General features: G+C 37.6%; 56 protein-coding genes and 1 riboswitch (1 of these 57 only partly in view). Of the genes, 50 read left to right on the top strand and 6 right to left on the bottom strand.

From position 1 onward, the window contains the following. From BHF68_RS15855 to BHF68_RS10260, 7 genes are all read left to right on the top strand, one after another. Positions 1–151, top strand: the 3' portion of a protein-coding gene (locus BHF68_RS15855; protein WP_254006223.1) for a DUF1653 domain-containing protein. The gene continues 62 nt to the left of window position 1, outside the view; 151 of the gene's 213 nt are visible here — the last part of the coding sequence; its start codon lies beyond the left edge, outside the window; the stop codon is at positions 149–151. A 2-nt stretch (positions 152–153) separates the two neighbouring features. Beyond that, the gene (locus BHF68_RS10285) at positions 154–462 is read left to right on the top strand and encodes an MTH1187 family thiamine-binding protein (protein ID WP_069643563.1); all 309 of its coding nucleotides are present in this window, start codon (positions 154–156) and stop codon (positions 460–462) included. A 152-nt stretch (positions 463–614) separates the two neighbouring features. Beyond that, complete coding sequence (locus tag BHF68_RS10280; protein WP_069643562.1) at positions 615–1,292, top strand: response regulator transcription factor; 678 nt, start codon at positions 615–617, stop codon at positions 1,290–1,292. Next, positions 1,285–2,343: a sensor histidine kinase gene (locus BHF68_RS10275; protein WP_069643561.1), complete on the top strand. Its 1,059-nt coding sequence runs from the start codon at positions 1,285–1,287 to the stop codon at positions 2,341–2,343. The genes BHF68_RS10280 and BHF68_RS10275 overlap by 8 nt, the downstream gene beginning before the upstream one ends. Positions 2,344–2,477: 134 nt before the next feature. Then, positions 2,478–3,422, top strand: a complete 945-nt coding sequence (locus tag BHF68_RS10270) for a hypothetical protein (RefSeq protein WP_069643560.1) — start codon at positions 2,478–2,480, stop codon at positions 3,420–3,422. After that, positions 3,422–4,339, top strand: a complete 918-nt coding sequence (locus BHF68_RS10265; RefSeq protein ID WP_069643559.1) for an ABC transporter ATP-binding protein — start codon at positions 3,422–3,424, stop codon at positions 4,337–4,339. Before BHF68_RS10270 ends, BHF68_RS10265 begins: the two co-directional genes overlap by 1 nt. A gap of 2 nt (positions 4,340–4,341) precedes the next feature. Then, complete coding sequence (locus BHF68_RS10260; protein WP_084019369.1) at positions 4,342–5,178, top strand: ABC transporter permease; 837 nt, start codon at positions 4,342–4,344, stop codon at positions 5,176–5,178. 116 nt (positions 5,179–5,294) lie between these two features. Here the strand turns inward: BHF68_RS10260 and BHF68_RS10255 are convergent, their stop codons facing one another. Further along, a complete protein-coding gene (locus tag BHF68_RS10255; RefSeq protein ID WP_069643558.1) occupies positions 5,295–5,825 on the bottom strand; it encodes a hypothetical protein in 531 nt (176 codons plus the stop codon). Positions 5,826–6,078: 253 nt separating this feature from the next. Between BHF68_RS10255 and BHF68_RS10250 the strand changes: the two genes are divergently transcribed. Continuing rightward, positions 6,079–8,184 carry an ATP-binding protein gene (locus BHF68_RS10250; protein WP_069643557.1) on the top strand — a complete coding sequence of 702 codons (2,106 nt, stop codon included), beginning with the start codon at positions 6,079–6,081 and terminating at the stop codon, positions 8,182–8,184. 29 nt (positions 8,185–8,213) lie between these two features. Here BHF68_RS10250 and tig read toward each other — a convergent pair whose 3' ends face one another. Continuing rightward, a complete protein-coding gene (tig, locus tag BHF68_RS10245; protein ID WP_069643556.1) occupies positions 8,214–9,233 on the bottom strand; it encodes a trigger factor in 1,020 nt (339 codons plus the stop codon). Between the two features lie 197 nt (positions 9,234–9,430). On the opposite strand from tig, the gene BHF68_RS15700 reads away from it, so the two are divergent. The 11 genes from BHF68_RS15700 to BHF68_RS10195 all read left to right on the top strand — a co-directional run bounded on the left by BHF68_RS15700 (position 9,431) and on the right by BHF68_RS10195 (position 17,799). Next, positions 9,431–9,556, top strand: coding sequence for a hypothetical protein (locus BHF68_RS15700; RefSeq protein ID WP_301553628.1), 126 nt, complete (start codon positions 9,431–9,433; stop codon positions 9,554–9,556). Between the two features lie 71 nt (positions 9,557–9,627). Beyond that, the gene (locus BHF68_RS10240; RefSeq protein WP_069643555.1) at positions 9,628–9,957 is read left to right on the top strand and encodes a hypothetical protein; all 330 of its coding nucleotides are present in this window, start codon (positions 9,628–9,630) and stop codon (positions 9,955–9,957) included. Positions 9,958–10,051: 94 nt separating this feature from the next. Next, positions 10,052–11,110, top strand: coding sequence for a threonine aldolase family protein (locus tag BHF68_RS10235; protein ID WP_069643554.1), 1,059 nt, complete (start codon positions 10,052–10,054; stop codon positions 11,108–11,110). 47 nt (positions 11,111–11,157) lie between these two features. Continuing rightward, on the top strand, positions 11,158–11,598 hold the full coding sequence (locus BHF68_RS10230; RefSeq protein WP_069643553.1) for a CBS domain-containing protein: 441 nt from the start codon (positions 11,158–11,160) through the stop codon (positions 11,596–11,598). Continuing rightward, positions 11,588–12,517: a C-GCAxxG-C-C family protein gene (locus BHF68_RS15255; protein ID WP_141706267.1), complete on the top strand. Its 930-nt coding sequence runs from the start codon at positions 11,588–11,590 to the stop codon at positions 12,515–12,517. The genes BHF68_RS10230 and BHF68_RS15255 overlap by 11 nt, the downstream gene beginning before the upstream one ends. Before the next feature lie 3 nt (positions 12,518–12,520). Then, the gene (locus BHF68_RS10220) at positions 12,521–12,955 is read left to right on the top strand and encodes a hypothetical protein (RefSeq protein WP_069643552.1); all 435 of its coding nucleotides are present in this window, start codon (positions 12,521–12,523) and stop codon (positions 12,953–12,955) included. A gap of 179 nt (positions 12,956–13,134) precedes the next feature. Continuing rightward, entirely contained in the window at positions 13,135–13,491 is a 357-nt protein-coding gene (locus BHF68_RS10215; protein WP_084019368.1) for an arsenate reductase family protein, read from the top strand. Continuing rightward, entirely contained in the window at positions 13,492–15,480 is a 1,989-nt protein-coding gene (locus tag BHF68_RS10210) for a BCCT family transporter (protein ID WP_069643551.1), read from the top strand. It begins immediately after the preceding gene. A gap of 70 nt (positions 15,481–15,550) precedes the next feature. Then, a complete protein-coding gene (locus BHF68_RS10205) occupies positions 15,551–16,270 on the top strand; it encodes a class I SAM-dependent methyltransferase (protein ID WP_069643550.1) in 720 nt (239 codons plus the stop codon). Positions 16,271–16,339: 69 nt separating this feature from the next. Beyond that, entirely contained in the window at positions 16,340–17,029 is a 690-nt protein-coding gene (locus tag BHF68_RS10200) for a phosphoribosylaminoimidazolesuccinocarboxamide synthase (protein WP_069643549.1), read from the top strand. 236 nt (positions 17,030–17,265) lie between these two features. Further along, a complete protein-coding gene (locus BHF68_RS10195; RefSeq protein WP_245669664.1) occupies positions 17,266–17,799 on the top strand; it encodes a DUF421 domain-containing protein in 534 nt (177 codons plus the stop codon). A 39-nt stretch (positions 17,800–17,838) separates the two neighbouring features. Here BHF68_RS10195 and BHF68_RS10190 read toward each other — a convergent pair whose 3' ends face one another. Continuing rightward, positions 17,839–19,200 carry an MATE family efflux transporter gene (locus BHF68_RS10190; RefSeq protein ID WP_069643548.1) on the bottom strand — a complete coding sequence of 454 codons (1,362 nt, stop codon included), beginning with the start codon at positions 19,198–19,200 and terminating at the stop codon, positions 17,839–17,841. Between the two features lie 199 nt (positions 19,201–19,399). Between BHF68_RS10190 and BHF68_RS10185 the strand changes: the two genes are divergently transcribed. The 18 genes from BHF68_RS10185 (at position 19,400) to BHF68_RS10100 (ending at position 41,893) form a co-directional block, all read left to right on the top strand. Further along, complete coding sequence (locus tag BHF68_RS10185) at positions 19,400–20,980, top strand: FAD-dependent oxidoreductase (RefSeq protein ID WP_069643657.1); 1,581 nt, start codon at positions 19,400–19,402, stop codon at positions 20,978–20,980. 256 nt (positions 20,981–21,236) lie between these two features. After that, the gene (locus tag BHF68_RS10180) at positions 21,237–21,995 is read left to right on the top strand and encodes a rhodanese-like domain-containing protein (protein WP_176719923.1); all 759 of its coding nucleotides are present in this window, start codon (positions 21,237–21,239) and stop codon (positions 21,993–21,995) included. A gap of 72 nt (positions 21,996–22,067) precedes the next feature. Next, positions 22,068–22,487 carry a rhodanese-like domain-containing protein gene (locus BHF68_RS10175; RefSeq protein ID WP_069643546.1) on the top strand — a complete coding sequence of 140 codons (420 nt, stop codon included), beginning with the start codon at positions 22,068–22,070 and terminating at the stop codon, positions 22,485–22,487. Between the two features lie 295 nt (positions 22,488–22,782). Beyond that, positions 22,783–23,139: a stalk domain-containing protein gene (locus tag BHF68_RS10170; RefSeq protein ID WP_069643545.1), complete on the top strand. Its 357-nt coding sequence runs from the start codon at positions 22,783–22,785 to the stop codon at positions 23,137–23,139. A 233-nt stretch (positions 23,140–23,372) separates the two neighbouring features. Next, the gene (locus BHF68_RS10165) at positions 23,373–23,924 is read left to right on the top strand and encodes a hypothetical protein (protein WP_069643544.1); all 552 of its coding nucleotides are present in this window, start codon (positions 23,373–23,375) and stop codon (positions 23,922–23,924) included. 201 nt (positions 23,925–24,125) lie between these two features. Further along, positions 24,126–24,842 carry a response regulator transcription factor gene (locus BHF68_RS10160; RefSeq protein WP_069643543.1) on the top strand — a complete coding sequence of 239 codons (717 nt, stop codon included), beginning with the start codon at positions 24,126–24,128 and terminating at the stop codon, positions 24,840–24,842. Next, positions 24,832–26,241, top strand: a complete 1,410-nt coding sequence (locus BHF68_RS10155; protein WP_069643542.1) for a sensor histidine kinase — start codon at positions 24,832–24,834, stop codon at positions 26,239–26,241. Before BHF68_RS10160 ends, BHF68_RS10155 begins: the two co-directional genes overlap by 11 nt. A 122-nt stretch (positions 26,242–26,363) precedes the next feature. Beyond that, entirely contained in the window at positions 26,364–28,364 is a 2,001-nt protein-coding gene (locus BHF68_RS10150) for a methyl-accepting chemotaxis protein (protein WP_069643541.1), read from the top strand. A 62-nt stretch (positions 28,365–28,426) separates the two neighbouring features. Continuing rightward, positions 28,427–28,512, top strand: a riboswitch (cyclic di-GMP riboswitch). 44 nt (positions 28,513–28,556) lie between these two features. Then, positions 28,557–28,922 (top strand): response regulator, encoded by a 366-nt coding sequence (locus BHF68_RS10145; RefSeq protein WP_069643540.1) that lies wholly within the window; start codon positions 28,557–28,559, stop codon positions 28,920–28,922. A gap of 136 nt (positions 28,923–29,058) precedes the next feature. Then, on the top strand, positions 29,059–29,334 hold the full coding sequence (locus tag BHF68_RS10140) for an amphi-Trp domain-containing protein (protein WP_084019366.1): 276 nt from the start codon (positions 29,059–29,061) through the stop codon (positions 29,332–29,334). A 113-nt stretch (positions 29,335–29,447) separates the two neighbouring features. Further along, positions 29,448–30,629, top strand: coding sequence for an ABC transporter substrate-binding protein (locus tag BHF68_RS10135; protein ID WP_069643539.1), 1,182 nt, complete (start codon positions 29,448–29,450; stop codon positions 30,627–30,629). Continuing rightward, on the top strand, positions 30,630–34,007 hold the full coding sequence (locus BHF68_RS10130) for a hybrid sensor histidine kinase/response regulator (protein WP_069643538.1): 3,378 nt from the start codon (positions 30,630–30,632) through the stop codon (positions 34,005–34,007). Further along, on the top strand, positions 34,004–34,912 hold the full coding sequence (locus BHF68_RS10125) for a diguanylate cyclase (protein ID WP_069643537.1): 909 nt from the start codon (positions 34,004–34,006) through the stop codon (positions 34,910–34,912). The genes BHF68_RS10130 and BHF68_RS10125 overlap by 4 nt, the downstream gene beginning before the upstream one ends. A 6-nt stretch (positions 34,913–34,918) precedes the next feature. Next, positions 34,919–35,947: an HD-GYP domain-containing protein gene (locus BHF68_RS10120; protein ID WP_069643536.1), complete on the top strand. Its 1,029-nt coding sequence runs from the start codon at positions 34,919–34,921 to the stop codon at positions 35,945–35,947. 33 nt (positions 35,948–35,980) lie between these two features. Continuing rightward, positions 35,981–39,115 (top strand): phosphodiester glycosidase family protein, encoded by a 3,135-nt coding sequence (locus tag BHF68_RS10115; protein ID WP_069643535.1) that lies wholly within the window; start codon positions 35,981–35,983, stop codon positions 39,113–39,115. A gap of 74 nt (positions 39,116–39,189) precedes the next feature. Further along, positions 39,190–39,549, top strand: a complete 360-nt coding sequence (locus BHF68_RS10110) for a response regulator (protein WP_069643534.1) — start codon at positions 39,190–39,192, stop codon at positions 39,547–39,549. A gap of 36 nt (positions 39,550–39,585) precedes the next feature. After that, positions 39,586–40,206, top strand: a complete 621-nt coding sequence (locus BHF68_RS10105) for a hypothetical protein (protein ID WP_069643533.1) — start codon at positions 39,586–39,588, stop codon at positions 40,204–40,206. Next, positions 40,199–41,893, top strand: coding sequence for an ATP-binding protein (locus BHF68_RS10100; protein WP_141706266.1), 1,695 nt, complete (start codon positions 40,199–40,201; stop codon positions 41,891–41,893). Before BHF68_RS10105 ends, BHF68_RS10100 begins: the two co-directional genes overlap by 8 nt. A gap of 63 nt (positions 41,894–41,956) precedes the next feature. Here BHF68_RS10100 and sodB read toward each other — a convergent pair whose 3' ends face one another. Then, the gene (gene sodB / locus BHF68_RS10095; RefSeq protein ID WP_069643531.1) at positions 41,957–42,535 is read right to left on the bottom strand and encodes a superoxide dismutase [Fe]; all 579 of its coding nucleotides are present in this window, start codon (positions 42,533–42,535) and stop codon (positions 41,957–41,959) included. Between the two features lie 331 nt (positions 42,536–42,866). Between sodB and BHF68_RS10090 the strand changes: the two genes are divergently transcribed. From BHF68_RS10090 to safA, 13 genes are all read left to right on the top strand, one after another. Further along, positions 42,867–44,690, top strand: a complete 1,824-nt coding sequence (locus BHF68_RS10090; RefSeq protein ID WP_069643530.1) for a hypothetical protein — start codon at positions 42,867–42,869, stop codon at positions 44,688–44,690. A gap of 27 nt (positions 44,691–44,717) precedes the next feature. Continuing rightward, entirely contained in the window at positions 44,718–45,029 is a 312-nt protein-coding gene (locus BHF68_RS10085; protein WP_069643529.1) for an STAS domain-containing protein, read from the top strand. Positions 45,030–45,112: 83 nt separating this feature from the next. Next, positions 45,113–45,424 (top strand): c-type cytochrome, encoded by a 312-nt coding sequence (locus tag BHF68_RS10080; RefSeq protein ID WP_069643528.1) that lies wholly within the window; start codon positions 45,113–45,115, stop codon positions 45,422–45,424. Between the two features lie 237 nt (positions 45,425–45,661). Next, positions 45,662–46,963 (top strand): globin-coupled sensor protein, encoded by a 1,302-nt coding sequence (locus BHF68_RS10075; RefSeq protein WP_069643527.1) that lies wholly within the window; start codon positions 45,662–45,664, stop codon positions 46,961–46,963. Positions 46,964–47,129: 166 nt separating this feature from the next. After that, entirely contained in the window at positions 47,130–47,708 is a 579-nt protein-coding gene (gene yfbR, locus BHF68_RS10070) for a 5'-deoxynucleotidase (RefSeq protein ID WP_069643526.1), read from the top strand. Between the two features lie 26 nt (positions 47,709–47,734). Beyond that, entirely contained in the window at positions 47,735–48,394 is a 660-nt protein-coding gene (locus BHF68_RS10065) for a TVP38/TMEM64 family protein (protein WP_069643525.1), read from the top strand. A gap of 4 nt (positions 48,395–48,398) precedes the next feature. Further along, on the top strand, positions 48,399–49,325 hold the full coding sequence (locus tag BHF68_RS10060) for a class I SAM-dependent methyltransferase (RefSeq protein WP_069643524.1): 927 nt from the start codon (positions 48,399–48,401) through the stop codon (positions 49,323–49,325). Next, positions 49,318–50,712 carry a tRNA nucleotidyltransferase/poly(A) polymerase-related protein gene (locus BHF68_RS10055; RefSeq protein WP_069643523.1) on the top strand — a complete coding sequence of 465 codons (1,395 nt, stop codon included), beginning with the start codon at positions 49,318–49,320 and terminating at the stop codon, positions 50,710–50,712. The genes BHF68_RS10060 and BHF68_RS10055 overlap by 8 nt, the downstream gene beginning before the upstream one ends. Before the next feature lie 24 nt (positions 50,713–50,736). Next, positions 50,737–52,137: an MATE family efflux transporter gene (locus tag BHF68_RS10050; RefSeq protein ID WP_069643522.1), complete on the top strand. Its 1,401-nt coding sequence runs from the start codon at positions 50,737–50,739 to the stop codon at positions 52,135–52,137. A gap of 129 nt (positions 52,138–52,266) precedes the next feature. Then, complete coding sequence (gene cysT, locus BHF68_RS10045) at positions 52,267–53,103, top strand: sulfate ABC transporter permease subunit CysT (RefSeq protein WP_069643521.1); 837 nt, start codon at positions 52,267–52,269, stop codon at positions 53,101–53,103. A gap of 13 nt (positions 53,104–53,116) precedes the next feature. Beyond that, on the top strand, positions 53,117–53,953 hold the full coding sequence (gene cysW, locus BHF68_RS10040) for a sulfate ABC transporter permease subunit CysW (protein WP_069643520.1): 837 nt from the start codon (positions 53,117–53,119) through the stop codon (positions 53,951–53,953). Between the two features lie 4 nt (positions 53,954–53,957). After that, positions 53,958–55,025: a sulfate/molybdate ABC transporter ATP-binding protein gene (locus BHF68_RS10035; protein WP_069643519.1), complete on the top strand. Its 1,068-nt coding sequence runs from the start codon at positions 53,958–53,960 to the stop codon at positions 55,023–55,025. A gap of 85 nt (positions 55,026–55,110) precedes the next feature. Further along, positions 55,111–55,725 (top strand): SafA/ExsA family spore coat assembly protein, encoded by a 615-nt coding sequence (safA, locus tag BHF68_RS10030; protein WP_069643655.1) that lies wholly within the window; start codon positions 55,111–55,113, stop codon positions 55,723–55,725. Between the two features lie 112 nt (positions 55,726–55,837). On the opposite strand, the gene BHF68_RS10025 is transcribed toward safA, so the two are convergent. Continuing rightward, a complete protein-coding gene (locus BHF68_RS10025) occupies positions 55,838–57,208 on the bottom strand; it encodes an ammonium transporter (protein ID WP_069643654.1) in 1,371 nt (456 codons plus the stop codon). Positions 57,209–57,236: 28 nt separating this feature from the next. After that, positions 57,237–57,575, bottom strand: a complete 339-nt coding sequence (locus BHF68_RS10020) for a P-II family nitrogen regulator (RefSeq protein WP_069643518.1) — start codon at positions 57,573–57,575, stop codon at positions 57,237–57,239. Positions 57,576–57,671 lie beyond the last annotated feature (96 nt).

The raw sequence follows: 57,671 nt of genomic DNA, 5'->3' as shown, positions 1-57,671 counted from the left end.
TAAGCATACAGAAACCTTAGAGGAACTGGTAGTCTATCAAGCTCTTTATGGTGAACGGGGAATATGGGCGAGACCATTGTCAATGTTTACGGAAAAGATAACAGTTGATGGAAAAGAAGTAGATAGATTCAAATTGAACGAGGGGTGTTAGATATGGCAATTGCAGAAATATCAATTGTGCCAATAGGAACGGGTACGACAAGTGTGAGTCACTACGTCGCTGAAGTTCATAAGATGCTAAAACAGTTCGAAAATGAAGGAACAATACGCTACCAACTAACTCCGATGAGTACAATCCTTGAAGGAGAACTAGAGCAAATCTTCAAAGTTCTACAGCAATTGCATGAAATTCCTTTTGAAAAAGGTGCTAATCGGGTCTTAACAACACTTAAAATCGATGATCGTCGAGATCGCAAACAGAAAATGGAAGACAAAGTTAAATCAGTAGAGGTTAAATTATAGCAACTACATATGAGGCTGTCTTAAAACCAAAGAAAAAGGTTTGAGACAGCTTTTGTATTTTAGGTAATAATAGGATTTGGACACATTCAGTTCACATTAATCAGGTAAAATAGAGTCAAGAACATTAATGTATTTTAGAAAGTGGGTTCGCTATGTTTCAAATATTGGTCGTTGAAGATAATCAAAATTTAGCGCTGTTAATGAAAGCGCGTTTAGAACAGGCTGGATATAGAGTCTTACAAGCTCTTGACGGACAAGAAGCCCTTGATATCTTAGATGAACAACATGTTGACTTAATTATTAGCGATATAATGATGCCGCTTATGGATGGGTTTGAACTAATTGAAAGCCTAAGGGAAGCTAATTATACCTTGCCTATCCTAGTGATAACTGCTAAAGAAAGCTTTGCAGATAAGGAAAAAGGCTTTCGCCTAGGCACAGATGATTATATGGTAAAGCCAATAAACATGAATGAGATGGTTTTAAGGGTTGCTGCATTATTACGTAGAGCTAAAATTGCCAATGATCATAAAATTGTTGTCGGCAAACTTGTGCTAGACTATGACAATTTAAGTATCCATGGCACAGATATCGAAATGGAGCTACCTAAAAAAGAATTCTTGTTGCTATTTAAATTGTTAAGTTATCCTAAGCGAATCTTTACAAGACAGCAACTTCTGTCAGAAATTTGGGGACTAGATACCGAAGTTGATGAGCGCACGGTCGATAGTCACATTAAAAAACTTCGTAAAAAGCTTGATGGCCGACCAGAGTTTGAAATCGTCACTATAAGAGGACTAGGCTATAAGGCGGTGAAAAGAGATGATTAAAAATCTATCGAATTCAATTCGCGCCAAAGGCACTGTGATTGCAATCGGAATCATGTTTTTGGCGTGCGTAATCTCCTTCGGATTTATGACGGCCCTTTTTATGGCAGTTCACTATAACGATAATTTGAGCATAGCTGAAGCACATGAATTGTTTCGTTACTATATGATTGCAACCCTAATACTTTGTATTGTGCTGGGGAGTTCACTTTTATATCTGGCAATTCGCAAGGTTTCTGAGCCAATCATACGAATTAGTAATGCAACTAAAGAAGTGGCTAAGGGCGATTTTTCCATAAAGATAGATTATCTAAGCAATGATGAAATTGGAGTTTTGGCGAAGAACTTCAATAAGATGACAACAGAACTGGGGAATATGGAATATCTGCGAAAGGATTTTATCAGTAATGTATCACACGAATTAAAAACTCCAGTGGCCTCGATACAAGGTTTCGCTGAAATGCTTCAAAATAAGAATTTATCGGAAGAAAATGTCCACGTGTATACGACTATCATTATTGAGGAAACAAAAAGGTTGAGTAATTTGAGCGCAAACATGTTGCGACTTTCAATGCTAGACCATCAATCAATACCTGAAAGCGGAAAGCTATTTTCCCTTGATGAACAAATCCGCAGGGCGATTGTACTCCTTGAAGAAAAATGGACGAAGAGGAACCTTGAACTTGCTATAGATCTTGAGAAAATTGATTATACTGGAGATGATTCCCTTACGCAGCAGATTTGGTTGAACATTATTGACAATGCGATCAAATTCTCTAGGGATTCGGGAACTATAAGTATACAAGCTAAGAAAACGGCGGACGTAGTCGTTGTCAGGATTCAAGATCAGGGTATGGGAATAAGCGATGTTGACCAAGAACGAATCTTTGAAAAATTTTATCAAGCGGACAAATCCCATTCACAAGAAGGAAGTGGCCTTGGATTAGCTATAGTAAAGAGAATTGTAGAAATTCACGGAGGAGACATAGACTTTACAAGTAAGGTTGGTCAGGGGACTACCTTTATTATTACCTTACCCTTGCCATTGGAATGATTTTACAGCATTGTAATTAAATTTCTTTCCCTGAGGTCATAGTAAGGACACAAACAAGTGTAATAATACAAATGTAATAATAACTGTAATAACAGAACTGTAATAAAAAAATGTATGGAGGGGTCTAGGTCTATATGAATAAAAAATACGTTATTTCTACACTAGTAGCATTTGTAATGGCACTTGTTATGTTTGTACAACCTGTACAAACGTTAGCTCTTGATTTTTTATCGATTTTCCGAGTTAATGATGTTAAAACAATTAGAATTACGCTTGCTGATATTGAAGAAGGCATGCAAACAATGTCTAATATGAAAGAAGGACTAAAAGGACAGGAGCTTGACCATAAACAGTTAGTAAATATTGTTTCACAACAAAAGCCAGAGAAAACTACACTTAACGATGCTAGAGATTTTGGAGCTTTCAGATTTCAATTGCCACGCGAGTTAGATTCAGAACAGCCTACACTTTTTGCAGTTGAATCGGCAAGTAAAACTTTTACAATTGATGTCGACGCTTCAAATGAATTTTTGACAATGATCAATAGCCAGAAGCTTCTTAGTAATCAAATTAGAGACGTCGAGTTTACACAGGTTTCTTCGGCTACTGCTTTTGCAAAATATGATGAAGTGCTATTTCTAGCAACACAGAAATCCTTCTTAAATGCACCAGACGCTGTGAAGGATGAACTGCATGATGTCATGATCAACTTACCGATTATACCTACAAATATTCGTCAACAGCTTGCTGAGATCGAGCAGGATAGTGCTGATATTTATTTGCCAGTATTAGTCGGGTTTGGAAGAGAGGTCGACTTAGGTGGAAAAAAAGGTTACATTTACACAGTATCTGATTTCAAAGCACTCACAGAGACAATGTCAGGCGCAATGCCAGAAATAATGCCTCACAATAAGTCTGAAGCGATGCCAGACATGAAAGAAAAATTCATCGTTCAACACGGTGAGCAGCAATTCGATAACGCTTCTGTATTAGTATGGACTGAGAATGGGCTCTTATATAGTTTGATAGCGGATAAAGCAGATGCTGAGTTGGCTAAAATCGCTAGGAGTGTCCGTTAATGATCATCGAAACACATGATTTAACAAAAAAATACGGAGATAAAACAGCATGCGATAACATCAACCTTTCTGTAGAGGCTGGTCAGGTTTTTGGTTTTCTGGGTCGAAACGGAGCAGGCAAAAGTACGTGTATTAAAATGCTAACAGGTCTTGTATTCCCGACGTCTGGTAGTGGAACGGTGCTCGGTAAACCACTAGGTGATGTCTCTGTCAGACACAAGATGGGTTATCTTCCAGAGCTTTTTCGTTATCAAGATTGGATGACAGGCTTAGACTTGCTACACTTTCACTCGCAAATGCTCAAGATAAAAAACCCAAAAGATCAAATTAACAGGGTCTTAAAGTTAGTTGGACTTGAAGGTCAGGAAAAATATAAAGTTGGCTCCTATAGCAAAGGTATGCAGCAGCGTATTGGTTTAGCCAGCGCGCTGCTCGCAAATCCTGAGCTAATCTTTCTAGATGAACCGACATCGGCATTAGACCCAATCGGTCGTAGAGATGTTAGAGATATTATTGTATCTTTGAAAAATGAAGGGATGACAGTGTTTCTTAATAGTCACCTTTTAAGTGAAGTAGAAGCGGTTTGCGATAGTGTAACCATTATCCATAAAGGCACTGTGGCGAAATCTGCACGGATGGACGATTTACTAATGGACAATGTTCTACTAACAATTAGAGCGAAGGGGATTACGGAACCATTGCTCACAGAGTTAAATAAAGAGTATGGATCAGTGCAAAAGCATGCCGATGGTAGCCTGACAGTTCCGTTAAATGATTACGAACAGATACCTGTCCTCGCTTCGCAACTTATAACAAATGGTGTGACTATTTATGAGTTGACACCACATAGAGAAACCCTTGAAACGGTATTCTTGCAGATTGTTGGCGGGGAGGGATTACCATTAGAGCGATCATAATAATGACACTTCAAGAAGCAATCCGCAAAAAAACATTTATGATCATGGGGATAGTTACCATTTTGTACTTGGTATTTTGGACGGTTATGCTTAATTATTTTCCCAATACGTCAGCGACCCACGGAATGGGCGATCAGTTCAGACCGTTTGCCATTCAAATGGTTACTAAGATGGGTTTTCAGTTCTCTTCGATGTTAATTGCCTTGTTAACGATTATACTTGCAGCAGGAGCCGTTGCATCTGAGCTAGACTCAGGACTGATACAAGGTATTATCACACGCCCAATTCACCGTTATCAGTATATTCTTGGGAAACTTGTGGGCTTGATTATCTTAGCTTGTTTGTACGCAAGTGTGCTTTTCTTCTCAATATTGCTTATCGGATATTGGTTTGACCTAAGCACGATTACCAGTTTAACATTTACGCAGACGATGAAAGGTTGGCTGTTATATTTATTACTTCCATCAGCACTTGTTTGCCTGACGTTGTTTGGTTCTGTATACTTCAAAACCGTTTCAAATGGAATCTTAGTGATTTTTATCTATATTTTAGGTAACGTTGGTGGAATGGTTGAAATGATTGGCCAGTACGTGAACAGTAATTCAATTATTGGAACGGGTATTTTTATTAGTCTAGTATCACCCTTCCAAACCATTTATAGTACGATGGAACGTGTCATGGTTCCTGGCTCTGAACTTGCTGGCACAGCCATGGCAGGTGCTAGTCTATCAGGAAGTGGAGAGCCAGCAAGCGTCTGGATGTTTGTCTATATAGCCATTTACATGTTAGCCTTTGTTGCATTAGCAATAAACAAGTTCTCTAATAAAGATATTACGTAGAGTACTAACCTAGTAGACAGCCCTGTTTAATTAATGGGGCTGTTTTTGTTAGTGAAACGCTTGATTTTAGATGAACTATTAGCTTGATAAGATAGCACAAGTGTTAGTCATTACTGCTAGTTCTTAGAATTTAAGGAATTTAAATAATTGAAGAATATCTCCAAAAGATAAAACAGAAAATCAATCGCATAAAATAAAAAGTAAACCCAAATAAATATGGCAAGCATTGATACAAAAGGCAATAGAACTATCGTTATAAGTAAAGTCATTAGGTTTTTGAAGTATTGCATATCTGCATCAAATTCTTTACCATTCTGTTCTTTCTGCTTTTTCTGTTCTTTGTGGGCATTCTGAAAGGAACTTAACACTCTTAAAGCTAGTAAAATTAAATAAGGTACGCCCAAAAATAAAAATGAGATTCTATCTGTTTTGAGAAGAAATGTAATAAACAGAAAGCAAAGAAGGAAAAAGGCTACAAACCATATACTTACTACTAATGAACTCAATAGGAACATGAATAGGAATGCTAATAAGATAATCCCTATCCATGTTTCTATTTTTTTTATAAAGCCTTCAATGCCTTTAGTTGAATATGCTTCTGCGAGTTTGCCTTTAATCAGACTTACATAAAAATTTATAACAGACATCCGTACATTCCCTCCCATGTGTAGCGTTGCTCAACCTATCTTTTGTTTATATCATACTCCTGATTTGTTAATTATGGAAGCTAGTTAGTAGTGCTTGTTGCAGAAACAATTAGTGCGAATAACGTCAAAATAGAAATACTTATTAATCTGTGTATGTAACTAAAGAACATTTTTCATCTACCTGGTAGGGTTTATAGAAATCTTGGCGAATAGTTATATTTGAAAGCTTATTTTATTATTGGTGGGGGATTAAATGGGGCGCACTGCAGATGAAATGAAGTCCAAACAAGAACTTATTAATGAATTGAAGTTAATTAAGGACGAAAATGATGCTATTCTTGAGAGCACCAGAGCATTGATGGGTAGTCAAGATTTTCAGACAACGGCAAAGGTAATATTTAATTGCTGCAAAAAAGTAATTGGTAATATATCTGGTTATGTGGCTCTACTAAAAGCTGACGGTGAAGAAAATGAAGTAATCTACCTCGATTCTGGTGGCAGACCTTGTACCGTAGATATTAATCTTCCGATGCCAATTAGAGGTTTGCGTGAGATAGCGTACCACACTAACAAGGCGGTAATTGATAATAATTTTGCGAGTAGTAAATGGATGCAATACATGCCGGCAGGGCATATGTCGGTAGATAATGTATTGTTTGCTCCCCTTGTTATTGATCAAAAAACAGTAGGTTTAATTGGTCTTGCTAATAAAAAAGGCGGTTTCACTAAACGTGATAGTGATTTTGCCTCTAGAATAGGAGATATTGTTGCTCTAGCACTTCGAAATACTAGAATGATAGATTCATTAAAACAAAGTATTTCTGATTTGAGACTAGCTGAACAAAAGCTTAGAGAAAATGATGAGAGATTAGATGCTATCGTATCGCAAACTCAGGCAATTATCTATTCATGTAGAGTAGATGATATCAACCCAGTTATCACATATGTAAGCCCAAATGTTGAAAGTGTACTTGGTTATAAACCAGATAAATTTATAGGTGCAAGCATAGATGAATGGATAAAATGTGTACATAGCGAAGATAAAAATAAGATTGTATTAAGCTATAATATTGGCGAAATAATAACTATTGAATATAGAGTTAAACATGTCAACGGAGAGTATCGCTGTTTACATGATCAGTTTAAGGTGATTAAAAACGAAAATGATGAAATGAAAGTGATTGGAGCTCTATTGGACATCACTGATAGAAAAGATGCAGAAGAACAACAGCGAATTATTGATAAGCTTGATTCGGTTGGGCTGTTAGCTGGTGGGATTGCCCATGATTTTAACAATTTATTAACGGTTTCTAAAGGCAATGTAGCTTTAGCTAAATTTACACTGGAACAATTAAATGGAGATTATTCAAGAATAGTTAAGTATCTTGAAGAGGCTGAGAAAAGCTTTCAACAATCAGAGCGTCTAACCCAGCAGTTATTAACATTCTCAAAAGGTGGCTCCCCAATTTTAAAAACCACTAATTCATTAAAAGAACTATTATTAGATTCTTGCGAATTTGTACTAAAAGGCTTAAACATAAAGTGCCGCTGGGACCTAGAGGACAACTTACATAATGTTAAAATAGATGAAGGCCAAATCAATCAAGTGATAAATAATATCGTTATTAATGCTACTCAAGCAATGCCTGATGGTGGCTATATAACTGTAAAAGCGCAAAATATTACATTAGAGGAAAGTGAGCAATTCATGCCTATAGAAGCTGGTGAATATGTGAAAATTTCAATTACTGATCAAGGGTGTGGTATGCCAGACACAATTCTTGACAAAATATTTGACCCTTATTTTACAACAAAAGCTAATGGTAACGGATTAGGGTTAGCTACGAGTCTTTCTATAATAAAAAAACATGGAGGTTACATTACTGTTGACTCTATAATAGATAAAGGAACAACATTCAATATTTTTCTAAAAGCCACATTTTCAACTAATGAAATGATTAGACATCAAACGCAACAAAAGACGTGTTCTTTTAAAACAGGTAAAGTTATTATAATGGATGATCAGGTCAAAGTACGTGAAGTTCTTTTAAAATCCCTAGAAGATTTAGGATTTGAAGTTATCTCGGCTAGGGATGGGGACGAGGCGGTAAATATTTATGAACAATTTTCAAGTACAGTTGAATTTGTATTTTTAGATCTCACTGTCCAAGGTGGAAAAGGTGGCAAAGAAACAATAAAAGAACTAAAGAAAATAAATCCCCTTGTGAAAGCTTTTGTTATTAGTGGCTATTGTGAAGACCAGGTACTCTCTAAATATAAAGAATACGGATTTGTAGGTGCAATAAAAAAACCTTTTAATTTAAAAGAAATAAAACACGCGATAATGTCACTTCATTAATTAAAAGGTTTTCACTGGTGTAACGGCACCTATTCACTAAATTGAACGATTAATTCTACAGCTTTACGCATAGCAATTTCATTCTTAAAGGCTGTATAATTGCCGCCGTCAATCAGGTGTGTGCGTATATCTGATGCTTTTGTTTTGTGCATAGTGGCAATCTGGTTTATTTGATTAGTTATTTCATCTTCAGTAACATGCATTCTTTCTGTTTTAGCTATGGCCATTAAAACGAGTTGAGTTTGGACGCGTTTTTCAGCCTCTGTTCTAAATTGAGCTTCAAACTCTTCACGAGAAATTCCTGCTGTTTCTAAATATTTATCAACGGTAATTCCTTTTGATTTTACATGATGCTCTAAATCAGCAATCATTTTTTTGATTTCTATGTCAATCAGTGATTCAGGTATTTCTACTAGGGAGTTCTTAACAGGTATACTGACTAATACATCCTTTATGTACTTACCTACTTCCATTTCTTTATAGGAGACTATATTCTTTTTGATATCTTCTTTCAACTCGTCGAGGGTTTTACAATAACTTACAGCTTTAGCCAAATCATCGTTTAACTCAGGAAGGGTTTTTCGCGTTATTTCATTTACTTTTATATGGAAGGTTACGGTAGAACCAGCTAGCTTTCTTACATGATAATTCTCAGGAAAATCCACCTCGATTTGCTTATCTTCGTTAGTCTTCATACCAACCATCTGCTCTTCAAAGCTTAGTATAAAGCCACCAGAACCAATTTCGAGGGCCTGGTTTTTACCACTTCCACCGTCGAAAGGAGAGCCATCAATATATCCTTGGTAATCAATTTTTACAATGTCGCCCGTTTGCACGATGCCATCTGCTACTGGTTCAAGCTTAGCGTGACGATCCCTATAAGCTTCTAATTCTTGCTCGATTTCTTGTTCTGTAACGGTAATTGCTTTTTGTTCAGGTTTTTTAAGGCCTTTGTAGGCGCCAAGTCCAACGGTAATTGAGCCAATCTCCGTGCGAACTTCCACTGGCTGTGTTGTGTTGTTTGTAGTGTTTTGTGTATTTGTATCCATCTAAGATAAACCCCCTTAAAATTGCTAGTTCCCATTTTTAAATTGCTATAAATTTGACTCAGCAATTATATCATACTGTGCTGATAGTCGCTATTTACACATCATTGACCGAAGATAAATTGCTTAATTATAGAGCAACATATATAATAAACGAGGAAAGACATTCTAATTAGAAGATTTTGAGGGGAGATTAAACAATGAAAAAACGACAGATAAAAAAAATAATTAAAAGCAGTGCAGCCTATTCAAAAACCCATCATCAAACAAAGGCAATGGCACGTGCGCCGAGAAAAACTAGTGCTAAAAATAGTAGAAATAGATAATTGATGAAGGTTAAAATTAGTAGATTAGATGATTAGTATAACTAGATAATTTAAGAGAGGGGTATTTATATATGGTAAAGCCAAATAGTACATTAAAACAAGTGAATCAAAATCTATATGAGTTAGAATTCTTCACACAAGACCCTAAGTTAAAGAAAGCTAGAAAAAGTGTAAGAAGAATAGCAAGGCATAAGGAAAGAGAAAGACGTAGAAAAGATTTAAAAGCTAGTAACGATTCATATGTAGTACTGTTAAATGACATTGAGTTCAGAACTACTGGCGTTCAGAACGAGGAAGACGCTATTTCCAAAGTATCAAACTTTAAGCCTTTCAGAGATTTGGTTGCAAAGCTAAAAAAGTCTGGTAAAGAGATAAATATTGTAGCTAAAAAGGTTGAATAACGTTAAAATATAAGGGAAGCTTTACAGTTGAAAAATTTACTGTAAAGCTTTTCTTTTCATGTATAGAGGGATTTTTGAAGGTGAGGAACATACGATGATTCGATTTACTAATGACTATAGCGAAGGCGCTCATCCTAAGATATTAGAGAAATTACTAGCAACGAATATGGAGCAAACACCAGGGTATGGTGAAGATGTTTATTGTCAGCAAGCGGCTTCCCTTATCAAAGAAAAGTGCAAGAATGACAATATTGACGTCCATTTCCTAGTGGGTGGAACACAGACAAACCTGACTGTGATAGCTGCATCCTTGCGTCCCCATCAAGGTGTAATAGCGGCGGAGAGCGGCCATATTAGCACCCATGAGACAGGTGCAATTGAAGCTACAGGGCATAAAGTGCTAGAACTGCCAACTTATGATGGGAAGCTCACAGCAAGGCAGATTTATGATGTTTACATAAACCATCAATTAGATGAGACCCATGAACACACTGTCCAACCTAAAATGGTATATATCTCTAATCCGACGGAATTAGGGACGATTTATACCCGAAGTGAATTGGAAGCCATCAGTAACGTGTGTCGTGAAAACGGGCTATATCTGTTTCTAGATGGGGCGCGACTGGGATATGGGCTTACTTCTTCTGAGAATGATATGGATTTAGCGTTTATTACAGAATGCTGCGATGTTTTTTATATTGGTGGCACGAAGATAGGGGCGCTTTTTGGAGAGGCAGTCGTTATAACTAACGATACACTGAAGCAAGACTTTCGATATATTATGAAGCAAAGAGGCGGCTTACTAGCGAAGGGGAGACTACTTGGGATTCAGTTTCTTACACTTTTTGAAAACGACTTATACTTTGAGTTATCAGCATATGCTAATAAAATGGCTAATATAATAAAAGAAGCATTACAAGAAAGTGGATGTACATTTCTAATTAGCACTTCAACCAATCAATTGTTTCCAATTTTGCCCAATGAAACAATCGAAGCTTTGAAAAAACATTATAGTTTTTTGACCTGGCAACGAATCGATGACAAACATAGTGCCGTACGGTTTTGCACGAGTTGGGCGACGAAGGAAGAGGATGTACTACGGCTTATATCCGACCTTAAAGGTTATTATGATTGTTATGATTTGAAAAGATAGATGTATTAGAGTGATAATTTTACTTTTCTGGAGGGGTAGTTACTGATATGAAAAATATAGCTTTCTTTCTTTTGCCAAAAGCAGAGGTCACATATGTATATGAAGATTCAACAATGCGACAAGTGCTTGATAAAATGGAATTTGAAAAGCATCCAGCGATTCCAATATTAAACCATGAAGGTAAATACGTGGGCACAATCACTGAAGGCGATCTGCTCTGGAAAGTTAAAAACACCCCTAATCTATCATTTAAAAATTCTAGAAGTGTATTATTAAAGCATATAGAACGTAGAAAAACGAATCAGTCTGTGCATATCGATGCTGATATTGATGATTTATTAACATTAGCCATCTCGCAGAACTTTGTTCCCGTTGTTGATGATCAGGATGTATTCATAGGTATCATTAGAAGAAAAGAGATAATAGAATATTGCAAAAAACTGGTTAACAATATACGAGAGAGTGAGGGGAAAGTCGATGAACGGTAAAAAATTAGATGTCTCTAATTTTAAGATGGGAAACATTGATTTATCTGATATGAGTAAGAAAAGCATACGTAAAACGGTTGAAATTAAGTACAAGCTGTCGGAGAAGGGGCAAAAGCAATCAGTTCTTGCAGGCGGAGATGGGATGCGTGATCAATTACTCCATGCCTATGTTACTCCAGAGCTTTTAGAAGCATCAACGATGAAGTATGACGGAACGGTTTTATGGAACTTTACAGAGTACCAAAAACCACTGAGCTGGCGCGTAGTTGGAGAGGCTAACGCATTGGGTAAGAAACCATATTTGCAGCTTGAGCAAGAGACAGTCCCTATATTATTTGATGAGCCACAGACGGTCGAGAGCATCGTCAAGCATTATAATGAACTGCAGGCAGAGCTTACAGATGTACAGCAGCGCCTTGAGCAGCAAAAACGACAGATAGAGCAAGAAGAATTAGCAGAGCAGGTTATGCTCTGGGAGCGTTCTAAGAAGGTTGTGGCGAAGGACATATTCGCTCGGGGCTTTAACTGTAGTCAAGCGGTTATTGGAGTGTTCTGCGATGAGCTAGGATTAGAGCGCGAGTCCGCTTTTAAGATAGCCACGGGCTTTGGCGGTGGACTCCGTCAAGGTGAGGTTTGTGGTGCAGTCACAGGTGCTATAATGGTAATAGGCTTAAGGTATGGCCACCATTGCGAGGGAGATAATGAAGCAAAGCAAGAGACCTATAAGCTTACTAACCAGTTTATAGAGAAATTCAAGGAAAAACATAAAACTATTATTTGTAAGGAGTTATTAGGCTATAATGTAGCAAACCCAGATGAATATGCACAGATTAAAGACAAGCAATTGTTTACAAAGGTATGCCCACAGTTCATCGCTGACGCAGTAGAAATCTTGCAGGAAATGGAGCAAAAGGAGTAAGTAATGAATTCATATAGCAATTTAAACAGTGAAGTCAGACAATACAAACTAAAGGTGCGAAAAATTGCTTTGATTGGAGCATTAAAGTCCTTTGTGTTATCGCTAGGCCTTGATTTTATTGGTGGGAAAATGATGCCCGCAACATTTGCAACAAGTTTTTTGCTACAAGCATTGTTTTCCTTTATAGTTGACGTGCGGATTATTCGGCAAAGTGGCCTGGAAGTTTATCAGGCTAAATATGAGCTGTTCGCAGACCAAGTCGATGCTGCCAGGAGTGCCGCTACTAGCGAACTAATATCATCATATTTAGCACAACAAAAATTTAAGCTAGCGACCAATATTGTCCCAATCTTTGGCGCATTTTACACTGCTACGGTTGTTTATCGGAGTATATGTAAAATTGGCGATATGACTTTAGCAGATGTTGCACAGGGATAAAGCATGTTTGATAAGACTCTTTTCTGGATATTGCCGAAGAGAGTCTTATTTTTTGCATAGGATTTGGCATGCTAATAGAAGCTATATATGAAATCATTATGATAAAATGGAATATAAATGTAATGCTTTTAGGCAATTAATTATGCTGTATTAAACTAACAACTAGGAGGTTATTTGAAATGGAATGGACATTTTTTGATTATCCAAGGTGAACTACTGTTAGAAAGGCCAAGGCTTGGCTAGATGACAAGGAAGTTACATACAAGACAAGACATATCGTAGAAGAGAACCCGACTGCACAAGAGTTGAAGGAACTTCACGAAAAAAGTGGACTAGACATCAAACGTTTTATCAATACCAGTGGCAAAAAATATAAAGAACTCGGTTTAAAGGACAAATTAGAAACAATGAGCTTAGAAGAAATCTATAAGGTACTAGCTAGTGATGGTTTGTTGGTAAAGCGGCCAATACTAACAAATGGTAATATTGTCTTGCCTGGCTTTAAAGAATCAGAATGGGAGAAGGTAGTTATTTAAATGGACAATCAGAAGAAAAATCAAGCATGGAGACCAGAGGTTCGGATTAATCCACCTGTTTTCTTAAGTTCAGCAATTATTACACTTGTGTTTGTGATACTTGCAGTATTATTGCCCAAAAGGACAGAAGCCGTATTTACTGCTGTTCAAGCATGGATTACGGAAACTGTTGGATGGTTTTATGTTTTATCTGTAGCTATCTTTGTGATATTTGTTGTGTATTTAGCGGTATCTAGGAATGGTCAGATTAAATTAGGACCTGACCACAGTGAACCTGAATATAACAATTTATCATGGTTTGCTATGCTGTTTTCTGCAGGTATGGGTATAGGATTACTGTTCTTTGGAGTAGCAGAGCCTGTCATGCACTATATGACTCCGCCAGCAATGGAAGGCGGCACTATAGAAGCCGCGAGGGCTGCCATGAACATTACGTTTTTTCACTGGGGTATACATGCATGGGCGATTTATGCCGTAGTCGCGCTTTCATTGGCGTATTTTTCATATCGACATAATTTACCGTTAGCAATTCGTTCTTCTTTATATCCTTTAATTGGCGACCGTATCTACGGTCCAATTGGACATACAGTAGACACATTCGCCGTTTTAGGGACACTGTTTGGGGTTGCCACCTCCTTGGGTTTAGGAGTACTACAAATCAATGCAGGGCTACAGTATGTATTTGGTGTCCCTAATACAATCAACGTACAAATCATTATTATTATCATAGTAAGTTTGATTGCTATGGTTTCAGTTGTTAGTGGTCTTAATGGTGGGATTAAAAGAATTTCCGAATTTAATATGGGTGTAGCTGGATTTCTCGTCCTTTTTGTACTTATTACAGGGCCTACAATCTATTTGCTACAAACCCTCGTACAAAACACAGGGGCGTATCTATCGACGATTGTTGGACAAACATTTAACTTGTATGCCTATGAACCAACTGGCTGGATTGGAGGTTGGACGCTATTTTACTGGGGCTGGTGGATTGCTTGGTCACCGTTTGTAGGAATGTTTATAGCACGTGTATCTAGAGGTAGAACAATTCGTGAATTTATCGTTGGGGTGCTTATGGTTCCGGTGGGTTTCACCTTTATGTGGATGACGTTCTTTGGTAATACGGCCATTCATATGATTATGCAACAGGGGATTACTGACTTGGCCCTTGCTGTAGATGCAGACACTACAACAGCACTATTTCAATTCTTTGAGTATTTACCTTTCTCAACATTGATTGCTACGATTGCCACAATACTGGTTGTAACATTTTTCGTAACATCATCGGATTCAGGATCCCTCGTCATTGATATGCTAACAAATGGCGGAGAGAAGGAAGGACCTGTGTGGCAACGTATTTTCTGGGCGTCAACGGAGGGTTTGGTTGCAATCGCGCTCTTATTGTCTGGTGGTTTGCTGGCTTTACAAACTGCAGCAATTGCCAGTGCTTTACCGTTTACGGTTGTTATGCTACTCATGTGCTGGGGGCTGTTTCAATCATTGCGGGTAGAACTAGTGAAACAGGTAAGCCTAAGTGAAGCAATACTAATGCCGAAAACCCATAAGTCGCCAGTTGCATGGCAAGATCGCTTAAAGTCGATGATTCATCATCCGAAAAAGGAAAGTGTACTCCAATTCATGCAGAGTACAGTACATCCTGCCTTTGATGAAGTAGCAGAGGTGTTCAAGAAAAATGGTATGAAGGCCATTGTAAAAGCGGAATCAGGCGACAGGATATGGATAGAAGTATTGCACGGTGAGGAAATCGATTTCTTTTACTCAGTACGCCTGAAAGGGCATGCGATGCCGTCCTTTACAATGGCAGAGGCCAACAAAGACCTAGACGAAACTAAAAAATACTATCGAGCCGAGATATATTTAAAAGAAGGCGGACAAGATTACGACATCATGGGCTGGACTAAGGAGCAGGTAATCAATAACGTCCTAGATCAATATGAGAAACATATCCACTTCCTACATGTCATTCGATAACTGTTTGGCTGTAATATTTAAAAGTATAATTAAAAAGTGTAGTATAAATAATGTTCAATGAGGTGGTTGGATGTCAAAATTCTATTCAGAAATAGCCAAATATTATGATTATATTTTTCCTACTGGCAAGGCACAAATTGAATTAATAAAAGAAGAAGTAGGAAGTCAACCAAAAGATATACTGGACGTAGCGTGTGGGAGTGGAGGCTATTCAGAGCAGCTAGATCAAACAGGATATAATGTTACGGCAATTGATTTGGACGAGCAAATGGTCAAAAGCCTAAAAGCTAAAAACCCTAATATCGATACCTATGTGCTTAACATGTTGGAGATAGAGCAGTTAAATAAAACATTTGACTTGATATTCTGTATTGGTAATTCCGTTGTCCATCTCAATAACAATGATGAAATTAAACAATACCTACAAGCATGCAAAAGATGCCTCAACCCTAGAGGCAAGGTTGTTGTCCAAGTTATAAATTACGATAGGGTGCTGGACCAACAGGTCAAAAGCTTACCTTTGATAAAAAACGCTGATGCAGGAATTATATTTGAACGATACTATAACTACATAGAAGACCAGCATAAAATCGATTTCCATACGATCCTAAAAACAGAAGATAATGAACTAGAAAATCATGTATTACTGCATCCAATTAAGTCATCTGAGTTTGTACAATTATTACAGGAAAGCGGATTTAAAAATATTCAGCTATATGGAAGCTTCAAAAAAGATACATACAAACCACAGGAATCGGCACCATTAATCATAGTGGCTGAAATTGACTAGATATCTTGCTAATAAAGCTGCTATAATGTAGGACAACAAAAATAAAAACTTTCAAGGGAGATAAGAGCGATGAAATTGGTTTATCAAGGAAAAACAAAGGATGTATATGAATTACCAACGGGCAACTTTTTACTGAAATTCAAAGATGATGTTACTGGTGAAGATGGAAAGTTCGATCCAGGAGCTAACACAGTTGGGCTGACAATTGAAGGAGCAGGACAGGCAGGGCTACGCTTAACTAAATTCTTTTTTGAATTATTAAATGATAAAGATGTTCCGACACATTATGTAAATGCAAATATTGAAGAGTCTACAATGGAAGTTAAGCCAGCGACTGTATTTGGCAGTGGACTGGAAGTAATATGTCGTTATAGAGCAGTGGGGAGTTTCTTGCGTAGATACGGCAAATATGTTGAAAACGGGCAACCACTAGATGCCTTTGTTGAAGTTACCCTTAAGGATGATGATCGTCAGGATCCTCCTATATCTGAAGACGCGTTAGATATGCTAGGGATTTTAACTAAGGAAGAGTACAAATCACTAAAAGAGCTTACACAGCAGATTGGTAGTATTGTAAAAGAAGCTTTAGCAGACAAGTGTATTGAGCTGTACGATATCAAATTTGAATTTGGTAGAATTGGCGAGCAAATCGCTCTCATCGATGAAATCTCTGGTGGAAATATGCGTGCCTACAAGGGTGACAGATATATCGAGCCTTTAGAGCTTGAGAGATTAGTATTAGAAGACATTAGTAAATAATCTGAATAAGCTACATAAATCTAGAGCAATTTAATGCCAGGTACACCTTAAGTATATTTAAGGTGTACCTGGCATTTGTATATGCCTTCAAAAAACACAAGCTTTTATAAAACAATCAAACTATGGAAATATTATTTATTGTGTTTTAATGTTAACTTACTATAAAAGGAGCCAGTATCGTTATGGATGTGGAATTTATTTGGAAAGCTATTATTGTCTTTATTGGTGGTTTCATTATGCTACGTATCATAGGGAGGAAATCTGTCTCTCAGTTAACGTTATCTACAACAGTAATTATGATTGCTGTGGGTGCTATTTTTGTTCAACCTATTAATGTAGATACAGTTCCAAGAACATTAATTGTTATAGCGGTTTTTGTAACTATCCTATTAATAATGGAGTATTTACAGTTAAAGATAAATGTCATAGAAAAGATAATACATGGAAAAGCTGTAATCGTAATTGAAAATGGTCAGTTGGTTCCTGATAATTTACAGTCATTGCGTATCACAGTAGATAAGCTAGAAAGCCAGCTACGCCAACAAGGAATTACAAGGGTGTCAGATGTTAAAATAGGTACCATTGAACCTAATGGACAATTTGGCTATGAATTAATGCCCGACGCTAAGCCACTAACCGTTGGTGAATTTAAAAGACTTATGGGTGGGATGCTCCCAATTCAACAAAATCCTCCGTTAAAACCAGCTGATAATATTTTTGAAGAATTAACGGATAAACAAAATATTAATCACACGAAAAAGTTTAAGTAACACGAAAAATCCTAGATAGCATCTTTGAACAGCACCTTGTTAACTATTTAACATATTAGTATATTTGCGTTGAACCATTCGTAATCGATACAAAAATCCAATCGCCGCACATGTTAGCCCCATAGTGATTCCAACCCATAAACCATAAGGACCTAATGCTGTATATACAGATAACAAATACCCTACAGGAATGCCAATGATCCAATAGGACACAAAAGCTATCATAAACGGAATACGTACATCCTTATAACCACGCAGTGCCCCCTGTAAACCAGCTTGGGCTGCATCGGAAAGCTGAAAAATCATGGCGACGATAAAGAACTTTCCTGCTAAAGCAATTACTTCGGGGTCTTCTGTATAGAAAGCTGCAATCGATTCTCTAAAAAAGAACAGAAAGGCCGCGCTTAAAGTAGAGAAGGCCAACCCACCTAATACACCAATAATACTGAATTCTTTAGCGTTATCAAGCTTATTACCACCAATAGAATAACCAACTACAATAGTCAAAGCCATCGAAATACTTAACGGAATCATAAATATAAACGATGTAAAACTTAGAGCGACTTGGTTAGCAGCTACGACTACAGATGTATACATTATTCCAATGATTAAAGTAACTACTGAAAAAATACTGGTTTCAAAGAATATAGTAAGTCCGATAGGTAACCCTATTGCAAGCTGTTCCTTCCATGCCCTCCAGCATGGCTTAGTCCAATTACTAAAAAGCTGATAGCGTTTAATTTTCGGTAATACAAATACAATTATTAAGCTAAATATTAATATAATCCAATAAGTTAGTCCTGTAGCGTAGCCAGCACCAATTCCGCCTAATCTTGGCAAGCCAAAATTACCAAAAATCAACCCATAATTCAATAGAACATTAAAAGGTACTGCCATAACAGTAATCATCATTGTTATTCTCGTAAATCCTTGTCCATCAAAAAAGTTCCGCAATACGTTAGACAAAAATAATGGCACAATGCCGATTGAAAGACCAACTAAATAATGGAAGGCGATGTGATGCACTGCTGGCTCAAGGTCCATGTATGTAAGGATTGAATCTAAAAATACAGCCCCTCCCAAAATGACGAGAAATGCCAGAAAAACAGATAAATACATAGATTGCATAACAGCAGCAGCTATTTTGTTATGCTGCATACTTCCTGCTAGCTGTGCGACTATTGGAGTGACAGCTAAAAGTATGCCTATAATAGCAGTGAAAACAGGCATCCACAAGCTAGATCCAATTGCAACCCCTGCTAAATCATCAGTACCTACACGTCCTGACATCATTGTATCCACCAAGTTCATAGCTATCAAACTCAATTGAGTTACCATAATTGGCCATAGTATTGAAAGGTATAAAACAATCTTATCCCTCAAGGTTTCTGCGTGATACATTCAATTTTCCTCCGAAAAAACTACTACTTATCACTAAAGTATAGTCTGATCTAACAAACTATCCTTATATACATTACGCTTTTATTAATAGAAAGGCAAGCAATGAGCATAGGTGTATTCAAAGGTAAGTTGGATAAAATAAACAATACAACAAAAACTGTATATATTGGTACGAGATTAATTGTTTAAGAGGGGGATAATTTTGACGAACAAATTGACTTTAGGTCAGCTACCAGAAAGGCCAGAACCGCTTTGGCGAGGTGGGTTAAGTTTACCCATTTTCAATCCGTTAGAAGATGATTGTGAAACAGATGTAGCAATTGTTGGTGGAGGCATTACAGGAATTACTGCTGCGTATTTACTGTCTAATGCTGGCAAGAAGGTAGTCTTAATCGACGCAGACAGATTGTTAAATGGAACAACAGGACACACAACAGCTAAAGTAACCGCACAACATGATCTTATTTACGATGAATTTATAAGCCATTTCGGGCAAAGTATTGCAAGGCTATACTACGAAGCTAACATGGAAGCTTTTAACTTCATTAAAAATATAATCGAGGAGCACAATATAGATTGTGATTATAGCATTGAAGATGCGTTTCTATATGCAACCACAGATAAATATGCAAAAAAATTGCAGCAAGAGTGGAACGCATACCAAAAGCTTCATATAGAAGGAAAGCTAGTAACTGAAATACCGTTTAATATTAAGATAAAAAATGCTTTGGTAATGAACGACCAAGCTCAATTTCATCCGCTGAAATACCTAAGTAAACTGGTAACTTTGTTAGAAAGTAACGGGGTTCAGATATATGAACATACTACTGCCGTAGATATTAATGAGGATGGCGATAGGGTAAGGGTTATTACACTTAACGGGAAAAGCATTACTGCTAGTCAAGCAATATGTTGCTCACATTTCCCTTTCTATGAAGGTACAGGCTTTTATTTCACCAGAATGTATGCAGAACGCTCATACGCTTTAGCGGTAAAAACTGAAAAAGATTACCCTGGTGGTATGTATCTAAGTGTGGATGAACCTTCACGTTCGCTACGCTCAGCTTCATATAAAGGTGAAAAAATAATTATTATTGCAGGAGAGAAGCATAAGACAGGCCAAGGTGAGAACACCCTAGAGCATTACAAGGCTCTTGAAGGTTTTGGAAAGGACGTCGTTGGTATTAATCAAGTCTTATATCGGTGGTCAACTCAAGATTTGACAACACTTGATAAGATACCATATGTCGGTGAAATAACTCGAGGTAAAAATAGAATACTTGTGGCAACTGGTTATCGAAAATGGGGTATGACTAATAGTACTGTAGCTGCAATGATTATCCGAGACAAGATTTTAGGTACAGGTAATCGTTATCTCGAGTTATATCAGCCATCGAGATTTTATATTGACCCAAGCCTAAAGAACTTTTTTATAGAAAATACAGACGTTGTTAAACACTTCTTAAAAGGCAAGTTAGAATTACCACATAAATCATTGGAACAAATGGAAAATGATGAAGCGATAATTATTAGGGTCAATGGCAACAGAAAAGGCGTATATAAAGATCATTATGGAAAGCTACATATTGTAGATACAACCTGTACTCATTTAGGTTGCGAAGTAAATTGGAATCAAGGGGATAGGACTTGGGATTGTCCTTGTCACGGTTCAAGATTTTCTTTCAATGGCGCTGTTATAGAAGGTCCAGCCGAGAAGCCTCTACTTAAAGAATCATTTAACATGACAGATTTGTTATCGGAAGATAAGACGGGATACTAGTACGATTTAGAGAAGTGATGAAAATCACTTCTTTTTTATATAGGCTTGCTATTATATAGGATTGCTATATTTATCCGTTATGCCTATTTAAAAACACAATAGCCGATATTGAACGGTTGTTAATTTTGAAGTGTTTACATGCTTTCTACAAGAAATTATGAAAAAAAGATGAATTGACGAACTGTTATGACTTTTCGTACGATAAGTATGAAAGATATTCCAAGAAGTAATATATGAATGGAGGTAAGGTATGGTTATGAGCAAGAAACATTTTAATATTTTGTTTCTAGTGATAGTTCTAGCACTCACTATGACATTAGCGGGGTGTGACGAGCTAGAGAAATTTAGTGCCGGTGCACTAGATCAAGCAGGTCATATGGTGCCTGAAGAGTACCAAGACATCGCAGTACCGTTTGAGCCACATTTGAATTACATTACAACACAGGAATTATTGGAACTTTATACGACAGCGACCAGTACAGAACGTGTTACCTATGAGGAATATGCTACAGATTGGGACTTTGTTTTAGTAGATTCCCGACCAGCGGCCCGTTATCATGAAGGTCATATTAATGGTGCAATTAATATTCCAGACGCTGATTTCGACAAGCTAAAGGATTTATTACCTGAAGATAAGGATAAGAAACTCATTTTCTATTGTGGAGGATGGCATTGCCCATTGAGTCCTTCATCTGCTAACAAAGCAATGAACTTAGGTTATACGAATGTATATGTATATCAGGAAGGAACAGATCATGGCTGGAATTTAGCAGACACATATTTAGTTATCACTCCAGAATTCTTCAAGGGGATTTTGACAGAAGAGTATATGATGGATCCAGAGCAACCACCTTTACTGATTATTGACTCTCGTCCATTTGCATCATACTTCAAAGAAAATATCCCAATGTCAATCCCAGCAGATAATCCAGAGCCTTGGAATTCAAGGTTTAGTGGATTAGCCCCAGCAAACAAGGATACGTTAATTATCACTTATTGTGGAGGATTCTTCTGAGGTAAGAGTCATGCACAAGCCAGGTGGCTTGTAAGTAACGGCTACACAAACGTAAAAGTTTTAGCAGGCGGTATGCCAGCATATAAAGCAGCAGGATTACCGGTATTTGGGACGGAAAGCAGCGGGTCAGATTTTGACATTACAGATGGCGGACCGAACTATGGGTTAACACCAGCAGATTGGCAAGCAAAACTCGACTCAGGAGGTGCTATCGTAGTAGACGTTAGAACTCCAGGTGAAACAGCGGGTGGAATGCTTCCAGGAGCAATAAACATCAATAGTGCTGATATAGGAGCAAATCCTTCAATTATCACCGAGGTATTAGAAGCTGAAGGAATCGAAAAGAATCAACTAATCTTAATTCACTGTGCAGCGGGTGCTCGCGCAGCAGGAGTACCACAGCACTTTGTAGCACAAGGATATGAGAACATCTTTTATTTAGCGAATCCAATATTTATTAACGCTGATGGAAGCTATGCTTTCTTTAGATAAAGGAAAACGAGGGGATGAGAACATGAAGAAGACCCTAAAATTAATAATCAGTGTTGTTTTTATGGCAGTTTTACTGTTAAGTGCTGGCAATGTAATTATGGCAAGTCCTTGATTAGAAGGGGCAGCGCCTCCGGCGGAGGCACCAACACCAGCACCGAGTCCAGCACCGAGTCCAGCACCTAGTCCAGCACCAACGCCAGCACCGAGTCCAACGCCAACACCAGCGCCAACACCAACACCGGCACCGATACCAGCACCTGAGCCTGTTAAAGAAGTGCGTCCTGGTGTTACGCTGATGAGTTATAAGATGCTAGGAATTAGCGGCGAAGTGGAAGTAAGAATTATCAATAGAGATTCTTATATAGCTGTTCGCTCAATTGCTAACAATCAGAATGCAGATATTGAATGGATAGCAGAAAAAGGGCAGGTAGTTATTTCTACAGATGTTATAGGCACACCATTAGAGGTCATTTTACATTCGAATGGTAGGCTAGCGATTGTTAATGGTAATGCATTTATACTTAGAGAGCCAATTAGAAATATTGATGGGACTCTGTATATACAGACGCATTCCTTAGTGGATATTGTAGGTGCAATTACGAACAAGCCGATGACTGCAACAATAGTTAGAAATGTTTTAGAAATCAAGTAGTGACTCCAAGTAGTGACTCTTAGAAGAGTTATCTTCCTTTTTATTATATTTTTTTAATGTAGCTAGAGTCTTTGACTCTAGCTAATTTTTTCTTGTGCGCTATTTTCTTGACAAAATCTTGACATCTAGTTAATACGTTCTTGATATCTTTTGTGCATAATACCAATATAGATAAGCACTAAAACATAAAAAAGAGTTTACTATGCTATCTAAAAAATAAGGAGGAATATATAATGAAAAGTAAAATTTCGATTGTAACAACAGTTTTAATAATTGGTGCACTTCTGTTTGTTGGAACAGCGTTTGCTAATGATGAAAGAGGTTATTTGGGGTTTGGTAAAGGCTATGGCATGATGGGTGGAGGCATGAAGAGCGGAGGCATGATGGGTGGAGGCATGAAGAGCGGAGGCATGATGGGTAATGAAGCTGGATCGATGCACAACTTTATTGCTGAGTATTTAGAAATGGATCCATTTGAAATTCGTGAATATCACCGTGCGGGTTTATCGATGGTGCAAATCGCCGAAGAAGCAGGTGTTACTGCTGAACAATTAATTGACGCTGTAGTAGAGTACAAAGAAAACAATCCAGTAGCTAGTTGTGTATTATTGGACGAAGAAAACATTCGTGAACGTGTAACAGAAATGCTTAATGTGGAACCAGGTCAGAGAGGTATGCGTGGTGGAGGTTTTGGCGGTGGCTGTGGAGCTACTATAGATGGGCAGTTTTCTGAAAGAGAAGCTGGTAATTTTCGCGGTCAAGGACGAGGTATGCAAAGATTATAATATAAAGTAAAAAAGATAGTGAAGGAACGTAAAATTGCAAAAGAGTATAAAAGCATTGGTCACAAAATCTTGAATATAAGAGATTGTGGCCTTTAGTCTATGGTATAGAAATATATTGCTTGTCCAACTTATACGTACGTGTCAATGTATATAATGGTATAATTGGAGTAAGTTGAAAAATATGTCCGAAGGGGTGATAGTATGCATAAAATTGTAATTATAGAAGATGAACAAGGAATTAGAAATATGGTCGAAGAGTATTTAAAGCAGCAATTTTATCATGTATTTGCCTGCGAAGATGGATTAAGCGGACTTAAAGCGATACTGGAAATAGATCCTGATTTAATAATCCTTGATATAATGCTGCCTGAACTTAATGGTTTAGAAGTATGTAAGGAAGTTCGTAAATATGATAAGTACTATCCAATAATCATGCTTACAGCTAAAAGCCAGAAGTACGATATTATAGTTGGGCTAGAAATTGGGGCTGACGATTATATAGTGAAGCCATTTAGCTTGGAAGAGTTAGAGGCGAGGATACGGGCTATGCTTCGTAGACATACCAAATTACAATCAAAGCATACGGAGAATGACACTGCTCTTGTTCGACAAAAGGAGCAAATTATTAAAGAACCTTTTTTGCTAGACTTAGCAAAGCATGAATTATACAAGAATAACATTTCGATTCGTTTAACACCGACAGAGTTTCAATTATTTATGCTAATGTTTAAAAACCCTGGAAGGGTGTATACTCGTTTACAGCTATTAGACCTAGCCTTGGGAGAAGAATATCAAGGCTACGAGCGTTCAATTGACACCCACATCCGAAATTTGCGCCAAAAAATTGAAGATGACTCAGCAGAGCCGAAGTTTATTGTTACAGTCCATGGTATAGGATACAAGTACAATGAGAACTAAGCTAATTGCTGCTTTTCTACTGGTGACGGTCTTGATTGTTTTCGTTTTTTCTGGCGCAATTTATTTATCAGCAAATATGATGTTTCACCAGTATTTAGAAGCAAAACACGAGAATCTAGCAAACCAATGGGCGGGTTTTTTTTCGTTCTACTACAAAGAATATAAATCATTTGATAACATTCAGGATATTTTTATAGATAGTATGATTATTGGAAGTCCAGAGCACAATCGTATGGCTATGATGCAACGTGGAAGAGGAGCGGGAATGGGACGAATGCAATCTATAGCCCAGGAACAATTAATTGTTGTAGATGAAAACAAACGTATTGTTTACGATTCAGGAGGCACGGAGCTAGGACAAATTATTGAAGAACGCGAATACCGTAAAGGAGCGCCTATTATAGTTGACCAAGAGCAGATTGGTACGGTTGTTATACGTGATGCTGTAACAACTACAGTCATGACAATAGAAGATCAGTTTGCTAGTTCAATGAATAGAGCAATAATTTATGTGGCCATTTTTACACTTTTGTTTGCTGGAGCGATTGGTTTTGTTTTATCTACGAGAATGTCAAAACATCTTCTTCAACTTCGAGAAGGTGTAAAAAGGGTATCGGAAAGAAATTATCAAACACGTTTGGCGATAGATACTAAGGATGAAATTGGAGATTTAGCTGAATCGTTTAATGAAATGGTAGATACTATTCAGAAAAATGAAAAAATAAAAAATCAACTTATTACCGATATTGCACATGAATTAAGAACACCAATAACAACATTACGTGGCAAACTTGAGATGATGCAGAACTCACCAAAGCTTGTAAGCCAAAAAGAGATACTAGTTCTACATGATGAAGTATTACGTTTATCTAAGCTCATTAACGATCTCCAAGAAGTTAGTTTGTTAGAAGATGACCGTTTGCCAATCTCTAATGAAATAGTGAATATACATGAATTGTTGGAGCACATAGCTTCTCTATTTGCTTGGGAAGCTGATGAGAAGGATATTACACTCAAGTTGCAGTTAAATGCTAATAAATCACAAATTACTGGAGACCGCAACCGTTTGATTCAAGTATTTATCAATATAATTACAAATGGAATCCGATATTTAAAGAACTCAGATAAGACGATTTCTATTCGCACAATAAATCAAGGGGAATTTCTAATCGTAGATGTAGAAGATACGGGTCAAGGTATGAGTGAACAGGAATTAGAGCATGTTTTTCAACGATTTTACCGAGGAGACTTATCAAGGGCAAGATCATCTGGAGGAACTGGCTTAGGGCTTGCAATTACAAAGGGAATTATTGAAGCACATAATGGTGCTATTACAGTTGCCAGTGAATTAGGTAAAGGGACAACTTTTACAATAAAATTACCTAACTGTGGAAAATAAGCGTAGGCAGATACTAAATCTCGTACTTATATTGTGTTATAGCTGGTTAATTGATTTGACAATATGCAATTATGAAGTAATAATGAAGCTATAGACAAGAAATTATAAGGAGGAGATTAGTTATGAATGTTATAAAGCGGCTGTCGGTTGCAAACAAGATTGGAATCTTGATATTACTTGCATTTATAGTATTACTTGCTTATGTTGCTTTTGACTTTCACACAACTAACAAAGAGCATTATAATCGTTTACAGTCGGACAGGCAGGCTATTATTACTAACGGTGTTGAACAGAGACTGAATCAGCAATTCAACATGTTAGCTATTGGATTGAACCCTGTAGTAGAAAATAAGCAGATTGTTGATGCTTTTCGAAATAGAGACCGTGAACAGTTAGCTGATTTAACCCTATCTAGTATGGAGGGCTTTTTCGCCCAAGGTATTAGGCAATATCAGTTTCATTTGCCAGACGCAAGTTCTTTTTTTAGAGTTCACCAACCAGAAACATATGGCGATGATCTCTCATCTTTCAGACATACTGTTGTAGAAGCTAATAACCAACGGGCAGTAATACAAGGGCTGGAAGGTGGAGTTGCAGGTGCTGGTTTCAGATATGTTGTTCCCATGCAAAGCAGTGCAGGAACTCATCTAGGAACAGTTGAACTGGGTATGGGGTTAACTAGCGCGTTCCTGCAATCTCTACAACAAGAGTATGGAGGAGATTGGGACTTCTACGCAATAGGTGAGGAGTCAGAACTTATTCATCTAACGGGTATTGATGCAAATGTTGAAAAAACAACGATTATGCTTAATTTAAATAACATGAATTCTTTGAAAAATGCCCAATCAATAATCTTAGAGGATGGCTACCTTAGTATGCTAATAGTCCCCCTAACTGATTATTCAGGAGTACCAAGATGGGTATTACTACAGACAAACGACAATCAACAGTTATTGTCTGAAATGAGCAGAGACTTGTACATTAATTTAGCTATTTCCAGTCTTATTATCATTCTTACTGTTATTATTTTAACAATTAGTATTAAGAAACAATTAGCTCCTATAAAGACACTTACAGAAGTGTCACAGAAAATGTCGAACAGTGATTTGCGATTTGAGCCAGTTAATATCAATTCAAGTTATGAGTTAAACACATTAGGTGATGCATTTAACACTATGAGTGAAAAAATTCGTGAACTGGTAAAATCCTTACAAACAAAGAACAATGATTTGCGAGAAGCTGCAAATGTATTGAAGGTGAATTCACAACAATCAATTAAAGCCTCCGATATGACATCAGATGCGATTCATGATGTGGCTCGTAGCGCTGAAACGCAGTTAACTAGCGCTAAAGAGACATCTGTTGCTATGGAAGAAATGGCTGTAGGGATAGGTAGGGTGGCTGAAACATCAACGCTAGTTGCAGAATCATCTAACGAGATGCGTATTAAGGCGCAAGAAGGAAATAGTTCGATGAAAAGCAGTATTGAAAGTATATCAATGATTAGAGATGGTGTAACGGAAACATCGCATATTATCAACGAATTGAAAACAGACTCAGAGGAGATTGGCGGGATAGCCAATATCATATCAGAGATTTCTGAGCAGACTAATCTTTTAGCACTGAACGCTGCTATTGAAGCCGCTAGGGCAGGAGAAGCAGGCAAGGGTTTTGCTGTGGTAGCTGATGAAATACGTAAGTTAGCTGATCAAACATCGAAATCTACTGGTAAGATATATCAAATAATACAACAAATTCAGAACAAAACAATACAGGCTTCCGCTTCTATGGAGGGCAGTAAGCAAGAAGTTGAGAAAGGAATAAAAGTTTTTGAAGAAGTAACTAATATATTCTCGGAGATTGTAACCTCTGTAGAAGGTGTTGCTTCCCAGGTTGAGGACTTATCTGCTATCGCGGAACAAATGTCTGCTAGCTCGGAAGAAGTAACTGCTTCAGTACAAGAACTGGCTAGTACATCAAGTGCTACAACTGATAGAACTCAAGACATTACAAAAATGGCTGAAGAGCAGTTGGTTATTATGAAAACGGTTGTAAACGCAGCAGAGCAGTTGAACGATATGGCAGAAGACTTACAAGAACTGAGCAAAAGTTTTAAATTATAAATTGCAAAATTTGTATTTCATATAGTATAATTTAATAAAACTTGACTAGAGAAAAAACTATATACTGTATTGGAAGCAAAGAAGAGTCATCTATTATTTGGGCGCTTTAGATGATTATGAGCGAGTAGCGCAACCGACCATACTTATGGTCGGTTTTTTGTGTGCATATAGAATGGATAGGGGATAGGTTTCGTGAGAAAAATTGCATTAATTGATGACAGTAAAACATTTCGTGTTTATGCAAGGCAGATTCTAGAGCAAGAGCAATATCAAGTGGAAGAATTTAACGACGCTGAGGTGTTTTTTAATGTGACAAAGGACTTCAATGAGTATGCTCTGATTATTACAGACTTACATATGCCTGGTATGAGCGGGCTGACAGCATTGGAGAACATTCGCTTCAACCCAATTACGGAAAAAATCCCTGTTCTTTTAATTACAGGGAAGCCTTCGAAGGACGTAGTAGAGCTTGCGGTACGCTATAAAGTGAATGACTTTATAAGTAAACCATTTACTTCTGATGTATTGCTTTCACGTGTTAACAAAATCTTAAAATAATAACGCTTTCATTGTGTGAAGTTGGGTAAAAGCTTGGACAATGACAGTGTTGAGATGGTAGAATATAAGTACTAAAAGAGTAACAAAAGCATATAATAAAAAGCTTGAAATTACTATTTTAAAAGGAGTGTTTGCTATGGTTATGGACCAGAAGCCAAGAACGGTTGTGCACTTTAAGAGTGAAGAACGTAGAACAGTCAATGAAATTGCGGATTTCCTCAGAGTTGTTGCTGACAAGCTTGACACACAAGGTTCATTTCAAATTGAACAAGCAGGCGAGCAGTTTGATATCAGACCTGAAGGCAACACAAAGCTAGAGCTTAAGTATGAAAGCAAAGGTGAACGGCACAAGTTTGAAATAGAAATTGAATGGAAGCCTGGCCAAGAAGATAAATCATTTACAATAAGATAGATTGAATTAATCAGTCTTTTTCGTTAATAAGTTTAATGAAAAAGACTTTTTTCAGTAGTGACAGTAAACGTTCAGTAGAAGTTTAGTAGAGCGTAGTTATGGGGGAAAAAGCCATGGGGAAATCACGCAAATTTGCTATTATTGCCGCAAGTTTACTTATTTTAGCCATTATTATTGGAGTAATTGGATGTAGTAATGTTAAATCTGATAATGCCGAAGATAGAATAGTGCTAGTTGTTACTAAAGACCAATCTGATACGGCTAGCTTAAACCCTACCAGGTTGTTGGTGGCTGCGGAGATGGCCTTGGCGGATTACAATAAAAATTCTAACGCTGTATCATTAAGGAATCACTTTATAACATATACTGGTGAAGAAGTGAATGGTTACCAGATGGCAAAAAAATATTTAGATAAAAATTCAGAAGATGTAGTTGCAATAGTTGGAGACTTTAATAGTCCAGGAACTGAATTACTTGCTGATTTGGCAGAAGAGTATAGGATACCTCATTTATCTTTTTTTGCAATAGATGAGGCTATTTTTACTGACAATAAGTGGAGCTTTTCCTATCGCAGTAGATTAGTACAAGAGAAAGAAATAGCCAAAGAATTGTTACTAAACCACTTAGATGCAGAAAGTATCACAGTAGTACATTCTGATTTGCAAAATGTTGCACAAAGGTGGAACGATATACGTCTGATGTTAGAAGCAGAGGGAGTTGCTATAAAAGATGTTGAAGAATTTGCTAGTGGCGTACAAGATTTTCGCAGTTACATTAACTGGTTGAAAGCTGAGGAAGATAGTTATGATGTAATTGCAGCCTTCCTAGGATCTGCCCAAATCGAGCATTTTTTACAGCAGCTTGCTATCGCTAAAGTGCAAAAACCTATTTTTTTAACAGGAGTAACAATCAGTATTGAGGGGATAGCTGATTTACAAGGAATTGATTTACCTATGTATACTTTTGTACCAGAAATATTTCTGAAGGTTGATCAAACGGATGATTTAGAGTTTCAATCATTTGTAGAAAGATATAGGGTAGCGATAGGCTATCACCGTTTTGATACACTCGGACCTTGGGTATACGATGGCTTTAGCTTGTTATATGAGTTAGTTGAGTCTGAAATTGTTGCTAATAGTAGTGACATTACCAGTGCGCTTAAGGAGCAATTACATAGCTATAATCAAGAACGGATGGTAGGACCTATTGCTTTTGATGATCATGGTATGTTAGTGGATAGCACATTTAGAATTGTACAAATTAGCGAGGGTTTTTTTGCTGAGGTGAACTATTAAATGAATCTCCTAGATTGGTTTTTACTTAATAATAGACTTAAACTGCGGTTTTTCAGTTTCTTCATGTCTGCTGGGCTGATTATAATTTTTTTAATCGGTATATTTGTCTATTTTTATATCACAACTACGATGGTTACTACCTATGAAAAAGAGGCGGAGAAGGTTGTTGAACGGTACGAAGCAAGAATATTATCTTTTATTGAAGAAGAAAAGCAAAGATTGCAAAACTATCATAATGTGTTAGGGGCAACCTATCCAAAGCAAATCATTGATATAATAGATAGTGATTCACGATATTTTGAGTCGATTTTTCTTGATAAACAAGGGATCGTTAAATATGCAACTGATCCTGTGAGAATCGGTTATAACTATCAAGGTAGGGACATTTATAAGCAAGCAGTCAACACCCATGAAGCCATTTTTGATACGAGATATCATCCATTTGAGCAATATTTGATAATAGACATAATCATCCCTGTCTTTGACGCCCGTGATGAATTATCTTATATTGCTGTCCATCAATTAAATCCAAGCTGGATAGAAGGGCTGCTGGCCCAAGAGCACGCATATGACGATGGCGATGTTATTATGTTCGATAAAGAAGGAATAATTTTTTTGAACATAAGTCAAATGGGTGATGGAGATGAACAGTTAAACACTCACCATATTTCGCTCTTTGAGTATGGAATTAGCTTAGATCAGATTGAAGGCCTTAACAATCAGTCTGACAGATCTGAAGTAAAGAGTTTCACAAGTAATGACCAATTAATTACCTATAAAGTATTAAGTCACGATTTAGGAGTTGTGGTTAAGCAAACGTCATTAACAAGCATTGGTGAAGAATTGCAATATATATATCGCATAATAGCAGTATTAGTAGTAATTGCACTTGTGATTTATCTTGGATTAGGTGCTTTATTAGCGAAACGTACAATGAAGCCAATTGCGTATGTAACAGAACAGGTAAAGAATAGAATGGTTAACAAGCAGGAGTTGATTTCTGTACAGGAAAACTCAGAATTGACAATACTAGTTGATGCCCTTAATGAGTCATGGCTAGAGAATAAAGTCTACCAAGAGCAGCTAATAAAAGAAAAGCAAATAGCAGAAGATGCGAATAAGGCTAAAGGGCAGTTCTTAGCAAATATGAGTCACGAAATACGCACCCCGATGAACGGGATTATTGGTTTAAGCTATATTACCATTAATAAAAACAAAGACCCTTTAATACAGCGTAATTTGCAAAAGATTCAGCAATCTGCAACTAATCTATTAAGTATTATCAATGATATATTAGATTACTCTAAGATAGAAGCTAATAAGATTGAGTTCGAGAATGAAGCATTTTCAATTGATGAAGTCATAAATAGCACCGTCGATCTGTTTGAAGATCAATTAGCAGAAAAGAACATAGAAATTTCTGCAGATGTGTCTAAATTACTGCCGTCTTTCGTACAGGGTGATAGGACGCGTTTTCATCAAATCCTGTTGAATTTAGTTGGAAACTCAGCGAAATTTACTGACCAGGGTTCTATTTCTATTACTGCGAATATACATGAGAAGGATTCAAACAAAATTTTAGTAATATTCTCTGTTACAGATACGGGAATAGGTATAGTTGGAGCTAAGCACGGTGAGTTATTCAAGCCATTTTTTCAGGCGGATGGATCAACCACAAGAAAGTATGGAGGTACTGGACTAGGATTAACAATAACAAAACGCTTAGTAGAGAATATGGGTGGACAGATTTGGTTTGATAGCGAACCTGGAAAAGGCTCAACCTTCTATTTTACATTGCCTTTTTCACCACACTATGATAAGACATTGCTAGATTCCGTGGTTGAAAGTAGAAAGCTAAAAGTGCTTATTGTTGATGATGATTCTGGTGATCGTGAGATTATAGGTGAGTTTTTGGATGCATTAAATTGTAATTATACGGCAGTAGCCTCTGGAGAAGAAGCAGTTGAAGAAATAAACAAATTAGAGAAATCAGGTAGAAAAACATTTGATTTAATATTACTAGATTATCGGATGCCAGGTTTAGATGGGTTTGAAACTGCTCTACTGTTACGTGAATCAGGACTAAAAAATATGCCAGTTATAATTATGCTTACGGCCTACGATAGTACTGAGCTGAAGGCAAAAGCGAAGGAATTAGAATTTAGTGGTTTTCTAGCGAAGCCAATTGATCAATCCTCATTATTTGATAGTATCCTTAATGTCTTTGGAAAGGATGGAAACTTATTTACAGGTAGTCAACATGAGGATGAGATAGTAATAGACGACAATCTGAAAAAGCAGGTTTATTTAGGTGGCTCCTCGGCATTATTAGTTGAGGATAATGTTATCAATCAAGAAATAGCTAAAGAGTTTTTAGAAGAAGTAGGCTTGAAGGTTGTTGTTGCAGAGAATGGCATAGAGGCTATAAATCTTATAGACAAGCAAAATTTTGATATAATAATAATGGATGTGCAAATGCCAGAAATGGATGGACATGAAGCTACTCGACGCATTAGAAGTATGCAAGAACCAGAAAAGAGTCAAATACCAATAATAGCACTGACTGCACATGCTATGAAGGGTGATCGAGAGAAGAGTATTGAAGCAGGAGCCGATGATTATATCACCAAGCCTTTCAATCCAAACGATTTTATTGCTAAAGTTGCATACTGGATACAAAGTCCGTCAGCCTCTAAACTTGCAAACGATATAGAAGAGTCTGTGACTTTTAGTATAAGTGATTTACCAGACTCGTTGCCTGGATTAGACGTTCAAGGAGCTATTCAACTGGTGCGAGGCAACATTGATCTATTTGTACGATTGCTAAGATATTTTAATGAAGATATAGATAGACTTACAGAATCGGTAATCCTGTCTCAACAAAATTCTAATTTAAAGCAATTGAAGGACTCAATTCATACTATTAAGGGATCAGCAGGCAATATTGGTGCGAAGCACACAATGGAACTATGTAGGGCTATTGAAGCTAAGCTTGCAAATAATTCTACTAAAAATTCTAACGAGCTTATAGATAGCGTGCAGAGAATAATAAAAGAGCTTCTGGATGAGATTTTCGTTGTTAAGCAATCAATTAATAAACTAGTTACACTTACAGAATCCACCCCTGTGTCGGCTGAAACAACGGCTGAGACTAGCGAAACATTTTATGAAATACTAGATAATATAAAAGAGTTGCTCGAGAAGGACTATTTAGTTGACGAGGTTATTATACAGCAGTTGAAAAACAATGCACCTAACGATTCAAAGGTGAAGGATATTATATCAAAAGTAGAACACGCCTTAGAGGAATTTGATTATACTCGGGCACGAGTAGCGTTAGCGGACTTAAGCGTTGATGATGGGGGGGAGCAGACATGAAGGACGAAAAAAAGCAAACTATACTCATAGTTGATGACTCAAGAACTAATATTATGGCATTGGCAGACCTTCTAAAAGATGTATGGGCAATTAAAATCGCAACAAATGGCAAAGATGCGCTACGGATAGCATTCTCAGAAGACCAGCCTGACTTAATATTGTTAGATGTAATGATGCCTGATATGGATGGCTATGAGGTGTGTAAGCGCTTAAAAGCAGCTCCAGAGACTAAGCATATTCCGATAGTTTTTGTTACGGCTATGAACCAGGCTAAGGATGAGGAATATGGATTAAGCTTAGGAGCAATTGACTATATTACCAAACCAATAAGTCCGCCAATAGTAAAGGCAAGGGTGAATAATCATCTGGAGTTGAAAAGATATAGAGACTTACTTAAGGAAAACTCTATGGTTGATGGTTTAACGGGTGTAGCAAATCGCCGGCGTTTCGATGAAGCTATAGAGCTGGAGTGGCGTAGAGCACTTAGGTATGAGCATTCTCTATCTTTGTTAATGGTTGATATAGATTATTTCAAACGCTACAATGACACCTATGGACACTTAGAAGGTGATGAGTGCCTACGTAAAGTAGCAATTACATTAAAACAAACTCTTAAAAGACCTTTAGACATGCTAGCTAGATGGGGCGGTGAGGAATTTGCATGTTTACTTCCTGACACAGATGCTGAAAGTGCATTTAAGGTGGCTGAACAGCTGCGAAAAGCAATTGTTGGTTTGCAGCTGCCACACGAAAGTTCGCCAATCTCTGAATATGTCACGGTAAGCATTGGTGTGGCTACAGTTTTGCCAAACGCGGAAATGCATCGTGAAGACCTCTTTAAACAGTCAGATGAAGCGTTATATAAAGCTAAAGAGAATGGAAGAAATCAGATTTTTATGGGGTGATAAGTATTGAATCAGCAGAAGCAGAAGGCATTAATAAAGGATATAGCAAATATATTTGCAGAACATCAAGCTGAGATATTAGAGAAATGGCTTAAGATTATGAAAAGAGAAAACATCATCGTTAGACAAGAAGAAGTGCCGTATTTTAAAAATGGATTTGAAAAGCTAATTTCTGATTTTATTCAGTACTTAAGTGTTGGAGATTTTGAGAGTTATTATGAAGGTAATGAAGAAGTTGCAATGGAAGTCGCTTATAATGACATAGATTTCAAGACGTTTATTCGTGTGTTTCACTTTTTTGAAGAAAGCTATGCAAAAATTCTGCTTGACAATGTTCCAAAGGAGCAGGCTGTAGATTACCTGGGTGCTGTCGATATGCTGCATCACGAAACAATTGCCATCGTAGCAGAAAGGTACTTTGAGGTTAAAGATAATACGATATTTGCTCTAGCAAAATTAACGGAGCAAAGAGATAACAATACAGGTATGCATTTAGAGCGAACAAGGGAATATGCTGTTATATTAGCTAAGCAGCTTGCATTAGATGAAGATTATATCTCTTTACTGTATAAAGTAGGGCCGCTTCATGATATTGGCAAGGTTGCAATCTGTGACGATATATTATTAAAGCCTGGTCGTCTTACGGATGAAGAATTCAATCAGATGAAGCAGCATACAACAATTGGTGCAGAAACGCTAGCGAAAATAATAGACGGACAGCAGCTTACAAGAGGATTTTTCCTTATGGGCTTAGAGATTATTTTAAGTCATCATGAAAGATATGATGGCACGGGTTATCCCCATGGGCTCAAAGGTGAGGAGATTCCTTTATCAGCAAGGATTTTTGCCGTGGCTGATGTATATGATGCTCTAATTTCTAAGCGGCCATATAAAGAACCGCTTAGTCATGAAAACGCAGTGGAAATTATTGCGAATAACTCTGGAAGCCACTTTGACCCACAGATTATTGAAGCTTTTTTATCTGTAGAACAAGAATTTAAACGTATTAGCGAGCAATATAGTCAACAGCAATAGCAATATATTATTATACTGACTGGAGAGAGACATTTGAAAAAACATCATCATCGAAATGTTGCTATCGTAATCGTCTTTGCCTTGCTTTTTAATGTAATTATGCTCGAGGGTGCGTTTGCAGCTAGCGACAGCTTACAAGCAACAACTACTGCTGACCAAACAGTCACCCATAGCCTGTTGTCAGAAGGACGCATTAGTGAAGGTACGGTTTTATTTACATATGAGCTTGAATTACTAAATAACACAACTTTTGCTAGAGTTATAGAGGTAGATTTAAATAATCCTTACGTGGAAATCCGTGCACTATCCCCTGACGGAGGCTTTAATAGCCGTAATACAGTAATAGAGATGGCGACAGATCGAGGTGCTGTAGCTGCAGTTAATGGGGACTTTTTCCGCATGGATAGACCTGCAGCTCCTTTTGGATTGCATGTTGAAGATGGTGAATTACTGTCATCACCAGCCCATTTAGGAAATTGGTTAGGATTTGGAGTGGACGGTTTAGGAGCGCCACATATACTGAATTGGACCTTTAATGGTAAGGTAGTTATTGAAGATGAGCATGTATATGAATTATTTGGATATAATCAGCCAGAGCATTTCCCATGGTCTGGAAATAGCCACGGTAATCGGATTAATCTATATGACCGCCATTGGGGTAAAGAAGTGCCAGGCGTATTCTTCCAGCAACCGATGCTTCAGGTGATAGTAGATAATGGGGCTGTCGTGAGCTATGGTATGACAGACCAGCCAGCAGAAATTCCAGAAAACGGTTTTGTGTTGGTGGCAGATGGAGCAGGGGCATATTTTCTAAACGAGCATCTAGAAGTCGGCAAAAAAATCACAGTAGAATACGGTTTGACACCTGATATGGAGTTGTTAAATGCCATCGGTGGACACGCCTTGTTAGTTGAGAATGGCAAGCCGGTACAGCCATTAAAAGTTACGATGGCTGGTAGAAGTGCGCGGACTGCTGTAGGCATAAATGCTGCCGCGAATAAAGTGTATTTCATTACAATTGACGCGCACCCAAGTCTGCAGGGGCTGACCCTAGATGAACTAGCAGTGTTTTTGGCTAATCTGGGTATGGATAGGGCATTAAACCTAGATGGTGGAGGATCATCTACCATGGTGGCACAACCATTGGGAGAGTTTGCGCCAGAGGTAGCGAATAGGTTGATGTATGGCAGTCAGAGGCGACTTCCTAATGCTATCGGCATTTTTAATAATGCGCCTATTGGTAATCCTGATACTCTCATTATTCACGGAGATAATGGCCTATTGATAGGCACGGAAGCAACCTATAGAGTTACTGGATATGATACGCACTTCCATCCGTTAACAATTGCTAAAGAGGATATTAAGTGGGAAGTAATTGAAGGCAGCAGTGCCAGGGCTGAAGTAAAAAACGGTGTGTTAAAAGGCATTAGGTCAGGTGAAATGACTCTAAGGGTATCTTATAAAGGGTTAACGACAGATAAAACAGTTCGAGTCTATGGATATGATGATATTGTCAATGTCAGAATAATTCCAGAAGTGGTTAGCTTATTGCCAGGTCAGAGCATAACATTGTCAGCTGAAGTGGAGATGCTAGATGGACGTGTAATTGAAGCTGGCAAAGATACTGTAGAGTGGAGTACAGATATAGGGACCATCGAAGGCAATACCTTCTACGCTGGAAATCATACAGGATATGGCACATTAACTGCTTCTGTAGATGGATTTATAACTAAGGCACCAATCAGAATAGGTGGTTTAAGGGAGCCGTTCTTTACCTTTAGAGAATGGCAGACGGTGAGTTTTCGTGGTCATCCAGAAACACTTCAAGGGGATTTTGTGATTGAAGATGACTTAGACTTTGTATATCGAGGCAATCGCTCAGGAAGGCTGGAGTATGATTTTAGACCAGATTTAGACGTTGCACCAGATTTAGGCGTAACCGATGAAGTGGAGATTGCATATGGCCAGCTTGGATCTGGGCTAATATCTATGGGCTCTAATGTGCTTGGAGTGTCTGCATATATACATGGAGATAATAGTGGACATTGGTTACGTGCTGAAGTGATTGATGCTAATGGGACTCGTCGCTTCGTAGATTTGGCAGACGAGATTAATTGGTCAGGCTGGAAACGTGTACAGGGTGCGATAGATCCCGATTGGCCACAACCATTAGTGCTTCGAAGTATATATATTGTACGTCATCCAGATTTGATTAAAGCAGATGCACCGTTAACTGGAACGATTCATATCGATTATATAGAGATGATTAAAGGGCTAGGGTCAGAGCAGGAATCTATGACAGATATTATATATGATATTGCTGGAGCACCTGTAATTGAAGAAAAACGTACAGATCATGCTCATCCAGCAAAAGGCTTGCGCATGCTTGGCTACGGTAAACAAATGACATTGTTAAAAAATGAACCAATTATCTACAGAATTAAGGAACCAGAGGACCCAGAAGGATTAATATATCAGCTTGGGCTATGGGATGAAGCTAATACTAAATGGGAGCTTATTCCCGCTGCTAGATTGCTAGAAACGGGCGAATTACAATTCCATTTACAAAAAACTGGACTCTATCAATTATTTATAACCCAAAAAGAAATGCTAGGTTTTGTTGACACTAGCGGACATTGGGGTAAGGAGTACCTTGCAGATTTGGTTGCTAATGGAATACTGCACGGTTATAGTGATAGAACAATACGTCCAGATCGTCCAGTAACAAGGGCTGAATTTGTAGTGCTATTGCACAGGGTGTTCGGCTCTAGTATAAATCACGGACAAACAGATACTAATATCATTGAACAATTCAATGATGATATACCCGTTTGGGCACAGGAAGCTATTACCTTTGCAGCGAAGTTAGGGGTTGTACAGGGATATAATGATGGAACATTTCGATCACAGCAGCATATTAGTCGTACAGAGATGGCAGTAATCTTGGGGAGAATGCTAGAGCTACTATATCCTGAAGAGTTTCTAGAAATAGATATGCAAGATTACTTTCAAGACGCTGACAAAATCCCAGATTGGGCGTCAAATTATGTAGGGTATATGCATAGTAAAGGGTATATTACAGGACACCAAGGAATGTTTCGGCCAAATGCATCAACCACAAGAGCTGAAACTGCAGTAGTACTATGGAGATATAGTAGCAAAAAATAAGCTGTTCTCCCTTGTACTCTTTAACTTCATAGAGTAGAATTGAACTAAATTATACAATCAATGGGGTGAGTGAAGTGAAGATATTAGTGGTAGAAGACTCTAAGCTGTATCAAAGGGCTGTTGTGAAATATTTAAAGCCTTTGCTGCCAGAAGCTGACTTCTACTTCGCATCGGACGGCGAAGAAGGATTCATGCTTTTCAATGAGATTAAACCTGATGCTATGACTATTGATTTGTTAATGCCAAAGATGACCGGGGATGCTCTAATTAAAAAGCTTAAAGAACAAGAGCATAATACAAAAATAATTGTATTGTCAGCAGATGTACAAAAGATTGTTCAAGATGAAGTGGTTTCACTAGGCGCAGCGTTTTTCAGTAAACCTCTCAACGAAGAAAAAGCAGAACAGATGGTGCAAATAATTAAGAAAACTTAGTTGCACTTATTTCGAGGATAAAGGGGTAGATTTAGTATGATTAATGAAGAACAAACTGATGCCTTAAAAGAATATATGAATCAATTTATCGGTCAGGCTGCTAGCTTGCTTTCGGATATGGTTGATAAAAAAGTTCAGCTAATGATTCCTGATATTAGTCTAGTATATTATCGTGAAGAAATGGACTTTGAAAATATATTGCCTAGATTTTTGCATAGCTATGTAGTTTCTTCATCGATAACCTTTGGTGAACAGTTTTCGGGAGAAGCTAAGTTAATATTTCCTAAGGAAAAAATCAAAGACTTAGTACAGCTATGTCTAGATGAAGAAGATAGCGAGACGGACGAATTAACGGACACAGACTTTGATGCTATTACGGAAATAGGCAATATTATCCTTAACGCAGTAGTGGGTTCTATTGGCAATCTAGTAGAGGTGCGTCTTGATTATACAGTTCCCGAGATTGATGTATTAAATCTACCTAATGATGCAAAGGTATTTGTGTCGGCAGAAAATGTTTATCTTTTAATTATTAGAAACTCATTCACAATAGATGGAGCCAATATAGAGGGTGCGATTATTGTTATGTTAAGCATGGAGTCGATAAATGAATTGGTAGAAAAAATTAATGAGATTTTAGTTGATTACCATGAATAATTTACATTTATCAGCATTGATACTTAATAAAATAAATACAGGAATTATTGTGATAGATGAGCAGCAAAAAATCGTTAGCTGGAATCACTGGTTAGAGAACTATTCAGGAATTTCCGCCCAAGAAGCACTTTATAGGCATGTTCCTGAAATTTTACCAATATTACAAAAACCTTACTATCAGCATCTATTTAAAAATGCAATTGAGAACGGGCAAAGTATGTTTTGTTCAGGTGCAATCCATTCAGTCTTTATTCCTATTAAGCATAAGAAAAACAATGGTGACAGTATAGTTAAGCAGAACATGCTGATTGAGCCTATTGACTTTGAGCAACAGACATATATACTCATACAGATTAATGATATTACAAATCAATATAAGCAAGTACAACTTCTGAAAGAGGAAATAAAAGAACGGAAACGTGTCGAGGAGATAATCCGCAAATCAGAGCTAGAAATGAAGAGGCTACGTGATAAAGCAATTGAGGCGTCAAACGCCAAAACGGATTTTGTAGCAACCATGAGCCATGAGATTCGCACCCCGATGAACGCAATTATTGGCATGGCAGAGCTACTACAAGATACAGAGTTAACAGAAGAACAACTAGAATATGTTAAAATTTTCAACCATGCTGGTGAGAATTTACTTCGTATCATTAACGATATTTTGGACTTTTCTAAAATCGAATCTGGAAAAATGGAAAAAGAAGACGTAGAAATCATGCTTCCTGAATTCCTTGAGGATATAGTATCAATGTACTCTTTCCAGGCATACAAAAAGAATGTAAAGTTTAGTTATAAGGCAAAAACTGACATACCAGCATTTGCATACGGAGACCCAACGCGCTTGCGGCAGATATTAACGAATATACTAGCAAATGCGATTAAGTTCACACACACTGGGGAAATAATTATGGAAGTACGGCATAAGCAAGTAGCAGATAACCAAATTGAACTGCAGTGCCGTATACAAGATACGGGAATTGGTATCCCTAAACATAAGCTACAAGCTATATTTGAGCCATTTTCTCAGGTTGATAGTTCTACTAGTCGTACATATGGTGGAACAGGTTTAGGGCTAACGATTGTCAAGAACTTATTAGAAATGATGAATGGTACTATTGAAGTGGATAGCGATTTAGGCGATGGGACAGTATTCACATTTACGGTCGTACTTAAAGTAAATCCTGGGAGTATGTCAAAAGATATACCTGAACTTAAAATTACTGGCCAGCAAGAAGATAGTAATTGGCAAAATGTTAAGATAAATGGCATGACGAGTTCAAACTTAGAGAAAATAGGTAAAGTAAATGAGCATAAAAAGCGTATATTAGTTGCAGAGGACACACCGGATAATTACAAGTTGATTCAACTATATTTAAAGGATGAAGATTTCATTATTGATATTGCGGAGAATGGCCTGATTGCCGTTGAGCTATTCAAAAAGAATAACTATCATTTAATTATAATGGATATAGAAATGCCAGAACTTGACGGTCTTGAAGCGACACAACAGATTAGACAATGGGAACAGGAAGAGGGTTTAATGGAAACTCCTATTTTAGCTGTTACTGCTCATGCTATATTGAAGTATAGGGTGAAGAGCATAGAGGTAGGCTGCAACCACTACTTAGCAAAACCAATTAAGAAAAAAGAATTTATTGACACAGTACGTGAATTATTGACTTAAAATAGTACCCACCACTAAAAAATTAAAGTGGTGGGTTTGTTTATTCTATAGCTATGCTGTTTTTTAACCGTAATTACGTGCTACAAAGTCCCAATTAACAAGATTCCAAAACGATTCAACATATTTAGGACGGGCATTCCTGTAATCGACATAGTAGGCGTGTTCCCAAACATCACATGTTAATAGTGGTGTCTGATTAGTTGTAAGTGGTGTTTCAGCATTGCTGGTGCTTACTATGGCCAAAGTACCATCAGGGTTCTTAACCAACCATGCCCACCCTGATCCAAAGGTTGTTATAGCAGTTTTACTAAACTGCTCTTTAAAAGCTTCAAAGGAACCGAATGACTTATCAATCGCAGCTGCTAATAAATCCATAGGCTGACCACCACCATTGGGAGCTAAGCAGTTCCAATAAAATGTATGGTTCCATACCTGAGCGGCATTATTGAAAACTCCCCCAGAAGACTTTCTAACAATTTCCTCTAGGTCCATATTCTCAAATTCTGTTCCAGCAATTAAATTATTTAAATTAGTGACATACGTTTGATGGTGCTTGCCATGGTGATATTCAAGTGTTTCTGCCGAAATGTGTGGTTCTAAAGCATTCAAAGCATAAGGTAAATCTGGAAGCTTGTGTTGCATAATATCTCCTCATTTCTTGTAATAATTTAGGTTTTGCCTCTCTATTATGTATAATAAAATAGCTAAATTATACATGTCAAATTATAGAATGCTAATCTTGAAATATTATATTTTTTAATATAGAAGAATTCGTTACAATTATCTTATAAGATAATTGTTAAAAGCGCTTGTTTCTAAAAAGCAATATGGAATAGAAGTAATCCGATAAAATTCATAGGAAAAAAGTTTCATAAATATAGTAGGTCTATAGTATTGCTCAACTACTGTAAAAGTGATAGCATAAGATTGAGAACTAATATGGAATTTCGATGATACATTGGAAGGTGATGGAATGAAATCTGTGCATGACCAATGCAGTGACGCTGTGCAGCAGATAGAACAGCTTATTGCAGAAACGCAGGATGTTTATGGTTCAATTTATTCTAAGCTTCCAATGATTGAGGAAGAAATAGATTTAACTACAAAGGAAGTAGAGATTTTACTAGATTATTTCTTGCATTCTGACGCACCAGTGGTGAATGAAGGTAGAGAAGCACTTCATTTATCGATGGTGCTTAAAAATGTTTTTGATGAGGTAGCAGAAGCAAGTGCGAAAATGTCAAATGAAGATCAGTTTAGAAAGATTATGGAGCGTTTCTTAGCTGAGAGTAGCGCATCAAATATTAGCATTAAAGGATTGATGGACTTAATTCCAGCTATAAAAAATAAGATTGCTGATATTGAACTCATATCTATGAATGCTATCATCTACTCTGCTAAACTCGGTGAACAAGGCAAGGCGTTTGAGGTTATCTCAGATAATATCATGGCAATCTCAAACTGTGTCGCTGCCGATTATGATAGTATTGAGCTTCATGCTCAAGAACTGCAGGACTGGAATAAGCAGTTTGCCAAAAGTCTAGAAGAGATTATCAGCTATCACCGTCGCCTTACTACTGATCATTTAGATCAATTCCAAGCAATTCATACTAAAATATTTCAATCACTAAAGGTCATTCGTGACTTACTATATGGTATTATAAATAGCATACAAGCATCAGTAGAACCTGTATACATATTAATGAATCAAATCCAGGAACAGGATATTATTCAGCAAAGTCTTGAAAACGTTATAGAAATCATTAATCATATAACTGAAAAACAGCTTATAGAGAACGACGATACAAGTAATAGTAATAAACAGCTACTTAATAAGCTAAGTTTTTACCAGCGGGTACTGGGACTGTCTACGGGGCTAGTAGGCAATATAGAAGAACGCCTGCATAAGTCCTTGGTAGAGATTAAACATACTGTCTATGGCGCTAAGGAGCAATTAGATGATATGCTAGAAGAGGGTAGCTATTTAGTGGATATCATAAGTGGGGAACGTGAAGACCAAAAAAATGTAATACAGCATATATTTCAGGATGTAGATAGTTTTTTAGGGGAGTTCAATCAAGAACTACTGCACATATCATTTGAAACCGATACCTTCAAAAATACAGAGAATTCATTCATAAAGCAAATGCGGGGAATTGAGAATAAAATTTCGGGTATTAAAAAAGAGATTAATCAATTAAACAAGTTGAACTTATTAAGTAGAATTGAACTTGCTAGAATCAATGACAGAAACAGCAATTCTTTTGTAAATGAGATAACAAACATTTCTCAAGTAGTTATTGAAGAAGTTAATAAAAACAAAGCATTTGTTGGTCTATTAAGGATTCAATTAGAGGATGATTTATCGGCGTTTATAGAAGCTTTATCGAATAATCAAATGCAAGTCAAACTGATGCAAGAAACAGTAGAAGCAGCTGTTAGTCAAATGGACATGGCAAAAAACTTAGTTGTTGAGGCGATTCAACCAATAGGAATGGCCAGCAAAGGCTTGAGTGAAGAGGTAGCTTATATTATAGAAAAGCTTAACACGGGTGAAATTATGTTTGATTGGATAAAGCGCATTAAAGAACAATTACACTCTGCAGAAATTGATGTATACGAGACACTCTCGCAGGAGCTAGACAAACTTAGTCTCACAGATTGGAACAGCCAGTCTAATGATTTTAATATCATTCTAGAACATTTAACGACTCACTATGAACGCACAGTAGCTAAACTCACCTTAGAGGAGGATGTAGATGTAGGTACTGAAGGTGGAGAATTAACGTTGTTTTAGATAGTTATTAGCAAAGGAGGGTGTACTATGGATGTTCAAATCTTAGAATCAGGTGAAGCTATAATTACACCGCAGGATGACAAAATTATGCTTACTAATGCCGAGGAATTCAAAAAAGCATTAATGTCTGTGTTTAATCAAGGGATATCTCGCGTAGTAATTGATTTACAGAATGTTCATAATATTGATAGTACGGGCCTTGGTAAAATATTAGTATTTAATAAACGCATTCAAGAGAAGAATGGTAGCTTGACTATTAAAAATGTTAATAATGAGCACGTGCGTAATCTATTTCGAATATTGAGATTGCCTGATATTGTAAAAATAGAAGGCATGTAATATACACATAATTATGTGACAATTGCTTCCTATGGGCTTTATAATGATGTCGAGTAGAATTAGCTTACTGAGGAGGTATTGTTATGAGGACAAGGACTGTATTTGGACTTGGAGTAGTGTTTTTACTTACGTTATTGATAGCTGTAGGCTGTAATGATGCAACGGTAGAAAGCCCAACAACAAATGGAGCAGGTGACGAAGCTGATACAGCTGCATTGACTTTAATTGAAGATAATTGTCAGTCGTGCCATACCTTGGACCAGGCATTTAGACCAAGGGCGGAAGGTCAATGGCCTCAGGTGGTTGATAGAATGATAGGCTATAGTCCAGGTCTGTTAGATGATCAAGAGCGGGAAGCTGTTATAGCTTACCTACAGGAGAATCGGAGTAATTAATGCTATCAAGAGAATCTTAATTAATTAATGTTATACAAAAGTAATTGTTGAAGTAATCTTTGAAAAGTGGTCATAGAAGTCATTTTATATAATGGCTTGTGACCACTTTTAATTATTAATTTTTTTGAACGATTTAAAGGAATATTAAACAGTGATGTAGTATACTTATTATATGTATTATCTATACAAGCTATATAAAATCTATACAAGCTATATGAAAATGGGAGCGTGTAAACTATGTTTTTTTCAAAAAAACAAGCTAATCAAGAAAAAAAGCATGTAGACTTTTTCTCGGCAAAGGGATCTAATTTTCGCAGTTCAAGTACTGAAGTGCAAAAGAAGATTGATTTTATTAAGTTAGGGGCATCCCATTCAGACTGCTTGAAACAATTTAAGCCAGTTGTTTTACCACAACTAGATAAAATAGTAGATAAGTTTTATTCTGAGGTACTGCAGATTCCGACTCTTGAAGCGATTATTAAACGTCATAGTTCAGTAGACCGCTTAAGGACAACATTTAAAAAGTATGTTGAAGAACTATTAGCTGCAGATATTAATGAAGGATATATAAAAAGCAAACAATATATTGGAAAGGTTCATGACCGTGTAGAGCTTCGTCCTGAATGGTTTATGGGGGCCTACCATATATTACGGAAATCTTTAATTCCAATTATAGTTGAAGAATTCCAGCATCAGCCCCAGGTATTATCAGATACACTTATTGCCTTGGATGCTATTACTACCTTTGATAACACATTGATGATAGAAGAATATATAGCCAGCTACACATCGCAAATGCTAGAAATAGAGCAGGTTAAAGAAATTCAAATGAAGCTACAAGAAGATAGCCAGAACTTAGCGGCTGCCGCAGAGCAAACTACAGCCTCAGCTAATGAGATGTCTACTACAATGATGGGTATCCGTGAAGAGGCATTAGAGGCAGCTAACTTTGCTACAAAGGTAATGGATCTTGCTAACAAAGGAGAAAAACAAATTCAATCAGTAACTGATGCGATGAAAGAGATTGAAAGCGATTTTACAGAAATGCAGAAAAATGTCGCAGGTTTAAATGAAAGCTCAGAACAGATTGCCAAGATTATTGATACCATTAGCCAGATTGCTTCGCAAACAAATTTATTAGCATTAAATGCATCAATTGAGGCAGCAAGGGCTGGCGAGCATGGACGTGGATTTGCGGTGGTTGCTGAGGAGGTTCGTAAACTCGCAGAAGATACGGATCAAGCCCTTAAGGATATTGCAGATAAAATTAAGAAGTCCCGTACTGATACAAACGAGGTCCTAAGTGCAATGGGGAGGGCGAGCAATTCAGTCGGTGAGGGTGCAGAGACTACAAGCGAGACAATTCAAGGCTTTAGAAATATCGTTGAGTCGGTACAATCCAGTTTAGAAATAACTAAAGGCGTAGCAAACGGTATAGATGTAAATGCAAGCATCGCTGAACAGATTAAGGACGCTTCCGAAAATGTTGCAGTTTTGGCTGAAGGTCTTGCTAACCTAGCTGGAGAGCTTAGCAAGTAAACTAATAGGTTAATAATTTCAAGAGAAGACTATTTATGAGCAACTCAAGCTCATAAATAGCTTTTTCTGTTATAATGGAACCAAAGATTAAGCAGATAAAAACATACATAATCAGATAATAACTTTAGATTGAGGTTATTAGAATTCGGGGAAGGAAGAGCAGTTTATGAGTCACTTTTTTGCATATTTAGCTCGGATGAAGCTAATTAAACGCTGGGGATTGATGCGTAATACACATCCAGAAAATATCCAAGAGCATAGTCTGCAGGTTGCTATGGTTGCACATTCCTTGGCTGTTATCAAGAATAAGCGGTTTGCTGGGCAGTTAAATCCAGAACGAGTGGCTACCTTAGCTATATTTCATGATATTAGCGAAGTAATAACGGGAGATTTGGCTACACCTATTAAATATTTCAACCCGCAAATCAAAAAAGCTTATAAGGATATAGAGCAGGTAGCTAACGAAAAATTATATAAGATGTTACCTGAAGAACTACAGGATGAATATAGTGGTTATATATTTGAAGCGATTGAAGATAAAGAACACTGGTTAATCATAAAAGCAGCAGATAAAATATGTGCATATCTAAAGTGTCTTGAGGAACTGAAGGCTGGCAATGAAGAGTTCTCGCAGGCAGCGAAGGCAATTCGAGCTGAAATTGAAGCAAATAGCCTACCAGAAGTAAAATACTTCGTAGATACTTTTGTAAAAAGCTTCACACTAACATTAGACGAATTGAACTAGGGTAAACTTAGGGAATGGGGGTAGCAATGAACAAGAAAGGTGTATGGCTGAAAGTATCTATAGTAATTGCTCTAGTTGTTGTGCTATCAGTTATTAACATTATGTACATAGATATTTCGCCAGCTAGCTTTAGTGATTGGCTAGCTAATTTTCCAGTATTAGCCCCTGTTATATTCCTTGGCTTATATATTGTAAGGACATTTTTTTTATTTCCTATAACAATTTTTTATATTACTGGTGGAATCGCATTTGGGGCGCTAGAGGCTACATTATATGCAGCAATTGGTGGTACGATAGGCGCAATTATTATGTATGCGCTGTCTCGCTATTTTGATTTTGATGTGTTGCTTAAGAAATACACTGGCAGGCGCATAAAGAATATTCAGGAGCAGTTAGAACAAAACGGTTTTATGTATATTTTTCTTTTAAGAAATGTTCCAATAGCTAACTACGATTTGATTAGCTATGCAGCAGGGGCTTCGTCTGTACCGTTTGGACAGTTTGTTTTAGGTACATTTTTCGGCAGTATACCGATGGCTTACCTGTATGGATATATCGGCTTCAGCTTTGGCCAGGGAGAATACTACCAGGGAATAATAATAACTATTATTGTACTTGTAGCGACGTTAATTTCAGTAAGATATATGAAAAGACAACAAAAAAAGAGGTCAGCAACAAAGGGGTGATAGGATGTCCAATCATCGTATTGATAAAGACGTTATACTAGCAAATATTAAGGACCCAGAATTTTGGAATAACTTATGGCAGCAACAGCTGTTACATGGGAATAGAAAGAAAGCGACTGAGCCAGAAACAATCAAAGCAAACATAGAACGCTGGGAAAAGCGTGCACAGCCATTTGCTAAAAACGTATTAGGCAAAAAGGGCAATTCACGTGTAGAAAAAATAATTAACTGGATGAAAGGTCAAGGAGTGAGTTTAGAAGACATTAGGATTCTTGATATAGGTAGCGGACTTGGATCTTTTACAATTCCATTTGCCACATATGCCAAGGAGGTTGTCGCACTAGAGCCAGTAACGGCGATGACTGATTTCTTGAGACAGGAGATTAAGAATCGCAATATCACTAACATTACTATTGTAGAAGAGCCATGGGAGACGGTATCAATAGAAGATAATGATTGGATTGGTAGTTTTGATTTAGTTTTTGCTTCGATGGTTCCTGGAGTTAATGATATAAGAACAATTGAAAAAGCTATTAATTGTAGTCGGGCCTACTGTTATATCAGTAGCTTTGCAGGTAAGAGAGAATACATAGGATTAAGGGATTTATGGCCGATTTTGTTTGAGCAGGAGCACCCTCCTTTTCACATAGATATCCAGCACCAGTTGAACTTAATATACACCATGGGCTATAATTTCAGCTTTCGTGTATGGGAGGAGCGAAGAGATAATGAGTTTCCTGCAGAGGAGGCAGCTCAAGAATTGTTACATCAATTACAATTGATGGTTGATGACTACCTGTACAATTATGTAGATGAAAATAAACAGGTAATTATGAAAAAGATTGCTGATTATGTAGACAAAAAGACTGTCGCAGGTGTATACAAGCACGAATCCGTAACACGCTTAGGGGCGATTTTAATCAATGTCTAAAGATAAAAAACTGAAAACAGAAATTATCAGGCTCTTGAATGGAGTACATGCAATAGTCGAAAATAAGTATTTTAATGATGGTAGGAATAACTCTGCCTATCTAGTGGGTGGCTTTGTACGTGACTTATTTTTAGAACGGGACAGCATTGATGTAGATATATTAGTACTTAATAATGTAAGGGTGGTCGCCAAAGAATTAGCAGATAGATTTGGAGGCTCTTTTGTGATTCTAGATAGCGTGCATGATGCTTATAGAGTAGTATTCACAACTTATGGTATATCGGTAGATATAGTAGCTCCTAAATGTAAGCAAGCAAAGCTAGAAGCAGATTTGCGGAAGCGTGACTTCACAATTAATGCCCTAGCTATACCACTACAAGCGTTAAAAGAAGCCCAATCAACAACTAAAACCAAGCCAGCCACTGGAACCCAGCCAACCAATGAAACCCAGCTAACAGCAGACATGCTTATGTCTACTCTGAAAGGTAAGACTATAGATATAGTTGATGGCATAAAAGATTTGCAGGCTAGGAAGGTGTCAGTTGTATATGAAGCTGCTTTTGAGGAGGATGCTCTTCGCATACTCCGTGGTGTCCGCTTAGCTACACAGCTAGGGTTTACTATTTCAGATGATACTAAGGAACTGATGAGAAGATATAAGCATCAAGTAAAATATGCTAGTTATGAAAGAATCCGCGCTGAGTTCTGGGCGATTTTGGTTGAACCATGTAGCAATTGGTTGAGTTTTTTAGGTAATGAAATACAGCTTATTCAAGAGCTCATTCCAGAGTTTATGCCAGAGATTATGCAGGAAACCGATTGTAATATGCAGTTAGGATTAAGGCGTGTTGTAGAAATTGAGCGCTCTATAGAAGCTATATCAAAAGTTACAATAGGGCGGAAAACATCAGACTATTTTTATTCTATAGTAGCTGCTGGATATACGAGACTTCCATTGTTAAAGTTTGCGGCATTGCTTTCTGGGTTAGACTATGAACGTGCACGCCCTATTATAAATAGATGGAAGCTTAGTAGCAAAGAAGCTAGTATTATAAAAACGTGGCTAAGTTTTGACGGAAACATTAGGTCTTTTCATGAACTGTACGAGACTTATCAGGCTGAAGCAATAGGCGCTATCATTTTACAAAACGCAATATCAATGCAAGAAAGATTACATATTATTAGTGAGTATGTAGCTTATCTTATCAAGCGCCAACAGCTTACTCAATATATCTCAGGTAAAGAGATTATCGAAGAATTCCATGTGTTGCCAGGTAAGGAAGTTAAGGAATTACTGATGCTGTTAGATCGTCTACAAATGGATGGTATTATTACTTCAAGGGAATCTGCAAGAGACTATCTCGGAAGGCACTTGAACGTCAATTAAGTTGCCCTGGAAGAAGGAAATAAAATGAATCTTGAAGATACAAAAGAAAATCCTCAGGAAAAAGAAGAGGTAAATACAAAAGATCATAGCACAAAATTAGGCACAGAGCCTATAGGTAAGCTCTTATTCCGCCAGTCCTTTCCAGCGATGCTTGGAATTTTAATAATGGGGCTTTATAATGTCGCTGATGCTATTTTTATCAGTAGAGGCGTAGGTTTGCTTGGTTTAGCTGGTGTTACTGTTGCATTTCCGGTAATTGGGGTTTTGATGGCTCTGGCAGGGGGAATCGGGATTGGTGGAGCATCAGTGATTTCACGCAGACTTGGTTCGGGGCTTAATAAAGATGCCAATCTTGCATTTGCAAATGTAATTTCTATTATATGTTTTATAGGCATTTTAGGCCTGTTAGCTGGTCTGTTTTTTGCAGAATCTCTCCTTTTGCTGTTTGGTACATCGGCAGAGATTATGCCCTATGCCGTTGATTATTTACGCGTAATATTGTTAGGGTCGGTGTTCTTTACAGCTGCGATGTCGATTACGAACATCATACGTTCTGAGGGCAACGCGAAAATGGCGATGCTCATTATGCTTAAGGCTTCTGTCTTGAATGTAATTTTGACTCCTATTTTTGTATTTGTCTTGCATTGGGGTGTTAAGGGAGCTGCACTGGCGACTGTGTTATCCCAAATGCTAGCTGTCATCGTTGTCATAGCTTACTTTGCCCTCGGCAAGAGTAGCTTGCAGCTACATGTAGCTAATCTGAAGCTGGATAAGGGACTGCTTAAAGAGATTACTTATGTAGGATCGCCGACATTTGTACGTCAAGTATCAGGAAGTATACTGTTTATTGCTGCAAACTATATGCTACTCTTGCATGGTGGGGACATGGCAGTAGCAATCCTGGGGATAGTCTATCGTGTGTTAATGCTTACGATTATGCCGATATTTGGCATAGCACAGGGAATGCAGCCGATTTTAGGCTATAATTATGGAGCGAATCAGCTAGAACGGGTTAGAGATGTTTTGTCCGAAGCGATGAAATGGGCCAGTATTTTATCGATAACTGTCTTTGTGCTTATTATGCTATTCCCAGAACCACTGATACGAATGTTTTCGAATGAGCCATTCGCAGTAGAGGATGGTAAGACAGCAATGAGAATTATCTTCGCGATGGCCTTTTTGACTGGAGTACAAATGGTAGCTGGGGGTCTTTATCAAGCCTTAGGAATGCCTAAGCAAGCGATGCTTATTTCCTTATCAAGACAAATCATTTTTCTAATTCCGTTTATTCTATTGTTGCCTATTTTTATGGGCTATCAGGGTGTTTGGTGGGCGTTTCCAATTGCAGAGTTTATGGGATTTTTGTTAACGGTATATTTTTTAAATAGAGATCTGCGTATTAGGAGAATCTTGCATACTACATAGACAAACTACACTCAATATTTGAGTTATTTATAACAAATCGTCGCTGGCGATTTGTTTTTTTTACTATTTTTTGTGACCCTTTACTAGTCTGGGCAATAAACTATTTTATATATGAGGGAGTGATTGTGTATGGCTGGTACTATAAAACGTAAAAGTATTATTCCAGGATTCGGACTATCAATGGGATTTACACTGTTTTATTTATGCTTAATTGTACTAATACCTCTATCGGCACTGTTGTTAAAAGCGACTACGTTAAGCTGGGAGCAATTTTGGGTTGTAATATCTGATACTAGGGTACTGGCTGCCTTTAAGATTAGTTTTGGTACAGCTTTTTTTGCGGCGTTGTTTAATGTTTTTTTCGGCTTGCTGGTAGCGTGGGTGCTGGTGCGTTATCAGTTTCCATTTAAGCGGATTGTTGATGGGATTATAGATTTGCCATTTGCTTTGCCCACTGCGGTAGCTGGGATTGCCTTAACAGCAATTTATTCACAAAACGGCTGGATTGGAAAATTGCTTACGCCCTTAGGGATAGACGTTGCATTTACACCTTTAGGGATAACCTTAGCTCTAGTATTTATCGGCTTGCCATTTGTTGTGAGGACTGTACAGCCAGTTTTACAGGAGCTAGAGAAGGATATAGAAGAAGCGGCAATGAGCTTAGGTGCCTACCGCTGGAAGGTATTCCATAGAGTAATTCTACCTGAGCTATCGCCAGCACTTTTGACAGGATTTGCCCTTGCCTTTTCCAGAGGGTTAGGTGAGTATGGATCTGTTGTTTTTATCTCAGGAAATATGCCAATGAAAACAGAGATAGTGCCGTTACTAATTATGACAAAACTAGAGCAATTTGATTATGCAGGGGCTATTGTTATCGCTACTGTAATGCTTGTTATATCTTTCGTATTGCTATTAATCATAAATTACTTACAATGGCGTACTGCCAATAGAATTAACGTAAATTAGAGGAGTGACTCCAATGCAAAATATTACAAGCGAGCCACCCTATATTAAATGGACGCTTATTACAATTGCGCTACTGTTTTTAGGTTTTTTGTTTATCCTGCCTTTAGTATCTATCTTTACAGATGCCTTTCGTAGGGGTATTGATGTATATGTGACTGCAGTAACTGAGCCTGATGCATTAGCAGCAGTGAAGTTAACGCTTATTACAGTTTTAATCGCTGTTCCCTTGAATATGCTCTTTGGAATTGCGGCAGCCTGGTCTATAACAAAGTTTCAATTTAGGGGTAAGAATATTTTGATTTCTTTAATTGATCTACCCTTTGCTGTTTCACCAGTGATTGCTGGTTTTGTGTTTGTGCTGTTATTTGGCGTAGGGGGCTACTTAGGACCCTTACTACTGCAGTATAATATCCAAATTATTTTCGCTGTGCCTGGAATCGTACTAGCGACAATGTTTGTTACACTACCCTTCGTCGCTAGAGAGTTGATTCCGTTGATGCAATCACAGGGTGTTACTGAGGAAGAGGCAGCAATTTGTTTAGGGGCGAATGGCTTGCAAACCTTTTGGAGAGTTACGCTACCTAATATTAAGTGGGGTCTCTTATATGGAGTGATATTATGTAATGCTCGGGCTATGGGTGAATTTGGAGCGGTGTCTGTTGTATCTGGTCATATTCGTGGTTTAACCAATACTTTGCCATTACATGTTGAAATTCTATACAATGAATACCAGTTTGCTGCATCCTTTGCTGTTGCTTCAGTTTTAGTAATGCTGGCGATTCTTACGTTGATTATTAAAGGCATTATAGAGTGGAAGCATGAGAAAGAGCAAGAAAGAATGGGAGCGTGATGAGATGCATGTAATAGTACGTAATCTAAACAAAAAATTTGGGAGTTTTCATGCCGCCAAGGATGTTAGCTTTGATATTAAGAAAGGTAAGCTGATAGGTCTGCTTGGACCTAGTGGTGGTGGTAAAACGACAATCTTAAGGATGCTAGCTGGCCTGGAGATTCCTTGTTCGGGAGATATTTTGTTTCACGGCAAGTCTGTAATTAATAGTGCGCCACAGGAGCGGGGGATTGGCTTTGTTTTTCAGAACTATGCCTTATTTCGTCATATGACCGTATTTCAAAACATAGCCTTTGGATTAACGATTCAGAAAAAAGACAAGAAAACTATAGCGAATAAAGTGAATGCGTTATTAGAGTTGACTGGATTACAGGGGTTGGAAAACCGATATCCCCATCAGCTATCAGGTGGGCAGCGACAGCGTGTAGCCTTCGCAAGGGCGCTAGCACCAGAACCACAGCTGCTGTTGCTAGATGAACCATTTGCTGCAATTGATGCTAAGGTGCGTAAGGAATTACGTACATGGCTGAAAGAAATGATTCAACGCCTGGGTATTACGAGTATTTTCGTTACCCATGACCAAGAGGAGGCCATTGAAATAGCCGATGAAATTATCATTATAAATCAAGGTCGTGTTGAACAGGTCGGAACGCCAATGCAAATATATAAACACCCCAGAAGTGCATTTGTTGCTAATTTTATTGGAGAGTCAAATACTATTAGAAATATAGAAGAGTGGAAAGGTTTTTCTAAGTTTACTGGTCTAGGAGCTGCTATGGTTCGCCCTGAAAACGTAGAAGTGCTAACACACGAGGAAGTTGTTAGGGCAGACACATTGCCTAGGGGGGTCGTTTCGAATGTAATATTTAAGGGTAGTAATTGGCAGGTTGAGGTTAACATCGAAGGGACAACGGTTCTAGCATACCGCCCGTTGGAGAAGAAAGAAATATCTGTAGGGGAAGAGGTAAATGTCGTAATACATCAACTGCATTTCTTTGATGAAGACAAAGCAAACATTGTAAAAACATCATTCAATAAGTCTACCCATAAACCTTTAGCGATATATATTTAAAGGCGGTATATAGCTAGCATAATTAGTAATAATTGGACTATGTGTATTTGGGATTATTTTGATTAAAATTGTAAAAAATAAGCACATGAAAAGATTATCTAAAATCATTAAGTGTTGGTTACTCGTCACTCTATTACTAACTTCTGTTGTAAGTGCCTATGATACTTATACTGTTCAGAAAGGAGATTCACTTTGGAAAATCGCCGTTAGATACCAAATCGGTCTTTCAGAAATCATTGGAGCCAACCCGCAGTTTGAAGACCCGCATTGGATTTATCCAGGTGACACTGTTTATGTACCTAATATCGATGAAATTAAAGGCATTGAACAACAAGTAGTAAATCTCACTAATCAAGAACGTCAAAAACGTGGACTAAAACCGTTACAGGTTGATTGGCAGGTAGCGAGGGTTGCTAGATACAAGTCTATGGATATGAGAGATAAGAATTATTTTGCTCACCAGTCACCAACCTATGGCTCTCCATTCGATATGTTACGGGCATTTAACGTTAGCTATCGAGGAGCAGGTGAGAATATAGCTGCTGGTCAGCGTACGGCCCAAGAGGTAGTTAATAGCTGGATGAACTCGGAAGGTCATCGTCAGAATATACTCAATCCAAACTTTACCCATATCGGTGTAGGTTATGCAGAGGGAAGTAGTTATCGGTTCTATTGGACACAAATGTTTATTACGAAGTAGCTGCAAAGGCAGCTTCTTTGCTTTTGTAAATAAAAAAGCGACCCTTACAGTTGAGTAAGGGTCAAGAGAGGATAGAGGATAGTTAAAACCAAAATTTGGTGAAATGCGATTGTTATACGGATTCAGTTTTTCCGTTTTTAGAGATTATGTTTAAGCGATCTGCTAAACCTAATCCCATAGAGCTTAAGTTGTTAGCGTACGCTGATGAGCCATGCTCGGCGAAGTCAAGTCCTTGGACCTCTTCTTCAGCAGATACTCTGATAGATGTAATGCGTGTTAGGACGAATAGGAATGCGCCCATTGCTACAAACACCCAAGCAAGTACTGCGACAACACCTATAACTTGTGTAATTAGCTGCCCTGCTCCGCCGCCGTAGAATAATCCGACGTCTGTAGCGAATAAACCTACTGCAATCGTACCCCACACACCATTTACTCCATGGACTGCGATAGCACCGACGGGATCATCTAAACGTAATCCGCGATCGATAATTTCCACAGCTATTACTAGAATGAAGCCAGCGATTAAACCAACAATTAAAGCTCCAAGTGGAGAAATCACGTCAGGTCCAGCTGTGATACCGACAAGACCAGCTAAAGCACCGTTAAAGGTAAGAGAAGCGTCAACTTTTTTGTATTTTGCTAAGGATAACAGAGCTGCTCCGATTACACCTGCAGATGCTGCAAGTAGTGTGGTTACAGCTACGTGTACCATTTCATTTACTTCAAAGGCTAAAGCACTTCCAGTATTAAAACCAAACCATCCAAACCATAGTAGGAATACACCTAAGGCACCTAAAGGTAGGTTGTGACCAGGGATAGTGTTAACTTTTTTGCCATCATATTTACCGATACGGGCGCCTAAGAATAATACTGCTATAATCGCACCCCAAGCACCTACGGAGTGAACAACAGTTGAGCCAGCATAGTCAGCAAAACCTAAACCTACTAACCAACCATTATCGTCCCACATCCAGTGCCCAGCAACTGGATAAACAATCGCCGTCATAAATGCTACGATAATTACAAAACTACTTAACTTAATACGTTCAGCAACAGCACCTGAGATGATTGTTGCTGCAGTAGCAGCAAAGACTGCGTCAAACAAGAAATCAGCTAATTCATCGTGTGCTCCCATTAGGAAAAATCCGTTAAAGCTTGTAAAACCAGCATAAGAAGCACCGTACATTAAGCTGTATCCTACAAAGAAATATGCAACAACACCGACTGACATTGAGAAGAAATTTTTAAGTAGTATATTAAGGGCGTTCTTAGATCTTGTAAAACCAGTTTCTAACATTGCGAACCCTGCATGCATGATAAACACTAGAAATGCACTTAGTAAGATAACGTAGACATCTAAATCAGCTATAAGTCCTTCAATAGTATATTCAGATTCTGCTGCTGCAGGAGAGGCTAAAAACAAAGTGACAAGGGCAAAGGTTATAAGTATAATTCTTGCTTTACTTTTCAATTTAATCATTCCTTTCCGATTTTCTTTCGCTATAAAGTTAAATTGCTTGTGTGCCTTCGTCACCTGTGCGGATTCGAATAACGTTCTCCAGAGGATAAACAAAAATCTTTCCGTCTCCGACTTTTCCAGTGTTACAGGTCTTCTTGATGATGCCTATGATAGTTTCATAATCTTCATTTGTAGTAACGAGTTCAACTTTGATTTTAGGTAATAGGGTTACATCGTAAACATTACCTCTGTAAACACCTGTCTTACCTTTTTGCAAACCGTAACCAGCGACCTCTGTTACAGTTAGACCCTTAATCCCTGCGCTATGAAGTTGTTTGTGGAGCTCAGGGAACTGCTCTGGACGAATAATCGTTTCAATTTTTTTCATGTTTTCAACCCCTTTGCGTAATAATACCTAACATTAGATGTAAGATGTTTGGTATAGTTGTAATAATAAAGCATAAAAAAGCAAAAAGCAAGAGTT

Origin of the sequence: Desulfuribacillus alkaliarsenatis (genome assembly GCF_001730225.1) — a bacterium.
In the GTDB taxonomy this organism is placed as follows: domain Bacteria; phylum Bacillota; class Bacilli; order Desulfuribacillales; family Desulfuribacillaceae; genus Desulfuribacillus; species Desulfuribacillus alkaliarsenatis.
The sequence above is the reverse complement of the archived record's forward strand: the minus strand, read 5'-3'. Positions and strand labels throughout refer to the sequence as shown.

Excerpts from the sequence above, each read along its gene's own strand:
- BHF68_RS10250 (WP_069643557.1), top strand. The coding sequence starts at position 6,079 with ATGGGGCGCACTGCAGATGAAATGAAGTCCAAACAAGAACTTATTAAT.
- BHF68_RS15255 (WP_141706267.1), top strand. The coding sequence starts at position 11,588 with ATGAACGGTAAAAAATTAGATGTCTCTAATTTTAAGATGGGAAACATT.
- BHF68_RS10260 (WP_084019369.1), top strand. The coding sequence starts at position 4,342 with ATGACACTTCAAGAAGCAATCCGCAAAAAAACATTTATGATCATGGGG.
- yfbR (WP_069643526.1), top strand. The coding sequence starts at position 47,130 with ATGAGTCACTTTTTTGCATATTTAGCTCGGATGAAGCTAATTAAACGC.
- BHF68_RS10285 (WP_069643563.1), top strand. The coding sequence starts at position 154 with ATGGCAATTGCAGAAATATCAATTGTGCCAATAGGAACGGGTACGACA.
- BHF68_RS10020 (WP_069643518.1), bottom strand. The coding sequence starts at position 57,575 with ATGAAAAAAATTGAAACGATTATTCGTCCAGAGCAGTTCCCTGAGCTC.
- BHF68_RS10180 (WP_176719923.1), top strand. The coding sequence starts at position 21,237 with ATGAGCAAGAAACATTTTAATATTTTGTTTCTAGTGATAGTTCTAGCA.
- BHF68_RS10105 (WP_069643533.1), top strand. The coding sequence starts at position 39,586 with ATGATTAATGAAGAACAAACTGATGCCTTAAAAGAATATATGAATCAA.
- BHF68_RS10205 (WP_069643550.1), top strand. The coding sequence starts at position 15,551 with ATGTCAAAATTCTATTCAGAAATAGCCAAATATTATGATTATATTTTT.
- sodB (WP_069643531.1), bottom strand. The coding sequence starts at position 42,535 with ATGCAACACAAGCTTCCAGATTTACCTTATGCTTTGAATGCTTTAGAA.
- BHF68_RS10090 (WP_069643530.1), top strand. The coding sequence starts at position 42,867 with ATGAAATCTGTGCATGACCAATGCAGTGACGCTGTGCAGCAGATAGAA.
- BHF68_RS10085 (WP_069643529.1), top strand. The coding sequence starts at position 44,718 with ATGGATGTTCAAATCTTAGAATCAGGTGAAGCTATAATTACACCGCAG.
- BHF68_RS10170 (WP_069643545.1), top strand. The coding sequence starts at position 22,783 with ATGAGTTATAAGATGCTAGGAATTAGCGGCGAAGTGGAAGTAAGAATT.
- BHF68_RS10240 (WP_069643555.1), top strand. The coding sequence starts at position 9,628 with ATGGTAAAGCCAAATAGTACATTAAAACAAGTGAATCAAAATCTATAT.
- cysW (WP_069643520.1), top strand. The coding sequence starts at position 53,117 with ATGCAAAATATTACAAGCGAGCCACCCTATATTAAATGGACGCTTATT.
- BHF68_RS10140 (WP_084019366.1), top strand. The coding sequence starts at position 29,059 with ATGGTTATGGACCAGAAGCCAAGAACGGTTGTGCACTTTAAGAGTGAA.
- BHF68_RS10255 (WP_069643558.1), bottom strand. The coding sequence starts at position 5,825 with ATGTCTGTTATAAATTTTTATGTAAGTCTGATTAAAGGCAAACTCGCA.
- BHF68_RS10075 (WP_069643527.1), top strand. The coding sequence starts at position 45,662 with ATGTTTTTTTCAAAAAAACAAGCTAATCAAGAAAAAAAGCATGTAGAC.
- BHF68_RS10235 (WP_069643554.1), top strand. The coding sequence starts at position 10,052 with ATGATTCGATTTACTAATGACTATAGCGAAGGCGCTCATCCTAAGATA.
- BHF68_RS10125 (WP_069643537.1), top strand. The coding sequence starts at position 34,004 with ATGAAGGACGAAAAAAAGCAAACTATACTCATAGTTGATGACTCAAGA.
- BHF68_RS10035 (WP_069643519.1), top strand. The coding sequence starts at position 53,958 with ATGCATGTAATAGTACGTAATCTAAACAAAAAATTTGGGAGTTTTCAT.
- BHF68_RS10270 (WP_069643560.1), top strand. The coding sequence starts at position 2,478 with ATGAATAAAAAATACGTTATTTCTACACTAGTAGCATTTGTAATGGCA.
- BHF68_RS10200 (WP_069643549.1), top strand. The coding sequence starts at position 16,340 with ATGAAATTGGTTTATCAAGGAAAAACAAAGGATGTATATGAATTACCA.
- BHF68_RS15700 (WP_301553628.1), top strand. The coding sequence starts at position 9,431 with ATGAAAAAACGACAGATAAAAAAAATAATTAAAAGCAGTGCAGCCTAT.
- BHF68_RS10210 (WP_069643551.1), top strand. The coding sequence starts at position 13,492 with ATGGACAATCAGAAGAAAAATCAAGCATGGAGACCAGAGGTTCGGATT.
- BHF68_RS10280 (WP_069643562.1), top strand. The coding sequence starts at position 615 with ATGTTTCAAATATTGGTCGTTGAAGATAATCAAAATTTAGCGCTGTTA.
- BHF68_RS10050 (WP_069643522.1), top strand. The coding sequence starts at position 50,737 with ATGAATCTTGAAGATACAAAAGAAAATCCTCAGGAAAAAGAAGAGGTA.
- BHF68_RS10275 (WP_069643561.1), top strand. The coding sequence starts at position 1,285 with ATGATTAAAAATCTATCGAATTCAATTCGCGCCAAAGGCACTGTGATT.
- BHF68_RS10265 (WP_069643559.1), top strand. The coding sequence starts at position 3,422 with ATGATCATCGAAACACATGATTTAACAAAAAAATACGGAGATAAAACA.
- cysT (WP_069643521.1), top strand. The coding sequence starts at position 52,267 with ATGGCTGGTACTATAAAACGTAAAAGTATTATTCCAGGATTCGGACTA.
- BHF68_RS10230 (WP_069643553.1), top strand. The coding sequence starts at position 11,158 with ATGAAAAATATAGCTTTCTTTCTTTTGCCAAAAGCAGAGGTCACATAT.
- BHF68_RS10130 (WP_069643538.1), top strand. The coding sequence starts at position 30,630 with ATGAATCTCCTAGATTGGTTTTTACTTAATAATAGACTTAAACTGCGG.
- BHF68_RS10190 (WP_069643548.1), bottom strand. The coding sequence starts at position 19,200 with ATGTATCACGCAGAAACCTTGAGGGATAAGATTGTTTTATACCTTTCA.
- BHF68_RS10055 (WP_069643523.1), top strand. The coding sequence starts at position 49,318 with ATGTCTAAAGATAAAAAACTGAAAACAGAAATTATCAGGCTCTTGAAT.
- BHF68_RS10135 (WP_069643539.1), top strand. The coding sequence starts at position 29,448 with ATGGGGAAATCACGCAAATTTGCTATTATTGCCGCAAGTTTACTTATT.
- safA (WP_069643655.1), top strand. The coding sequence starts at position 55,111 with ATGAAAAGATTATCTAAAATCATTAAGTGTTGGTTACTCGTCACTCTA.
- BHF68_RS10195 (WP_245669664.1), top strand. The coding sequence starts at position 17,266 with ATGCTACGTATCATAGGGAGGAAATCTGTCTCTCAGTTAACGTTATCT.
- BHF68_RS10220 (WP_069643552.1), top strand. The coding sequence starts at position 12,521 with ATGAATTCATATAGCAATTTAAACAGTGAAGTCAGACAATACAAACTA.
- BHF68_RS10080 (WP_069643528.1), top strand. The coding sequence starts at position 45,113 with ATGAGGACAAGGACTGTATTTGGACTTGGAGTAGTGTTTTTACTTACG.
- BHF68_RS10060 (WP_069643524.1), top strand. The coding sequence starts at position 48,399 with ATGTCCAATCATCGTATTGATAAAGACGTTATACTAGCAAATATTAAG.
- BHF68_RS10100 (WP_141706266.1), top strand. The coding sequence starts at position 40,199 with ATGAATAATTTACATTTATCAGCATTGATACTTAATAAAATAAATACA.
- BHF68_RS10150 (WP_069643541.1), top strand. The coding sequence starts at position 26,364 with ATGAATGTTATAAAGCGGCTGTCGGTTGCAAACAAGATTGGAATCTTG.
- BHF68_RS10175 (WP_069643546.1), top strand. The coding sequence starts at position 22,068 with ATGCCAGCATATAAAGCAGCAGGATTACCGGTATTTGGGACGGAAAGC.
- BHF68_RS10155 (WP_069643542.1), top strand. The coding sequence starts at position 24,832 with ATGAGAACTAAGCTAATTGCTGCTTTTCTACTGGTGACGGTCTTGATT.
- BHF68_RS10025 (WP_069643654.1), bottom strand. The coding sequence starts at position 57,208 with ATGATTAAATTGAAAAGTAAAGCAAGAATTATACTTATAACCTTTGCC.
- BHF68_RS10165 (WP_069643544.1), top strand. The coding sequence starts at position 23,373 with ATGAAAAGTAAAATTTCGATTGTAACAACAGTTTTAATAATTGGTGCA.
- tig (WP_069643556.1), bottom strand. The coding sequence starts at position 9,233 with ATGGATACAAATACACAAAACACTACAAACAACACAACACAGCCAGTG.
- BHF68_RS10160 (WP_069643543.1), top strand. The coding sequence starts at position 24,126 with ATGCATAAAATTGTAATTATAGAAGATGAACAAGGAATTAGAAATATG.
- BHF68_RS10065 (WP_069643525.1), top strand. The coding sequence starts at position 47,735 with ATGAACAAGAAAGGTGTATGGCTGAAAGTATCTATAGTAATTGCTCTA.